The following is a 57,671-nucleotide window of genomic DNA, read 5'->3' on the forward strand; positions in this document are numbered from 1 at the left end:
TTTAGGATACTATGTTTAATGTATCACCGGAAGGGTGATTATGTAAAACGATAATCGCATTACTCGCACATTTAATCGCTTCACTAAATATTTCTCTTGGATGAACAATTGAAGAATTTAGCGTACCTACAAATATTGTTTTCTTTTTTATAATGATATTTTTAGAATTTAAGAACAGCACAATAAATTTTTCTTGCGTCAAATGTTCCATCTTACCCATCATAAAATCTGCCACATCTTTAGGGCTAGTAATTTGAATTTTATCATCAACACTTCCGGAATGTATACGTTCACCCAATTCAAAAGCTGCTTTCAATATAAGTGCTTTATACAGTCCCACACCTTTTACTTTGTTTAAATCATTAATAGATAACGTTTTTAATTCTTTTAAACTATCTACTGATTTTAATAATTCATTAGCTATATCTAAACTTGAACTGCCTTTTCTTCCTGTATTAATGAGAATAGCTAATAATTCAGCATGTGATAAATACCTGGCACCATGACACAACATACGTTCTCTTGGTTTTTGATGATCTGCAAGTTCATTTATTCTCAATAAACAACAACTCCTATGAATAATCTAGATGTATTTCTGTATTAAAATTAATAATTTTGTAATGTCATTGGAATAACAAATTTTAAAGAAGCATTCAAAAGCGAGGTGTATTTATTCTACTACGAATGATGTGTCATGTTGACTATTTTCTCATTAATTTAATAATTGCTTATTTTTAGCCAAAAAGTTTTAACTCAGAATAAAAATTTGCTTGTTTTATAAATTATATCAAGATGTTTCTTTACTTTTTTGTGCACTGTCCCACTGTGCAAATAAAAATAAAAGACCTATAATCCCTAAAATTACAGTTCCCCATATATTCAATGGTAATACATCTTTAACATATAAATAAATAAGTGTAACCACAAATAAAGTTGGTAAAATGGCGCCCAATAGCTTATTCCCTGTTTTAGATATAAAATATTGCACCGCTAACAATACAGCATAAATAATTGCTGGTGATAATGTCATAAAAAATTTCAAATAAAATCCCTTCCTTTTTTATTATATTTTATGAATATAACAAACCATAACAAATTATAAATTGTTTTATCATTAAAAATTATGGTTATCAATATTGTGATTATCATGCTTATATTTTTTAATAGCGTCTATAAAAATACAGATACCTAAGCCGAAAATAATTAAAGGAAGTATGATGATTAAATATATTGTGAGTTTTCCAAATATATTAGTAAAAAAAGCTACAGCAAATATGACTAAAAATATAAAAATTAAAAAATTCATTCCCGTTGTTTTATTCAAGCCCTATCACCCATCCTTTTAATAATGTGCTCAAGTTATATTAGAGTTCGTCAAAATTCAAAAATGAAATAAACTATATTTTATTACAAGGCTAAAAAAGCATAGTAAATTTCAAAATGTAAATTTTTACAAATTAAAATAGCTATGCTTTTAATTGAACTATTCTTCTTTTTTTACTTCTTCTACTGTTTTTTCAACTTCTTCTCGTGTCATTTTTTCACGCCCATTTTTCATTGCTTTTAACGTTTTATGTGCGAAAGCTAATGGTAAACGACAGAACAATAAAATCGTCCTTTTATTGATTGCTTTCATATATTCATCCGCTTTTGCTAAATTTTCTTCAGCATATGCAAATAAGTCCTCACGCGTCCAGTCGTCAGGAACGAAACTCACATCACGTTCCTCAAGATCTTCTTCTTCATTTCGCAGAATGTTTACAGCCTGAAGTCCTCTTCCATAACCTATTGCAAAATCTCTATCTGTTTTAACATTTGCACAGACATCCCATAGTTTAGATAGCATTACACCTACAAGTCCTGCTACATAATATGTATAATCATCTAAATCTTCACGAGATTTAATTCTCCAGTTAGCTTTTGCCCATTTTGCCATACCATATGCCATTTCACTAGAAGATTCTCTAACGATTGCCCGAGTATGTTCAGGGCAAGCTGCCAACCAATCTCCTAATCTCACTGAAACTTCAGGTAATTTATCTTTTACTGGATCTATTATTTTTAAATATTTTTCAGAATCAAAAGGCGTATTTAATAATTCGCTAATTTGCATTAACAAACTATGCTTTAAATCATTGTTAATTTCCTCATGATCTTCAATTTCATCAATTGCACGCATAACTAAATATGCACAAGCTACAGAATGTTTTAGTTCTTTTTCTAAAAAAGTAATTGGAATATAAAACGTACGGCTTGTCTCTTTTAAAACGCGCATTGCATCTTTTGGGAATTTCTTTTCTGCCATTTTATGAGTTCCCCTCCCTTTTCTTGATATTATCATATTTTTACATTTTAAAATAGCAAATGCTATACTGATAGCATTTTTACACTTTAATTACTAAAATAAATTAAAAAGCGAGAATAAAATCGACAGTTGTTAATCGATCCCATTGCCCGCTTTTAGAAATTAACAAAACACGAAATTTAAAAATATACTTTAAAGTGTTTTAAACTAAAATGTGAATTTATCCCTTGTTATATTATACAAATTCTTCATACTCATAAGGATTCTGTCCTTCAACACGACCATTTTCTCCTTTATCTAATGCATCTATTTTAGCTATATCTTCATCTGATAGTTTAAAATCAAGATAATTAAAGTTATCTCGTTGATGAGTATATTGTGTAGCTTTAACTACAGGGAAAACATGTTTCTGATTCACCCAATTAATAATGACTTGTGCTGTAGAACGATTATATTTTTCTGCTATTTCTTTAATTGTATTATTGGTTAACACATCATTAATCTCACGACCAAGCGGACTCCATGCCTCCGATAAAACACCACGTTTATCGTTTTCTTTGATTAATTCACTATTATTAAAGTATGGATGAATTTCTATTTGATTTGTTGCAGGCGTAACACCTGTTGCCTCTATGATGTCATCTAAATGATCAGGCATGAAATTGGATACACCAATCGATTTTATTAATCCATATTTTTGAGCGTCTACTAATGCTTGCCAAGCTTCTACATATTTACCTTGTTTAGGATTAGGCCAATGAACTAAATATTTATCAAAATAATCTAAGCCCGTTCTATATAGTGATTCTTGTATAAGGTTAATTGCTTTATCATATTCATGAGCTGCACCAGGTAGTTTAGCACTTACATAAATTTCTTCTCTTGGAATACTAGAACGACGAATGGCTTCGCCTACCATTCCTTCATTATTATAGTTTGTTGAAGTATCAATAACTCTATAACCAAGATTCAATGCATTTTCTAATGCTTTAACACCCTTGCCACCTTGAATATTAACTGTGCCTAATGCTATATGAGGTAATATTGTACCATCATTTAATAGAAATTTTTCATTTAAACTCAATTTATAACTTCCTTTCAATATTTAACAAATTATGTTACAAATCAACCTTAAATTGATTTTAAATCATTACATATGTATTTTACCCACATATGTACTTTTTTAATCTAAATGGATGAGTGAATGAAGCATTGATATCATAAACTTCCTCCGAAAATCCTAAAATGTGATAATACTGTCTCTATACAAAAAGCTATATATATAAATGGTATAAATGGTATTTTAATTTTTCGATTTTTTGTTTTCAACACTAATATCGTAGAAAATATACTGCCTATTAAGCATGTTAGAAAGAGTACATTGATAAAAATGGAATATGGTATTAAATATGATAAAAGCGAACAAATTAATATATCACCATATCCAATAGCATTTTTGAATAAAAAATAAAATATATGTAGTAGGAGTGTGGTAATAACAAAATAATAGAGGTTGCCATCAATAATAACTGCACTACTGAAAGCAAATACAAAAAGTATGTGTAACGGGATAGATAAAGTTTGTATATCATAGAGAGCAAAAACAAGGAGAAATAAATATATGCATATGAAAGTGGATAACGATTTTGCGTTTGGATTAAATATCAAATATAAGGCTGGTACCAATGACAATACCTCACCTAAAATATAAAGTCTACTAAGCGGTTGATTACAACATGAGGTTTTTCCTAAGAGTCTAATATAACTGAATATTGGTATGATATCTCTGTAGCTCAATTGCTTATTACAGAAATCACACTTGGATCTTGTTGCCAAATACTTTAAGTTAAATGTTTCAACAAAACATAATTGATAAAGAAAGCTAAATAACACAGGACAAACAACAAACAATATAAGCAATGAATCGCCTCCTCTTGCTTATTATAACAATACGAGTCTAGCACTTTAACAAAAACATCACTTTTCAAATAATAATAGAAAAATACAAAAAATAAAGCTAGTCTACCATTTAACAAAACCATTATATAACTTTGGTTAAGGTGTTAAATAATAACTAGCTTTATTATATTCAAATTAAATGTTTAGAAATTTACTTTAGCTTTAACTTCGCTGATGAAATACAAACTACCTGTAATAACTAAGCCCTGTCCTTCATAATTTTCAATAAATCGAACGAAATCATCCACAGTTTCTTTTTGATCAAATCGTATTTCATCGTAAATTTCTTCTTTTGTGCATGCTTTTGGAAAATCAAAATCCGTAATATACATTGTAGAAGCAATTGTTTTTAATTGATCAACCATTGCGTGAATAGGCTTTCCATTAATAGCCGCATACAATACGTCGACATTATCTAATTTATAATAGTCTTTTAACGTCTTTATAAGTGCTTCTACACTTTCCAAATTATGGGCACCATCTATAATCATTAATGGTTCATCTTTAACTTTCTCAATTCTTCCTGTCCAATTCACAGCTTCAATCCCATTAATCATTTTATTAAAATCTAATTCAACTAACCCAGATTCATTTAATTCGATTAATGCTGTAATTGCCAATGCTGCATTCTCTTTTTGATGTTCACCAAGCATATTCAAAATAAGCGTTTCTAGTTCATAATTCTTATAGCGATATGTAAATTCCTCACCTTGAGAAATCACACTAATATCTCTATCTAACTCAATACCTTCTGCATTTTGTTGTTCTACAAAATCGCGAATGATTTTAAGTGCATCTTCATTCTTCACAGCATATATGACAGGCGTTTCAGGTTTAATAATTACACCTTTATCTTTGGCGATATCTACATATGTGTCGCCTAAAATATCAACATGATCTAAACCAATACTCGTTAAAATGCTAAGTATTGGTTTAAATACATTTGTAGAATCATTCTTTATACCTAAGCCTGCTTCAACTATTACAAAGTCAACTGGATGAATTTCTCCAAAATATAGAAACATCATCGTTGTAATAATTTCAAATTCTGTGGCTGTTCCAAGTTCTGTTTCTATTTCTAATGCTTCACTTACTGGTTTTACCTTTTGAACTAATTCTACAATGGCATCGTCGCTTATTGGTACACCATTTAAACTTATACGTTCATTAAATGTTTCTATAAAAGGAGACGTAAAGGTCCCAACTTCATATCCATTGTCAACAAGCGCTGACCTTAAATAGGCAACTGTTGACCCTTTACCATTTGTACCACCGACATGAATACCATTGATATTAAATTGTGGATTGTTTAATTTATCTAGCATCCACTCCATGCGTTTAACACCTGGTTTAATGCCAAATTTAGTTCGTTCATGTATCCAATATAAGCTGTCTAGGTAATTCATGTTAAGGACTCCTATGCTTTTAATTGATTAATTCGTTCTTGTACACCATCATATTTTTCTTGATATGTTTGTTTTTTCTCACGCTCTTCATTAATAATTTTTTCAGGCGCTTTATTAACAAAGTTTTCATTAGCTAGTTTTTTATTGACACGATCTAACTCTTTTTCCCATTTTTCGAGTTCGTTTTCTAAACGTGCAATTTCTTTATCCATGTCGATTAAACCTTCTAATGGTAATATGACTTCACCAGCAGAAGTAATTGATGTCATTGCTTTTTCAGGGATCGCTATTGTAGTTTGGATAATTAGTTCGCTTGGATGACAGAATCTATCAATATAATTTGAATTATTTAATAAAGTTTCTCGTATATTTTCATCTTTTGCTTGAATGAAAATTGGAATAGCTTTTGATAATGGCGTATCTACTTCTAGTCGAGATTGTCTTACAGATTTTATTATTTCAACAAGTTGTTGCATCGTTTCTTTACTTTCATCAAATACTAACTCATTATTTGATTTAGGCCAAGCTGCATTGACAATCGTTTCACCTTCATGTGGTAAATTTTGCCAAATTTGTTCTGTTACAAACGGCATAAATGGGTGTAACATTCTCATTGTATTATCTAGCACATAAGTTAATACAGAACGTGTAACTTGTTTTTGAGCTTCATCTTCACCGTTCATAGGTATTTTACTCATTTCTATATACCAATCACAGAATTCATCCCAAATAAAGTTATATAGAGCTCTGCCAACCTCACCAAATTCATAACGTTCACTTAAATCAGTAACTGTATCTATTGTTTCATTTAAGCGTGTTAAAATCCATTTATCTGCTAAAGATAAATTAGTTGATAAATCTACATCTTCAACTTTGAAATCGTCACCAATATTCATCAGACTAAATCTAGCAGCATTCCATATTTTATTTATAAAATTCCAGATTGATTCAACTTTTTCTGTAGAATAACGTAAATCGTGACCAGGAGATGAACCAGTAGCTAAGAAATATCTTAAACTATCTGCACCATACTCATCAATAACGTCCATTGGATCAACACCATTGCCTAATGATTTGCTCATTTTACGTCCATCTTCAGCACGCACTAACCCATGTAATAACACATCGTTAAATGGGCGTTGTCCTGTAAACTCAAGTCCTTGGAATATCATTCTAGCTACCCAGAAGAATATAATATCATAACCTGTTACAAGTACATTAGTTGGGTAATAACGTTGGAAATCTTCATTTTCAGTATCCGGCCAACCTAATGTTGAAAATGGCCAAAGTGCACTTGAGAACCAAGTGTCTAATACATCTTCATCTTGTGTCCATTCTTCTTGATTTTGTGGTGGCTCTTCACCGACATAAATTTCTCCAGTTTCATTATGGTACCAAGCAGGTATTTGATGCCCCCACCATAACTGTCGTGAAATCGTCCAATCTCTAATTTCTTCCATCCAACGGTTGAATGTTTTTTCAAATCTATTTGGCACAAAATCGATTCTGTTATCCGTTTTTTGGTTGTTTAATGCTTGTTCAGCTAATGGTTTCATTTTAACAAACCATTGTGTAGATAGATAAGGTTCAACGACTGCACCAGAACGTTCTGAATGTCCAACAGAATGTTCATGTTCTTCAATTTTAATCACTAAATCCTGTTCGTATAAGTCTTTTACTAATGCTTCACGACATTCAAATCTATCCATACCTTGATATTTACCAGCATGTGCATTCATGTGACCAGACTCATCCATAACTGTAATACGTTCTAAATCATGGCGATTACCTATTTCAAAGTCATTTGGATCATGTGATGGTGTAACTTTCATCGCACCACTACCAAAATCGATATCCACATATTCATCTGCTAGTATTGGTAATTCTCTCCCAATTATAGGCAAAATTACAGTTTTACCTATAACATCTTTATAACGATCATCATTCGGATTCACTACGATTGCAGTATCACCTAACATCGTCTCAGGACGTGTAGTGGCTATCTCAATGAAGCCATTACCATCTGCATAAGGATATTTAAAATGATAAAACTTACCTTGTACATCCTCATGAATTACTTCTATATCAGATAAAGCAGTTCGTGCAACTGGATCCCAGTTGATGATGTATTCACCACGATAAATTAGACCTTTATTATACATATCTACAAATACTTTTTTAACTGCTTTACTAAGTCCTTCATCTAATGTAAAGCGCTCTCTACTATAATCTAAGCCTAAACCTAATTTTGCCCACTGTTGTCTAATAAAATCTGCATACTCTTCTTTCCAATCCCAAGCTTTTTCTAAGAACTTCTCTCTACCTAAATCATGGCGAGATAAACCTTCTTCTTTGAGTTTCGCTTCTACTTTAGCTTGTGTCGCTATACCAGCATGGTCCATACCTGGTAAATAAAGTGTGTCATACCCTTGCATACGCTTCATTCTTGTTATAATATCTTGTAACGTTGTATCCCAAGCATGACCTAAATGTAATTTTCCAGTTACATTTGGGGGTGGAATAACGATTGTATATGTTTCTTTTGAATGATCTTCTGCTGCTTTAAAATAGCCGTTATTGACCCACTGGTCATAACGTCCAGCTTCGACTTCGTTTGGATTATATTTGGGTTTCATTTCCATGTGTAAAATCCTCCTTAAATAAATAAAAACCCATCCTATAAAATAGGACGGGTTTTACCGTGGTACCACCTAAATTCAAGAAATTAGTATAATAATTTCAAGCACTTAAAATTATGATTAACGCTCAAACACGCTTTAACCTACTTTATTATCTCAGATTTGACAAGTTTCAGCTAAAGTTCAATGTGGGCTACCTTCAATAAGTTAAATTGTACATTTTCAGCTACCATGTACTCTCTGTTAAATTTCAGCTTATTTACTCTTCCCAGTAGACAATATTTCTTTACTTGATTATAGTATAATGGATATGAAAATAAGTCAATAAAATGGAGTGAAATTTATGAATGAATGTGCATTTGGCACTACAGATCCTGTTTACATTAATTATCACAATGAAAGTTGGGGACATCCTATATATGATAGTTTGAAACTATTTAAATTGATGGCATTAGAATCCCAACATGCTGGGCTATCTTGGTTAACTATTTTAAAGAAAAAAGAATCATATGAACAAGCATTTTATAATTTCGATCCAACGAAAATTGTAAATATGACGTCAGAAGATATTGATAGGTTAATGGAGTTTCCCAATATTGTTCATAATAGAAAAAAATTAGAGGCTATTGTCAATCAAGCAGAAGGATATTTCAAAATCGAAAAAGATTATGGCAGTTTTAGTACGTTTTTATGGTCTTATGTCGATGATAAACCACTCGATTTGGGCTATCGTCAGTCAACTGAACGAATGACAGTAGATGAGCGTGCCACGGAACTTTCTAAAAAATTAAAGCAATATGGATTTAAGTTTTTAGGTCCAGTCACTGTCTTCTCATTTTTGGAGGCAGCAGGACTATATAATGCTCACTTACAAGCATGCCCTTATAACCCTAACATTTACAATGGCGAAGGTTTTCATTAAAAATAAACCACTTTAATATAGTTAACGAGCAGTTGTCTCATTTATTAGATTTTATTGAATAATAGAATTGTTTTTTCCAAAAAGTGTGTGCTAAAAAATATTTTTAAACTTGCATCAATAATTAATATAGACAGAAAACATGCACAAAAAACTGCTATCAAAGTCGCCCAGTTTATCGACAGTCTGACATGAGCTTTTGCTCATGTTTTTTAGTTTAAGCATATTCAAGTCTTTTAAAATTAAACCGTGTCATAAGCGTATATTTAGTTTACTTTCAATCATGACGTTAAATGTATAAAAAAACCACTCCGCAGAGTGGTCAAAAGGATGAAGTACTGGAGGTACTTCGCTTATATAATATCAAAGAAAAATAAGTTGTTCAACATAATAAATATTAAATTATTGTAAAAAATCAATAGATTTTACAACGCTATATTTACTAATCATTTTTATTACTTTCGCTTTGTCTCTCCCTAAATTTAAGAAAATAATTTAACATCGGTGCAATTAAAAATAATATAAAGAAAATTCTAAAGATATGGTAACTAGATATCATCGCGACATCTGCGCCAGTTTCAATAGCAACTAAAACAATTTGACTCATGCCTCCAGGGGCGGCACCTAGGAACAATTCGTTCACTTGATGATGTGATACGGTTGCGATAAACAAAACCATGACAAATGCTAATAATATTAATAAAATATTTTGGAATGCAATTGCTATTGCAATTCTCCCTTTCATTTGGTCTAATAACTTTGCTATTTGTATACCTATGCGAATCATATATATAATTTGTGCTGCAGCAATGATGTAATTATCTAGTGTGAAAGTCACACCAGTAAATAAGTTCCATCCTATCAGTACGAGAATAGGAGCAAGTAATTGTTTGGTTGGAAAATTTATTTTTGTCATAACAAAATAAATAACAGCTATTGCAATAATAAGTAAAGCTATATTCGGAATTGTTAAAGCCTGTGTCAAAACTTGTGTAGTTCGTCCAATTGTTGAATGATTTCCAGAATCTTGAAAAAAATACGATATAAATGGAACTAATATAACAACAAATATGATTCTTGATGTTTGAGTTAAACTAACAACCATTATATTCGCTTTTTTATTTTCCTCTGCCATTATTAACATTTGACTCAAAGCACCGGGGATCACACTTAATATTGCCGTTTCGGTATTAACATTAGCAATTTTTTTGAAAAAATAAGCAATGATTAAAGCTAATATAAGTAACATAATTGTTATCAAAACAATCGTGAGCCAATCATCTTTGATATCAAATATGACATTTTTTGTAAAAGTAGAGCCTATTTGAACTCCTAATAGCACTAAACCAATTTGACTTAACCAAAACGGCCATCTTACATCTAAGTGTAAATAGCGTATACAAACGATACTAGCAATAATTGGTCCAAACATAAACGGCAGCAAAACATGGGCTGCATTTAGTACTAAACTAAAAATAAGCGCTAATATTAATACGATAAAATTACTTTTTAAATGCTTATTCATTTGCTCACAACTTTCTTTAGTATCGTTATATTTATATACATGACTAATTAAATTAAAAGGAGCGAGTTAGAAATCAAAATGCTTAATTTGATTTCGAATCCTCGCCCCATTTAGGTAAAAGAACTCTAAAAAGTAAATACAATTAAATGTTATTAATGAGCCCTTTAAAACACTATTTATTTTAACTAAATTGGAAATAACAATATAAATTTTAAGTGCTTAACATTAAACAATACGGCTCAATGCAGTATCAAATGCTGCTAATGTTTTTTCTATATCCGCTTCTGTATGCGCAGTAGAAAGGAATGTCCCTTCAAATTGGGAAGGTGGTAAAAATACGCCTTCTTTTGCCATTTCTCTATACATTTGACTAAACATTTCTAAATCACTTTGATTTGCTTCTTCAAAATTAGTTACCGGTCCTTCATTTAAGAAATACCCTATCATAGATCCTGCACGATTCACAGTAATGGGTACATTATGTTTTTTAAAAATATCTTTTAAGCCATTTTCTAATATATCTCCAAGTTTATTGAAGTATTCATATGACTCTGGTGTTAATTGTTTTAAAGTTTCATAACCACTTGTCATAGCTAGCGGATTTCCAGATAATGTTCCCGCTTGGTAAATATTGCCTGAAGGTGCAATATGATCCATGATTTCTTTTTTACCACCAAATGCTGCTGCAGGTAATCCTCCACCTATGACTTTACCAAGACAAGTTAAATCAGGCATCACATTAAAGTAACCTTGTGCACAATGATATCCCACTCTAAAACCAGTCATAACTTCATCAAATATTAATAACGAACCATATTCATTTGTGATATCCCTCAAGCCTTGTAAGAATCCTTCTACTGGTGGAACAACACCCATATTACCCGCTACAGGTTCAACGATAACACCAGCAATGTCATCACCAAATTCTTCAAAAGCTACTTTTATTGACGCTAAGTCATTATATGGTACTGAAATTGTATTTTTTGCAATACCTTCTGGAACACCTGGAGAATCAGGTAATCCTAAAGTAGCAACGCCAGACCCTGCTTTGATTAAAAGTGAATCACTATGACCATGATAACATCCTGTAAATTTCACTATTTTATTTCTACCAGTATAGCCTCTTGCTAAGCGTAATGTATCCAGTGTCGCTTCTGTACCTGAAGATACCATGCGTAGTTTTTCAATGGAAGGTACACGATCGATAACTAGTTCTGCTAACTTATTTTCAATTAAAGTTGAAGCGCCAAAACTTGTACCATTATCAACAGCTTCATGTAAGCTTTCATTTACTTGTTTGTTTTTATGACCTAAAATTAATGGTCCCCAACTTAAAACATAATCAATATATTCATTGCCATCGATATCGTATATTTTTGAACCTTCACCATGATCCATAAAAATCGCCGGCGTATCTACAGATTTAAATGCTCTAACTGGACTATTTACACCACCTGGCATTAGATTTTCAGCTGTCTTCATTGCTTCTATAGAATTATTATATCCCATTTAAAATTGCCTCCTTATTGTTCATCAATATATCTACAAATATCTTTAGAGAAATACGTGATAATCATGTCCGCTCCTGCACGTTTCATTGAAATCATCTGTTCCATCACAACTTGTTTTTCATCAATCCATCCATTAAGTGCAGCTGCTTTCGTCATGCTATATTCACCACTTACATTATATGCAATTACCGGAACATTTGTCGTATTACGAACATCTCTAATAATGTCTAAAAAACTCAAAGCAGGTTTAACAATCATCATGTCTGCACCTTCATGTAAATCACTTTCAAGCTCTCTTAGTGCTTCTCTTCTATTTGCTGGATCCATTTGGTACGTTTTTCTATCACCAAATTGTGGTGCAGATTCAGCAGCATCACGGAATGGACCGAAAAAGCTAGAAGCATATTTAATACCATAACTCATGATTGGTATATTGTAATAACCAGCATCATCTAAACCTGCTCTAATTTCTGCTACGAAACCGTCCATCATATTACTAGGCGCAATGATATCGGCACCAGCTTCCACTTGTGAGATAGCAGTTTTCACTAGCAATGGTAAAGATTTATCGTTGTCTACATCATTTGTTTTTTCATTAATAACACCACAATGACCATGATCTGTATATTCACATAAACAAGTGTCTGCGACAACGAGCAAGTCACTGTACATTGCTTTGGCTTTTCTAGTAGCTTCTTGAACAATGCCATTATGATCATAAGCACCTGTACCAACAGCATCTTTTTCATTGGGTACACCGAAGAACATTATTCCTCTAATTCCTAAATCATATGCTTCTTTAATTTCTTCATCAAGCAAGTTTAAACTGAGTTGATACACACCTGGCATTGATTTTATTTCTTCTTTAACATTATCTCGTTCTACAACGAAAATAGGATAAATTAAATCTTCTTTGTGTACATGTGTTTCACGAACCATGTCTCTCATAGATTTACTACTACGTAATCTTCTGTGTCTATCAAATTGCATCATTTTCCCAACTTTCTTCAACTTTATTTATTAACGAATCTAATGTTTGAATATTTGATATTGCCGCATCATAACCATATTGCTTTATAGTGTCTAAGGTTTGTTGTCCTATGACGTAATACTGATTAAATTGCGGTGTTTCACTTTGTTCAAAAAAATATCTTACTGCAGATGAACTAGCAAATGTAATAACATCTAACTCATTATTTCTTATCATATGCTTAACATCTTCAATATTTTTAGTATGTGGTACTGGGCGATATAAATCAATTTTACAAACTTGATAACCTCGTTGACTTAAACTTTTTTGCAATAAAGGCCGTGCATAAGCACTTGAGGGTATTAAAATTTTGCTGTTTTTTGAAGTTTGAAAGCATTTAAGAAACCCTTCTTGTGAGTAATCTGAAGGATAAAATAACACATCTAAACCCAATGATTTACAATAGTCTGCAGTTTTGGCACCTATCGCAGCGAAATTTTTAACTTTCACTTGTGATAAAAATGGTTGGAAATATTTCACTGCATTTTTAGACGAAAAAATAAGCCAGTCATAGTCGACATCTAATAAATTTAAATCAAATGATAAAGGCTCTACATCTATAAATGGTTTGTGTAGAATAAGCTTATCATTTTGTTTAAATTTAGAAGTTTGTGTCATAACTATAACTGGTCTCATTATTTTCACCTCGAACGATTATTGTTCTTCGTTTAGCGCTTTAATTATTTCATATGCACCCTGTGCATTTAAGACTTCTGTTACTTTTTCACCAAGTTCTACAGGATCAGTCCCACGTTCGGTTTGTTCGTAACGTTCTTTACCGTCAGGTGACATAATTAGTCCTGTGAATTCTATTGTACCATCACTATTTTTACTAGCATAGCCCCCTATAGGTACTTGGCAACTACCATTCATACGTTCTAAAAACGTGCGCTCTGCAGTTACACAATCTGCAACATCATGATTGTGGACTTTAGCAAGAAGTTCTAGCAACTCCTTGTCATCTGACCGACATTCTATACCTAAGGCCCCTTGACCTATCGCAGGTATCAAAGTACGCTCGTCTAAATATGAAGTGACGATATCATCAGACCAACCCATACGTTTTAGCCCAGCTGCAGCTAATAATATGGCATCGTAATCTTCATTATTTAATTTACTCAATCGTGTATCAATATTACCGCGAATCCATTTTATTTGTAAATGTGGATATTTTGCAAGTATTTGCGCACCACGTCTTAACGAACTAGTACCAACAATACTTTGCTTTGGTAGTTCTTCTAGTGGAATATGATTTTTAGCAATGTACGCATCATATGGATTTTCTCTGTCAGGTATGCAACCTAAAGTCAATCCATCTGGAATCACACTTGGGACATCTTTTAAGGAATGAATTGCCATATCAATTTCTTCATTAAATAAAGCATTTTGAATTTCTTTAACAAACAGACCTTTTCCGCCCACTTTAGATAATTGTTTATCTATAATTCGATCGCCTTTTGTTACGATTTCCTTTATTTCCACTTCTAAACTTGGATCTACTGATTTTAATTTATCAATAAATTGTTTACTTTGCGTTAAAGCTAACTTACTTCTTCGTGAACCTACTACTAATTTACGCATCATGCGCATCCTCCTAGAAACAAGTCTATTCATTCAACTAAATTACACTTCAATAAATACCTGTCCATTGATGAAAATCAGATATATGTGAAGCAAAAAATAAATTAATCATACTAAGACAAAACAATAAGATATTAAAGTAAATTAATTTATACTTAGTTAGTATTTTTTTAACTCTAAAAATCAAATAAATTCCATATAGCAATGTTATGACTGATGACATAATAACTTTAGGGTCTATAATGATGTTTACACCTAAAGTATTAAATCCCCATTGCGCGCCTAGTACAATGCTTAATATTATGAAAATAAAACCGATTAAACTACTGTAGAATACCACTTGTTCAAGTGTGGCCACACTACCAATTCTAAAATATTTCTGGTCAAATCGTTTTTGTTTCAAATTATTATATTGTATTAAATACAAGATACAATTTACAAAAGCAAAAGCAAATAATGCGTAACTAATTACTGCCAAACTAATATGCACTATAAGCAATTCATTGATAATATTGAGTTTTTCACCGGTACTTTGATAATGCATAGGTTGGAATGTGTTGATTGCAATGAATAAAAAACCAATCATATTAAATAAAAATATGGATAAGTTTATTTGTTTAATCACATTGATAACTATGGAAATAGAAATAATAAGCCATGCTAACGCAAAAAACACATCAAATATATTCCCTAACGGAATTTGCTTCGTTACATTTACATATAAAGATAAAGAGACTGTTTGTAACATCCAAACAATCCCTAATGAAACAAAACCAATCATTTTAATTCTATGATGTTTTTTCAAAAAATCATAAAAATAACAAGCAATGCTAAATAAATAAATTAATAATATAAGTTCATTTAATCTAATGAACGAAAATTCTTGCATATCATCACCATTTGCATTTGCTTATTCAAAACTAAAAATTTGACTTGTCGTAGCTACATTACTTTTTTTCTTTTTTGGTTTATAGGCTTGTTCAGCTTCAATGTCAAAAATGTTTTGAAATAGCTCTAATTTTTCGTTACTTTTTTTGTCACTACTCAACTCTTTCGCTTGCTTAATAGGATCTTTTAACATTTGGTTAATGATACTTTTTGTATGTTTTGATATTATTTTACGTTCTCTTTCTGTTAAACCAGGAAGTTTTCGATCAATACTACTCATTGTATCTTCTTGAATATCCATCGCTTTTTCTCTAAGTGCACGAATAACAGGAACAACACCTAACATATTAACCCATTCATTATGTGCTTCAATTTCTGCTGGAATTCTTTGTAAAATTTCGTCAGCCGCATTTTGACGTTGTTTTAAGTTAGCATCCACTAAGCCTTTCAAATGGTCAACATCATAATTAAAGACATCTTGATGTGTATCAATGCCTGGTTCAATATCTCTTGGGACCGCAATATCAATCAATACGAGTGAATCATTTTTCCGTTGTGATTGAATAGAAGCCATCATGCTATTTGTAATGATATATTCATCTGAACTCGTTGAACTGATCACAATATCCGCATGTGCCAAAAGTTGTGGTAGTGCCTCCATAGATTCATACTTAACATTATGTGAGATTGCTAATTTCTGTGCTTTACTGACAGTCCTATTAACGATTGTCACATCAGTTACATCTGAACCAATCAAATTTAAGAGTGACAGCTCACTCATATCCCCTGCACCAATTATCAATGCGCTTTTATTATTAATTTTGCCAAATACTTTCTTACTAAGTTCAACTGCTGCATATGAAACACTCACTGCATTATCTGCAATATCTGTTTCATTATGTGCTTTTTTCGCGAAAGTAATCGCTTGTTTAAATAGATGATTAAATATAGTACCAGTTGTATCTTCTTCTTGAGCGATAAAGAATGCATCTCTAATTTGTCCAAGAATTTGAGTTTCTCCTAATACTACAGAATCTAATCCAGAAGTAACTTGCAATAAATGTTTTACTGCTGCGTCCCCCACTGTTACTTCAGTTATTTGTTTAATCTCTTCTACATCAAATCCAAAATTTCTCGCTAAAAAACGTTGAATATAATAGCGACCCGTATGAATTTGATCAACAACCGCATATACTTCTGTACGATTACATGTTGATAATATTACATTTTCTAAAATAGATTTAGTTTCAAATAAATCAACATTAGCTGAACGTATGGCATCATCTTTAAAAGCAACTTGTTCTCTCAGTGCTACATCTGCTGTACGATGATTAATGCTTATCGCAATTAAATGCATTTATAACGCCCTCCATACATATTACAATAAGTAAATTATAACACAATTATCATTTGAGTTAAGCATCTTGCGCACGTAAATTAGAAATATTCTAATTTACATTCAAATAGTTGTCATAATTTATACAATTTAAAGACCTTTTAAGCTTTTTATAAATATTTTTCAATTATATTCCAGACTTGTTGTTGTTTATTCGCTTGGATAGAAGAATAACTTATAATTTCATCCTCAGGTTCCATTTCAAGCTTTCGTTGAACATTAGCCAAATGTTTCTGTACTTTGCCTTTAGCAATTTTATCCTCTTTTGTAGCGATCACTAATGTCGGAATATCAAAATACTTCAAATAATTATACATTAAAATATCGTCTTCAGTCGGATTATGTCTCAAATCGACAAGCTGAATGACAAGCTTTAAAGATGTTCTTTGAGAAATATATTTTTCAATCATTTTTCCAAATGCTTCACGCTGCTTTTTACTTACTTTTGCATAACCGTAGCCTGGCACATCTACAAATACCAGTTGGTTATCAATGTTATAAAAATTGAGTGTTTGCGTTTTACCTGGTTGTTGTGAAGTTCTTGCCATATTTTTCCGTCCAATCATACTATTGATAAAGGATGATTTACCAACGTTAGAGCGACCACTAAGACCAACTTCACTTAATCCAGTTTCTGGATATTGTTCGGGCTTTACCGCACTTATTAATAATTCAATTTCATTAGGATTTATTTTCATTCCCGACCCTCTTTTCTATTAAAGTCACTTCATTATTATATTACACAATTTCACATATTTATATGTATTTTTATATGATTTATACTGCTTTTAAAAAGAAAGAGGCTAAGACATATTAAAAATGTCTCAGCCTCGTAGTTTGAATTTTTAACGTTGACGCATTTGAAATTTTGATAATTATAGTTTATATCAACGTTAATCTAACCTTGCAGGACAACCAATACTCATAAAATGATGCGTTGGCTTTGGCCCTTATTTCAAAACTGTTTTGTTAAGCAGAAGTTTGTTCCTTATTTACAAGGTTGCCTTCTTTATCGTATAGTTCAGGATCTTTTTCTTCATTAATTGTTTCTTCTGTAATTACTACTTTCACAACACCATCAGAAGATGGAACATCGTACATAATATCAATCAATGCTTCTTCAATAATTGAACGTAATCCACGTGCACCTGTTTTACGCTCGATCGCTTTATTACTAATTGCAGACAACGCTTCGTCTGTAAATTCTAATTCTACATCATCAAGTTCTAACATTTTTGTATATTGTTTTACTAAAGCATTTTTTGGTTGCGTTAAAATATTTTTTAATGCATCTACATCTAATGTCTCTAAATTAGCAACAATAGGTACACGACCAATAAATTCTGGAATCAGACCATATGATTGTAAATCTTCAGGTCTAATTTGTTCTAAGATAGCATCTTCATCATATTTAGATGCTTCACTACTAGAAAAACCAATTACTTTTTCACCAAGTCTACGTTTGATTACTTCATCAATACCATCAAATGCACCACCCAGTACAAATAAGATGTTTGTAGTATCAATTTGAATTAATTCTTGGTTTGGATGTTTACGTCCGCCCTGTGGTGGCACACTAGCAGTCGTACCTTCAAGAATTTTCAATAGCGCTTGTTGTACACCTTCACCAGAAACATCTCTTGTGATAGATGTGTTTTCAGATTTTCTAGCGATTTTATCAATTTCATCGACATAAATAATACCTTTTTCTGCTTTATCTATATCAAAATCAGCTGCTTGAATTAAGCGAAGCAATATATTTTCAACGTCATCGCCAACATATCCGGCTTCAGTTAAACTCGTAGCGTCTGCGATTGCAAAAGGTACGTTTAATGTTTTAGCTAAAGTTTGGGCTAAAAGGGTTTTACCGCTACCTGTTGGACCAATTAAGGCAACATTACTTTTTTGTAATTCTACGTCATCTTCATTTGGACCTAAATTTTGAACACGTTTATAATGATTATATACTGCGACAGCTAAAGATTTTTTAGCTTTTTCTTGTCCAATAACATAATCATTTAATTGGTCCATAATTTCTTTAGGAGTTGGTAATTCTGTTAGTCCTTCTGATTCTGATTGAGCTAATTCTTCTTCAACAATTTCTGAGCATAGCTCAATACATTCATTACAAATGTATACGCCACTTCCTGCGACTAATTTTTTAACTTGGTCTTGATCTTTACCACAGAAAGAGCATTTTAAATTTTCTTCATCTTCATTGAATTTGAACATTCTATTTACACCCCTATTCCCTAAAGACTATACTAGATAGCATTTTAATATGCAACTTGAATAAATCTCAAGTTTTTTGCACAAAACATTGTAGCAGACACATTAATTGAATGCATCTGCTACTAGTTTACAATATTAAACAACTATTCTTTGTTTCTACAAACAATATGCTTGAGATATTTTTAATTATGCTTCTGAGTCATCTTTAGATGGATCTACTAATTTCGCTTCTTCTACTAACATATCGATAACTTTTTGGATACGCACATCATTTTTAACGATGTCAGTACTGCCAAGCGTTTGTTTAATATCTTCTACAGATATATTAAACTGTTCACTCATTTTTTCTAATTCTTTATCGATGTCAGCATCAGATACTTCAACTTCTTCAGCATCGGCAATCGCAGTTAATGTTAAGTTTGTTTTAACGCGTTCTTCAGCATCATCTTTCATTTGTTCTCTTAATTGTGACTCATCTTGTCCAGAAATTTGGAAATAAGTTTCTAAATTAAGACCTTGTTGTTGCATACGTTGTCCAAATTCTTGAACCATGCGGTCTAACTCAGTTTTAATCATCGCTTCTGGAACGTCAATTGTTGTATTATTCGTAGCTTTGTTGATAGCTTCTTCTTTTTGAGTATTTTCAGCGTCTGTTGCTTTTTGTTCAGCTAAACGTTTACGTACGTTTTCTTTATACTCATCAACTGAGTTAGCTTCTGCATCTAATTCGTTTGCAATTTCATCATTTAATTCTGGAACGTCTTTATATTTAATTTCATTAACTTTTGTTTTGAATGTTGCTTCTTTACCAGCTAATTCTTCAGCATGGTATTCTTCTGGGAATGTTACATTAACATCTTTTTCTTCACCAGCTTTAACACCAACCAATTGTTCTTCAAAACCTGGAATGAATGATCCTGAACCAATTTCAAGGTCATAGCCTTCAGCTTGTCCACCTTCAAATTGTTCGCCATCTACATAACCATCAAAATCAATGTTTACAGTATCACCGTTTTCAACTGCACCATCTTCTTTAACAACCATTTCTGCTAAATGTCCAAGTTGATGATCGATTGATTCTTGTACTTCTTCTTCAGTTAATTCAGTACCTTGTTTTTCAATTTCTAAACCTTTGTAATCACCAAGTTCAACTTCAGGTTCAACTACAACATTTGCTTCAAAAGTCATGTCTTCACCTTTTTCAATTGATGTTACATTGATTTCTGGTTGATCAACTGGTTTAATGCCAGTTTCGTCAATAGCTTCTCCATATGCTTCTGGTAATAAGATATCAACTGCATCTTGATACAATGCTTCTACACCAAAGCGTTGTTCAAAAATTTGGCGAGGTACTTTCCCTTTACGGAATCCTGGCACATTAATTTGTTTAACCACTTTTTTGAAAGCTTGATCAATTGCTTTGTCTACTTTTTCTGCTGGAACAGTAACAGATAAAACGCCTTCGTTACCTTCCTTTTTTTCCCAAGTTGCTGTCATGTATAAAAACCTCCATGATTATCCTATTTTATTTTTTCAACTTCATTATTATAGCACACGTCAAAGCTCGACACAAATTATGAATTTTATATGAATAATAAATAAAAAGTTGAAATTTATTTTAATTTTTTATTACCTCTTAACATCATTACCCACTTTTCATATGAGTTAATGATAAAACAACCTATTTTTCTTTATCTAGTGACACGATGAATGCAAGCACATGATTCGTTTCATCAAGACTTTCTAAACCGACCATAGATTTGAAATAATTTGTGTAACCTTCTATCCAAGTTTGCTTAGTTGCAATGTTTTCAACATTTAATGGATAGAGTAAAATGGCATGATTATTCAGCAAATGAAGTGCTTCCTCTACAAGTTGTGCTGCACCATCTTCAAGTTGTTTTAGTACGTTAGGTATGATTTCAGTTTTGAATAAAGTTTGTTCTAATCCTTCAAGATTACGTGGAATCACATTGATTTCATATCCGTATTTATGAATAGAAATCGTTTGATTATTTTTTGCAAAGCGCAAGTATTCCAACATAATACTTACGACATTTGGTGCTAGTGCTAACGCATTCAACAAATGAATGACTGTTTCTTGATAACGATATTGACTATGGTCTATGAGCGTCAACATAATATTAACTTGTTCTTTAAATGTTAATGTATCAAAATTTTGTAGCATTTGAGCTGCATGTTCATTATGTTTATCAATTTGGCTTAATGCAAATTCCTTGATTGGAAACAGTTCCATTCTAGTTTTATGATCATTAACCTCATCTATGATTTGGTTAATGATTTCGACGACTTCAAAATATTGCCCCAAGCCATTTAAACTTTTTACATAGTAAATCATTAAATCATCATAGTTGGACATACCTTGTTTTAATAAAATGATTGCTTCTTCACGTAATTCTAAATAATGTTCCATTTTAAAAAGCATCGCACATTTTAAAAGCGCCATTTGTTCATCAAGTTCGAATTGAGCTTCTAATGACTCAAACAAATCATAGGCTTGCGCTAAATTATTTTCATTAAAAGCTTGCTTAATTTCTCTAATCAACTTTTCTTTTGATCGTGGAAATGGAATGATATCAGACATTGATCAACACCTCTATTGTATTGCCTGTAAAATGAGTGCACTCCATGTTTCAAAGTCATCATAATTATCTATCTTATTATGATTGACCCATTTAATTTTTAAAGTATCTGTCTCTTTTGCTTCTACATCATTACTATTAACATTTATCTTAAATACAACACCTAAATGAACTTCACCGACTTCATTTGTATCATCGTTGATAAAGCCTATGTATGCTAAATTTTGTGATTTACTTTCAGAAAGTCCTACTTCTTCATTTAATTCTCTCTGAGCATTCACTCTGAGCACTTCATTAATAGATTCGGCCCCTTTAACGTCATTCATATGACCACCGACACCGATTGAAGATTGCCCGTGTAAACGTGTTTCTCCACCACCAGATAGACGTTCATAAACCAAAATTTCATCGTGTTCATTTTCTAATATGCAATATGAAATAAGTTGTTTATAACTTGGATTTTCCTCCATATCACCACGACGTTTAATTTCATAATTCGATAGTGTTTCAAAAATGTCTTGTCCTTTATTTGAATTTTTATCTAAAAATCCATTAAACTGATTATTTTCATTATCAAATAAAATTTTTCTTGGTACGACTGTAATCATTTCATCAAATTTAGACATTAGTTTCTCCTTCATGTGTGACTTCTTTGTTATTTTATCAAAACATTTAAGTATCTCAAAATAATACTAATGTCAAAGCTCTAACCAGCAGTGAAATTTTTAATCATCTCATATTCCAATCTCTGAGTTAAAAATAATTATTATATTGGTATTCGCTCAAGCCTCTCTATTTTAAAGTACTTACGCTTTGCTAATACCACATAAAAGCCTGAGACAATATGGTGTCCCAGGCTTTATTTTAAAATTATTTTAAAGCTTCTTTAGCTTTAGCTACTAATTCACCGAAAGCTTTGTCATCTGAAATTGCGATTTCAGAAAGCATTTTACGGTTAACGTCGATATCAGCTTTTTTCAAGCCGTTCATTAATCTTGAATAACTCATATCATGTTGACGTGCTGCAGCATTAATACGTGTAATCCATAATTTACGGAAGTCACGTTTTCTTTGACGACGGTCACGGAAAGCGTATTGTCCTGATTTCATTACTTGTTGTTTTGCAACTTTGTATAATGTGCGTTTCGCACCGAAGTAACCTTTAGCTAATTTAATCGTCTTTTTACGACGAGCTCTTGTTACTGTTCCACCTTTTACTCGTGGCATAATAAATTCCTCCTTAAAATGTGTACATGCTTAATATTTTCGTTATTTCTCACGCTAACTCGTTAATTATTTTTTATAAGATAATAATTGTTTTACACGTTTCATGTCTGATTTGTGTACTAATGAAGCTTTACGTAATTTACGTTTTTGTTTAGTCGTTTTATTTGCAAACATATGTGAAGTAAAAGCTCTTGAACGTTTTAATTGACCTGAAGCAGTTCTTTTAACACGTTTAGCAGCTCCACGGTGTGTTTTCATTTTAGGCATGATTCATTTCCTCCTGTATTATCTAGTATTATTTTTCATTTATCGGGTTAAGCATAATGAACATTTGACGGCCGTCCATTTTAGGTCTTTGCCCAATAGTTGCGATATCTTTACATTCTTCAGCGAATTTTTCTAAAACTCGTTGACCAATTTCTTTATGCGTAATCGCACGTCCTCTGAAGCGAATAGAAACTTTACATTTATCGCCTTTTTCTAAGAACTTACGTCCATTTTTCAATTTAGTTTGGAAATCATGTTCCTCAATTGTTGGACTTAAGCGAATTTCTTTAAGGTTAATTGTTTTTTGTTTCTTCTTCATTTCTTTTTCTTTTTTCTGTTGTTCGAATCTGTATTTACCGTAATCCATAATTCTTGCAACAGGTGGTTTAGCATTTGGAGCCATTAAGACTACATCTAAACCTACTCTTTCAGCCATTTCTAGGGCTTCGGATTTTGATTTAACACCAATTTGTTCTCCATCTTGCCCTATCAAACGTAATTCTTTTGCGCGAATCTTTTCGTTAACTTGAGTCTGATCTTTTGCTATGGTTGACACCTCCAAGATTTTTACGAAATTATCCCAAGCAAAAAGAGCGAGTATATAATATACCCGCTCTTCTCTACACATGATATTTCCATGTATATATAGACCTGCCAACTGCATTTGCGTCGCCACAGGTGAGAAGCGGGAGCTTCTACTTGGTTCGTTTCGTATTCAACATTACCTATCTTAGCAACAATATTAATATAAGTCAACAGTTTGTTTTAATTATTATTTAATTTCGTCCATATCTACATCTTGATGTAAGTTCACTTTCTCTAATGGAACCATTCTAGTTTTATAACGCAATTTATGATAAATAAAGAAAGCAAGAAATACCGGAATACCCATATACGTGATTACAAAACGATTCAAGTTAAATTCACCTGTTTTGATAAAATCAACATCTTGTCCGATAATGACTAGCACACAAAGTATACCAGCAAAGATTGGACCAAATGGGAATAATTTAGCTTTGTATTTTAATTTAGATTTATCATAATTTTGCTTATCAAATGCTTTTCTAAATCTATAATGACTAACCGCAATACCTACCCATGCGATAAAGCCAGTCATACCACTTGCAGCAACGATATATTCATAAGCGTCACCGCTCAAATGTTGTAATATAAAGATACCTACGACAATGATTGCTGTCGTGATTAGCGATACATATGGAACACCGTTTCTATTTGTTTTACCAAAAATTGGATAGGCTAATTTATCTTTACTCATAGAGTATAGCATTCTAGTCGATGCATACATTCCAGAATTACCTGCTGATAATACTGATGTTAAGATAACCGCATTCATAAATGAAGCAGCGAAAGCCAATCCTGCATTTTGGAATACTAATGTAAATGGCGAAGTTGAAATATCATCTCCACCGCCCATTAACGCCGAGCTATCATATGGTATTAACATACCGATTACAAAAATTGCTAATATATAAAAAATCAATATTCTCCAAAACACTTGTTTAATTGCTTTAGGCACTGCTCGTTCTGGATTTTCTGATTCACCAGCTGTAATACCGATTAATTCAGTACCTTGGAATGAGAATCCTGCAACTAAGAATACCCCAAGGATTGTTAGTAGGCTACCATCTAATCCGTCACCAAGAATTGGCCCTCCACCTTTAGTAAATGTGTCAAAACCTACGAATTCTCCACCCATAATACCTAGAATAGTAAGTAGACCAATTCCGATAAAGATAATAACTGTAACAACTTTAATTAATGCAAACCAGTATTCACTTTCGCCATATACCCTAACGGACAATGCGTTTAGTCCAAATATAATCATTAAGAACAAACAGCTCCAACTCCATGCTGGTATACCTGAAAGTGGTGTCCAATATTGAATCACTTGTGCAGCAATTGTAACGTCTGCAGCAACTGTAATAACCCAGTTGAACCAATAATTCCATCCCAATGCAAAACCAAGTGATGGGTCAACGAAACGCGTAGCATATGTACTAAATGACCCAGAAACAGGTAAATAAGTAGCCATTTCTCCTAAAGATGTCATAAGGAAAAATACCATTGCACCAATAATTGCATATGCAAGTAATGCACCCAAGGCGCCTGCATCATGAATTGCACCACCAGAAGTCATAAACAAACCAGTACCAATACAACCACCAATTGCTATCATGGATATATGACGATCTTTTAGTCCTCTTTTAACTCCATTATTTTGATTTCCTTCTTTTGCCATAGATGCTCCCTTTCCTTTAAACTTAGAGGCCAACTTACTATGCGATTATAATTATACTTTTATAGTTATTAATAACGTTAATATTGTAATATACATGTTATTTAAACAATTTGCTTTAAATTTCCCGTTTTAGTATGAATAATAATCTTTAACCTAAAATAAAATGGTTACATACCTATTAGATATGCAACCATTTTAGTAATAGCATTTATATAGGTAGCACATCACATATGTGACAGTCCAGTCCCTTTCGAAAACTGACCCAACCAATAGCGCAAATGGTCACTTTTGGTTTCGGCATTTTCACCTTTCACAAATCCTACATACGCTCCAAATAGCTTCCGGATTGTTACTGATTAAAAACGCAACCTCTAACTCAATTTTTTTATATTTTTATTTCACTAAGATTTAATATACATGATTTCAAGATTACTTTCAAGGTTATCTTTGTTTTTTAAGTCTGATTTCATCTACCAAGTCCCAAATAAATGACTCTTTTTCAACCGTTTCTTGATCTTGAGAACCATATTTTCTAACATTCACTTCATTATTTTCCATTTCTTTATCTCCAACTACAAGTTGATAAGGGATTTTTTGCATTTGAGCTTCTCTAATTTTGTATCCCATTTTCTCATTTCTATCGTCTATCTCGACTCTTACGCCTTGTGATTTAAGTTCATCTTGCAAATGTCTAGCGTAATCATAATGCAAGTCCACATTTACGGGGATAATTTCAACTTGTTTTGGCGCTAACCATGTAGGGAAAGCGCCTTTAGTTTCTTCTGTTAAAAATGCAACAAAGCGTTCCATTGTCGAAACAACGCCACGATGGATGACTACAGGTCTATGTTGCTCACCGTCTTTTCCTATATATGATAATTCAAATTTTTCAGGTAGTAAAAAGTCTAATTGTGCTGTTGATAATGTTTCTTCTTTACCCATAGCTGTTTGAACTTGGACATCTAACTTAGGACCATAAAATGCCGCTTCACCAATAGCTTCTTCGTATTCTAAACCAAGTTCATCAGCCGCTTCTTTCAACATACTTTCTGCTTTATTCCACATTTCTTCATCATCAAAGTACTTTTCTTTATCCTCTGGATCTCTGTAACTTAAGCGGAATTTATAATTTTCAAACCCAAAGTCCTCATAAACATCGACGATTAAATTAACAACCCGTTTGAACTCTTCTTTTATTTGGTCTGGTCTTACAAAAATATGTGCATCATTTAAAGTCATTCCTCTAACACGTTGTAACCCAGAAACAGCACCACTTGCTTCATAACGATGCATTGTACCTAATTCAGCAATTCGAATTGGTAATTCGCGATATGAATGTGGTTTATTAGCATAGATCATCATATGATGAGGACAGTTCATAGGTCTTAACACCATTTCTTCATTTTCATCTAATTTCATAGTTGGAAACATGTCTTCTTGATAATGATCCCAATGCCCTGATGTTTTATATAAATCTACATTAGCCATCACTGGTGTATAAACATGATCATAACCCATGCTCACTTCTTTATCTACAATATATCGTTCAATTTCATGGCGAATTGTTGCACCGTTTGGCAACCATAATGGTAACCCAGCACCTACTAATTGATTATTTGAGAATAATTCTAGCTCTTTACCAATTTTACGGTGATCGCGTTCTTTACGTTCTTCTAACATTTGTAGATGTGCTTTTAAATCTTTTTTATCGAAGAAAGCAGTACCGTATATACGTTGAAGCATTTTATTATCGCTGTCTCCGCGCCAATATGCACCTGCAGTTGATAAAAGCTTAAATTCTTTAATTTTGGAAGTAGACGGTACATGAACACCACGACATAAATCAGTAAATTCACCTTGCGAATATAAAGTAACATTTTCATCTTCTGGAATGGCATCTATTAATTCTAGCTTATATGGATCATCTGCAAAAAATGTTTTAGCTTCATCTCTCGAAACTACTTTTCGCTCTATAGGATAGTTTTCATTAACAATTTGTTTCATTGTTTTTTCAATTTTTTCAAAATCATCGGATGACACACTTTCAGTCATATCAAAGTCATAATAAAAACCACCATCAATTACTGGACCTACACCAAATTTCACATCTCCGTATAAACGTTTTAATGCTTGTGCCATTAAATGTGCAGTAGAATGGCGTAAAACTTCTAAAGCTTCATCACTACCAGGTGTTACAATTTCAATTTCACCATCTGTTTCAATGGGTCTTGTTAAATCAATGAGTTGTCCGTTTAATTTACCTGCAACTGCCTTTTTTCTTAAACCTGGACTGATTGAATGCGCAATTTCTTCAGTAGTAATTCCTTTTTCAAATGCTTTCGCATTACCATCTGGAAAAGTTATATTTATTTGAGCCATTTAAATTCCTCCTATTTATACTTGCCTTAAATCATAGCGAAAAGGACATAATTACAAATGTAAAACAAAAAGACCCCATCCCTAAAAGGGACGAGGTCTTCGTGGTACCACCCTAATTAAAGTTATTTCTTTAAGAATGAAACAACTTTACTCTACATAAGTTAACGGTCTTGAGCCGGATGTTGATTAAAACATCTATAATGAAGTAGTAACAGATAATGATACTTACCAAATTCTCATCACACATTGGTTCTCTGTGAAGTAACCATTTACCTATCATGTCTTCATTTTATTTCGCTTGATTTAGATTTAATTATATTATACAACATTTTTTTTATAATTCAATCGTTACGATAATTTTTGCCTTCCAAAAAATATGGTGTTGCTAAAGATTTAATTCTTTCCATAATTCTAGCTGCTTTTGTTTTTTCTGTACCATTACGCGTAACAGAAAGATGATATTCTAATTCTTCAAAACTTAGGTTAGAGCTAAAGAACGTTGGTAACTCTTGAACCATTCTATAATGTAATAATGGACCAATCACTTCATCTCTCGCCCAAGGTGTAATTTCTTCAGCACCAATATCATCCAACATTAATACATGTGATTCACGTACTTTCGCAAGCCTTGATTCGAAACTACCATCTTTAAACCCGCCTTTTAAAGAGCGAATAAATTCTGGTAAATATACAATCGTAGAAGGTACTTTTTCAACTTTTAATTCATTGGCAATTGCACCTAAGATAAATGACTTGCCTGTACCAAAAGGACCGTGTATATATAAACCTTTAACTTGGGGTGCTTTTTCTACTATTTTTTCACAAATATCCGTTGCTGCCATTGCGACATTTATACGGTCTCTCTTATCCATATAAATATCGCTTAATTTGGCATTTAATGTATCTCGTTGCATATGATGTGAGGCAATTAAATGTGCATCGAATTTTTCTTCATCATGTTTAATTTTACATGGGCAAGGCAAGTAACGAATCTTAATGTGTTGATTTTCTACATATAATTCAGGTACGTGACCTTTAACAAAATTAGGGCAATCTTTAAAAGCATGTCCATCATAATGTTTTTCTTGATCCTTATATTCTTGTAAAATATTCAAATCTTCATCAATCATCGCATTCGTCACTTCAGATTGATGCGATTCTAGAAACGTCTTAACGTCAGAATCATTGATAACATCTTTTTTTATCTTTTCAATTCGCTTACTTAAATCTTTAGAATCACCCATAATATGATTGAAAGACTTCATATATTACTCCTCCTCTCGCTTGCTATTTAATCGTTTTAACAATGCTTCACGGTCTCGTTTTAATGCTTCATCCTCATCTGGATTAGTATGATTTTCTAAACTTTGGCTTTTCGTGTCATTACTATCCCTTTCTTCTAACCACTTAGGCGTCATTTCTCTAGAAACGAGTTGCTTAGGTTTATAACTACCACTTTTAGTTTGATTTGATTGATTGGATGTAGGTTGATTTACCTTTTTAGCATAATGATATGCTTCCTCTGCAGTTTTGATGCCTTTTTTTTTCCAATTTGATGCAATCTCAAAGATATAGGTTTTAGGGAGTTTCATATCTTCTTTTAACATTACAAATTGTAAAAGTATGTTAATCACACCAAACGGTAATTGTTCTCTCTCTATTAATTCTTCGACCATATATTTTTGTTGAGTCGTCGGTTCAGATTCTGACCACGAAGCAAGCATATCAATAGGACTGGTTTCATCCAATTGCTTTAACCAATTTTTTGAATCATCTTTAATATGATTTTTATTTTCCGTGTTATCATCATTGATATAATTTGATTTTTTAGCATTTAATTTGGGAAGCTGTTGCTCATGCTCTATAAGATAATACGTTCTAGCATGTTTACGCATCTCTTCAAAAGAAAGTTCTTGTGCACTAGTGATTGATTTTAAAATAATGCGTTTCATTGCTTCTGGTGTCAAACCATATAAAGTCGCAATTTGTGTGATCAGCGCTTTAGCTTCACCATCAATCATTTTAGTGCTAATAAAATGATTTTGTAATAAATCATAAAGTACTTCAAAATCAAAATTCACATTAGACAAATCCATGCCACCATAAGTTTCTTCACCTTCAATCATCTGTTCATCCTCAGTGAGTGCTTGGTTAGGAACTTTAAACACATCAGTAAATGTGCGTGTAACATCTTGGTACTGATTTAAATCAATAGACATTTGATCCTCAAAATGTGATTTCAATTGTAAGTAACGTTGCTTGCTTACTTGGCTATATAAATATACGGATAGCATAGGATCATTAAAAAATTGTTGTGCTGATGGTGGTTGTATGAGTTTGTAAACGAAAGAAGAGTGTTGCTTAGAATGATGAGCAAAAGATTTTAATAAACCTATGCCTTCTAACAAATCCATTTCTTTCCTGAATTCAAGTAGATTTATTTTCAATTCATTCATAATAATATAATGAGTCAAGACAACATCTTGTTTAAATTCTACAAATTGATTCAAATAATGATACAAACCGATTGCATTTGATCCAATCATCGGCGTAAATAATCTATTTAGAATTTCTAAATGCTTATGGTTTAAATAAAAATGACGTAACACATGAAAGTCATCTTGTGGTCTTAAACCATAATCATAGGATTGTAATCCCATTTAAGAATCACTCCGTTTGTTTTCTGCTAAAATCCCTTGCATTGATTGTAATAATTGATCAACATCTTTAAATTCTTTGTAAACAGATGCAAAACGCACATAAGAAACTTGATCTACATGCATTAATAAATTCATGACGTGTTCCCCAATTTCTCTTGAAGATATTTCAGCACGTCCTTCATCTCTTAGTTTCCACTCCACATTATTAGTAATATCTTCTAATTGTTGATAACGCACAGGCCTTTTTTCACAAGAGCGCACCAAGCCATTGAGTATTTTTTCACGCAAAAATTGCTCACGTGTACCATCTTTTTTTACAACGATTAATGGTCTTTTTTCAATATGTTCAAACGTAGTAAACCTTGTGCCGCATTGTTCACATTCTCTTCTACGTCTAATCGCATTTACTTCATCAGCATGTCGTGAATCTACAACGCGAGAGTGCGTTGAACTACATTTCGGGCATTTCATCGAATTACCACCCTCTCAATTTGATTACCATTCATTATACTATAAATCCTTAAGCCACAAAAGAATGGTATTACACAATAATTTCATTTATTTATTTAGATTCACTTGTTCTTCATATTTAAAGTTAAAACCTCTCGTTAAAGTGAAAATATTATTTCACTTTAACGAGAGGTTTAGATATAAGTTAACAATAAATTATTTTTCTTGATTAAGCAATTACAAAGCAATAATCATGTAAAACTCTAACAGTAATTACACTATTAATTAACAACAGTTGATACATTACTTTTTAGTAATTGACCAATTTCTTCAGCGACATCAACAACTCTATTTGAATAACCCCATTCGTTATCATACCAAGCTATCACTTTCACTTTATTATCACCCATAATCATTGTACTTTGCGTATCGATAATGGCTGAATGTGGATTTGTGTTAAAATCCATAGATACAAGTGGCGCATCTTCAGTAGCAATCACATCTTCTAATGTGTTATTTCTGAAAGCATCATTAACTTGTTCTACTGTCACATTAGTATCTAAATCAACTACTAAATCAACTAATGATACATTTTTAGTTGGTACTCTTAAAGCCATACCGTGAAGTTTTCCTTCTAGTTCAGGTAAAACTTCTTTTAGTGCTTTAGCAGCGCCTGTCGAAGTAGGAATAATACTTTCATTGCATGAACGTGCACGTCGTAAATCTTTATGTGGGTTATCGATATTATTTTGATCATTGGTAATAGCATGTACTGTTGTCATTAAACCATTTTGAATACCAAATTGGTCATTAAGCACTTTAGCTACAGGTCCAATACAATTCGTTGTACAAGAAGCATTACTAAAGATATCATATTTTTCAATGTCCAATTGATCGTTATTCACACCTTTAACAATCATTTGAACATCTCCACCTTTTGATGGTCCTGTTAACAATACTTTTTTAGCTCCAGCAGTAATATGAGCCACTGCTTTATCTCCATGATTAAACTTACCAGTAGCTTCAATTACAATATCTACATCAAGTTCAGCCCACGGTAAATTTTCTGGATTTCTGTCAGCTACAAGTTTAATTTCTTGTTCATCGACTTTTATACCATTCTCAATAGGTTCTACTTTTAAATCGTAGTTACCATGTGTCGTATCATAATTGATTAGGTGAGCAATTGTTTCCGGTGGATAGCTGGCATTAATCGCGACTACATTCATATTTTCGTTTTTAAGCGCTATTCTTAATACCATTCTACCTATCCTACCCATTCCATTAATTGCAATATTTGTCGTCATTCGAAGCACCCCTCGTTTTAGTGTTATACTTTATGGAATTAGTATAACATAAATCGATAAATGCGAAAGCGTTTTCTTGAATAAAAATTTAAAAATCTTAAAACAGTTAAAATTATAGTTTTCTAAACGATTAATTTTTTATAAAATCATCATTTATTTCTTTGATATTTCAAACATGTGATTTTTCATGCATGCTTGCCTGATGGTATGGTTCAATCCTGTAGCCTCTGATTGTTATTATTCCTCCATAATCTGCACGTTACAAAATCTCTATAAATGTATAAAAAAATCCCTCCAAAGTTTTCATTTATTAAATGTCCACTTTGAAGGAATTAAGTGCGTATGTTTTTAATACACACATTTGATATTTATATTTCTTGCGAATGACCTGTTTCACTTTCAATATAGCCTTCATCGGTCAATAATTGTTCTAAATTTTGTTTTAAATCTAATTTAGAATCTCGATTATCGATGACATGGTCTGCCATTCTGCGTTTTTTGTCTATGGATATTTGACTATAAACCCGTGCCTTTGCATCCTCCATAGAAATATCATTGCGTTGCATTAATCTATCTATTTGTATACTTTCTGAAGTATAAACAAGCCATACTTCATCTACTGTATCTTGTAATTCATTTTCATAAAGTAACGGAATGTCCATAATTACATTATAGCCATCTTTTAAAAACGCTTCTTTTTCTTGTTCCATAATGTTTCTAACAATCGGATGGACGATTTCATTTAATTCTAATCTTTTTTCGGGGTAGTTGAAGACGATATCTCCTACATATCCACGGTCCATATTACCATCTTCATCAATTGATTCTTCTCCGAATGTTGCACGAACTTGCTCAAGTCCTTCAGAACCTTTTTCAACAGCTTTACGTGATGCAATATCTGCATCTACAATTTTAAAACCATGTGCTGTTAACAATTCTGAAACAGTTGATTTTCCTGATGCGATACCACCAGTTAATCCAATAACTTTAGGCATAATTTCACTCTTCCTTCATTTTTGACATACAGGACAGAAATGACTATTGCGTGTTGCAATAATTTGTGTCTCAATATCATTTCCGCACACTTTACATGTCTTTTGTTTATATACATTTAAATATTGTTGCATTGTACCAGTACTTCCATCCGCATGACGATAATCTGAAATACTGGTACCACCATATTTTATACCCGCTTCTAGTACTTCTCGAACATAATAAAATAATATTTCTTTTTCTTGATGATTTAAATCTTTAGATATACGTGCTGGGTGAATGCCAGCTCGAAACAATGCTTCACAAGCATAGATGTTACCACAACCTGAAATCACTCTATGATCTAATATCATTTGTTTGATTGGTTTGTTTAGATATAATTTTTTATCAAACCAAGACATATAATGTGGTAGTGCTTCTTGCTCAAAAGGTTCTGGTGCGATTTCTAAAAATGATGGATATCCTTCAAATGAAGCAACATTTCTAATCTCTCCAAATCTGCGAATATCTGAATAAACTAATAGTTTGTCATTATCTAATTTAAAAATAACATGCCAATGTTTACGATAATTAGGAGTACTGATGTCTTCTATATGATCTACAACAAAAAAACCACCAGCCATACCTAAATGACTAATAAGAATTCTTTGTGTTGAATTATTTTGAATATAAAAGACAATATACTTACTACGTCTTTCAATATTATTAATCGTGTAGCCCTCAGTAAACTTTTTGAATGTATCTAATGATAGACCTTTAATAATCGTTTCTTTTTGACTATTTTTTCCTTCTATCACTTTATCAGAGAAAATAACATCCTCAATTTTTTGCCCTTGTACAAAAGGTCTTATTCCTCTTGTAACATGTTCAACTTCAGGTAGTTCAGGCACTATATTCCCCTCTTTCTATTTCGCGTCATACCATGTTTGTCCATAACTAGATTCAACTTTCAATGGAACATCTAACTTCAATGCATTATCCATTATTTTTTCAATGAATTTTTCAAAGTCATCTACTTCTTCTTCTGGTAATTCAAAAATCAATTCATCGTGAACTTGTAATAATAGCTGAGCATGAAAATCTGTATGTTTAACCTCATTAGCAAAATGTACCATCGCAAGTTTGATAATATCTGCTGCGCTACCCTGTATAGGTGTGTTCATCGCTGTTCTTTCAGCAAAACCTCTTAAATTAAAGTTTCTACTAGTGATATCTGGAATATAGCGTCTTCTATGAAGTAGTGTTTCTACATAGCCTTGTGCTTTACAGTCTTTAACTATGTCTTCCATATATTGTTTGACGCCAGGGAAACTATCTAGATAATCATCTATGAATTTTTTAGCTTGTTTTCTAGTTATACCTAAACTTTGGCTTAAACCATAGTCACTTATACCATATACGATACCAAAATTCACGGCTTTTGCTTGTCTACGCATTAAACTATCTACATTTTCAGGATCTACATCAAATACTTTTACCGCTGTGGCTGTGTGGATATCTTCATCATTGATGAACGCTTGTTTCAAACTTTCATCTTGCGTTATATGTGCCAATACTCTTAATTCAATTTGTGAGTAATCGGCTGAAAATATAACATTATTTTTATCACTTGATTTAAATGCTTTTCTAATTTTTCGACCTTCTTCTAAACGTACTGGTATGTTTTGAAGATTTGGATCAATTGATGATAAACGTCCTGTTTGAGCCAATGTTTGATTGAAACGAGTATGAATACGATTATCTTCAGCAATCACTTTTTGTAACCCTTCAACATACGTAGATTGTAATTTCGCTAATTGCCTATATTCTAAAATATATTCTATGATTGGATGTTCCCCTTGCAACTGTTCTAACACATCAACTGCAGTAGAGTATCCTGTCTTAGTCTTTTTAATCACAGGTAATTTTAATGTTTCAAATAATACGACACCTAATTGTTTTGGTGAGTTAATATTAAACTTTTCACCAGCAGCATCATAGATATTATCAATTAATACATCTAATTTGCTTTGAATTTCTGTTTCCATTTGTTGCAATTCACTGATTTCTGTATAAATTCCAGTTTCTTCCATTTCACTTAATATTTGTGCTAATGGTAATTCTAAATCATACAGTAAATCGGTTTGATTATATTCTTCCAATTGTTGTTGAATCTTTGGTTTAACTTGACTGATAGCATTGATAATAGAACCCACATAAGGATTTAATACATCATCTGTAGGTATCTGTTTTTTCTTGCCTTTTCCATATATCGTTACACTTGATTGGACATAATGTTGACCGTAGTTTGACACCACAGAATTCACGTCATCTATTGTGCGTGAAGGATCAATAATGTAACTTGCTAACATCACATCAAACACAATATGCTTAATACTAATACCGAGTCGATGTGCTACAATATAAGATTTTTTGGCATCATAAACGATCTTTTCAGTCTTATCGTCTTCAAGCCAAGCAATTAATGATTGATTCTGTGCTAATTGTTCTGCATTAACTACGATATAATGTTGGCCATCAAACAAGCCAAATTTCAAAATATTATCCTTTAAGTAGTTGGCACCATCCAATTCAAAATGGATGGTAGCTGCTTCTAATGAGTTGAAATCAATGTTTGTAAAATCGTCTTCTATTTCAATATCCATGTCTTGAACTTCAGATACATTATTTGAAGCATCCATCTGATCTAAGAGTTGATTGAATTCTAACTTTTTAAATAGTTCAATTTTATCCTCAGTTTCTGAATGATCCGGTAATTTTGTATCCTCTAACGATACATCAATCGGGCTATCACAATTGATTGTTGCTAATGTTTTACTCATTAAAGCATCATCTTTACTATTTTCAAGTTTTTCTTTCAATTTTTTTCCTGATACTTCATCTAGATGATCGTATACATTTTCAACAGTTGAAAATTGCTTCAATAGCTTAATTGCTGTTTTTTCTCCGACACCAGCTACTCCAGGAATATTATCTGAAGTGTCACCCATTAAACCTTTCATGTCGATAATTTGTTTCGGTGTTAGACCACTATACTTTTCAGCTATAAACGCTGGTGTATAATGATCGACGTCTGTAACACCTTTTTTAGTATAATAAATCGTTACATCATCTGTTGCTAATTGAGTTAAATCACGATCTCCTGTAATGATTATTGTTTGGAAGTTTTCCTGATTAGCTTGTTTACTTAATGTACCTATAATATCATCTGCTTCATAGTTTTCTAATTCGTAACGTTTGATACGATAAGCATCCAATAGTTGTCTCACGTATGGAAATTGCTCACTAAGTTCTGGAGGAGTGGATTGTCGTCCACCTTTATATTCACTATATTGCGCGTGCCTAAATGTTGTTTTCCCAGCATCAAAAGCGACTAAAAAATGTGTGGGCTGTTCTTCTTTAATTATCTTTTCCAACAACATTGCAAAACCATAAACGGCGTTCGTATGAATACCAGCTTTATTTTGTAATAATGGTAACGCATAAAAAGCTCTAAAGCTCAAACTGTTTCCATCTATTAAAATTAATTTGTTCAATATTTTAACCTCCAACACATATTTACTTTTCATTTTATCATAAATTATAGGACAATCCGTATTCAATCGATGAGGTTGCGTCAAATTGAGCATCTCAGTTAATCACCATTATATTGTTAGTTACTGATAAAGGCCTACTTTTTAATTTTATGTACTTGTACGACTGATGCAAGCGTATGCATTTCAGCTCAATTAATGCTCTATCCTATTATTCATCCCTGTGCATCTTTACACATGCACAAGACAACACAAGCATCATCAAATTGATTAAATATCTATTTCTATCGTATTTTACATTAACAAAATAAAACAATCGATTTAACCTTGACCATTTATGGTTAAATCGATTGTAGTTATTATTTTATTCAAAAAATGTGACTCTAAAGGTAGATCCTTTTTCCGGCTCACTAAACACATTAATTCTACCTTGATGCGCTTCCATAATATGTTTCGTAATAGATAAACCTAAACCAGTACCTCCAGAATCTCTACTACGTGCTTTATCTACACGATAAAAGCGTTCAAATATATGTTTTTGATCTTGCTGGCTAATGCCAATACCAAAATCTTGAACTTCAAGCATGCGCTTATTACCTTCTTTGAAAACGCGCACGATGACTTCTCCAGATACTTTAGAATAACTTATCGCGTTCGAAAGTAAATTAAGTGCAACTTGCGAAACTTTATCTTTATTCGCTTCAATAATAATATCTGGTTCAATTTCATTAACGATTGTTATATTTTTACTTTCTGCGATATTTTGCATATGCCTCATTGTTGATTCAGCAATTTCAGACAAACTTGTTGGCTCTGTTTCCAATTGCGTTTGTTGTTCAACATGAGATAAATCTAACAAGTCATATACTAATGTTTCAATACGATTTGATTCTTTAGAAATAATTTTTAAAAAGTCATTTAATGTTTGCTCATCATCTTTTGCACCATCTAACAGTGTTTCAGCAAAACCTTTTATAGATGTGATTGGTGTTTTCAATTCATGAGATACATTAGCCACAAATTCACGTCTTAAATTTTCCAACTTTTTCAAATTCGTAATATCATGTAGTACAACAACCATACCGTAAAGATTCTTTTTATTTTTAGATAAAATTGGAATACATGCTGTGTCAAAATATTTTTGATGGACTTGGTCAATCGTCAACTCGATTTGATCATATGTTGGTTTTTCAACTTTAAATGCTGCAGCGATTAACTTTTGTATCTCTGGATCTATAAAATCAATATAACTTTTATGTTCTACAACATTGTCTGGACTAAACACATCGTAATATGATTTATTTGCAATTACAATTTCTCCATATTTATCAATCATTAAAATTGAACTAGGTATATTTTCTATCGTTGTTTTCAAGCGATTAGATTGCAACTTTTGCTTATGATTTAAGCGTTGTAATCTTCTGGCTAGCTCATTAGTAGTGACGAATAGTTCCCTTGTTTCTTTTACATTACTTTCTGGAACTCTTACATGATAATAACCTTCAGCTAAAAGATTGGTAGCATATGTCACTTCATTAATGGGTCTAATGTATGTTCTATTAATGCTTCTGACGACAAAGAAAATAATAACCAAAACAAATAATCCAATTAAGCCAACATATTTCCATATACCTATTTGTAATTCGAGGATTTGATTATTAATACCACTGATAATCACATCTTTATCTCTTATCGATGTTTTAAAAGTGTATCTCCGATCATCCCCAAATTTATCGTAAATTATTTTAGAAGGATTCGCTTCATTATTAATGTCGTCGTTAAATTGGGTTCTTTCTTTTGTGGAAAACACTTCATCGTTATCTTTCGTGAGTATAAATGTAAAATTTTCGTTTTTTGCAATATCTTTGATTTCATCTGTTTTATCATGATTATATAAACTGACTAAATGTTGTGCTTGATGCTCTAAATCACCTTGTTGGCTTGAAATGACAGTATTATAAATGACATGTGTAATTATTGCACCTAATGCAACAAAACTGATGATAACGATGGTACATAATAAAAATAAGAGTCTTTGATGAAACTTTAGCATTAGACTTTAGGTCTTTCCAATTTATAACCTAAACCTCTAACTGTTTTTATCAATTTAGGTTGTTTTGGATTCTCTTCTAATTTATCTCTTAAATGACTTATATGTACATCCACAATTCTTGAATCACCTGCAAATTCATAATTCCAAACAGAATTTAACATATGTTCTCGCGTGATTACTCTGCCTTGTCTTTCAATAAGGTAAAGTAACAGTTCAAACTCTTTAGGTGTGAGTTCTAATAATTCATCTTCGCGATAAACTTCAAAATATTCTGGTCTAATTCTTATAGAACCAATTAAAATATCATCCTCATCATTTTCAACTGGTACTGCTTCATTGATCATTGCAGAGCGTCTTAAAATAGCTTTAACTCTTGCAACAACCTCTCTCGGTGAAAACGGTTTAGTCATATAATCGTCTGCACCAAGCTCTAAACCTAACACACGATCAAATTCATCATCTTTAGCAGTTAACATCAAAATTGGTACTAAATTTTTATCAGATCGAATTGTTTTACAAACTTCGATACCATCTTTTTTAGGAAGCATAACATCTAATACAACCAATTCCGGATTTACAGTATTCACTTTTTCTAATGCTTCTTCACCATCATAGGCAACATCCACTATGTATCCAGCTTGCTCTAAATTATATTTTAACAAGGTTACAATTGATTGCTCATCATCTACTACAAGTACTTTTTGTGACATAGTATACCTCCAATTTTATGATTACAAATTAATTATAACGTAAATTTTAATAAAAATAACATACTTAAAAGTTTTTTTACATAAACTTAATAAATAGAAAATAATTAGTTATTTGTAAAGAATGAACAAAGAATTTGTATCGTCTTCTTAAACAATTCTTCAATGAATCTATCTCCAGCATTTCAAATAAATAATATTGTTTATGTTAATACTAACTTAACATTAACTTTATATTAAAACTAATAATTGTTTCAATTTAACCATATTAAGGCCAAGCGTTACTAGTTAGTAACGTGAATTCAAGCAAAATAAAAAAGAGCGAGATAGAAATCATTATAAAAGTGATTTCTTATTCTCGCTCTTAAGTAAAATGATGCATCTTCATTTGAAAAATGCTTCGTTATACTATTTGTTGTTAATTTATTTAATATTTTTGATTAATTCATCAGCGAATTCAGAAGTAGATACTTCTTTTGCACCGTCCATTAAACGTGCAAAGTCATAAGTAACAACTTTTGAAGCAATTGTTTTTTCAATAGACTCAGTAATCTTATCAGCAGCTTCTTGCCAACCTAAGTGTTCAAGCATTAATGAAGCACTTAAAATTTCAGAAGATGGGTTAACTTTATTTAAACCAGCATATTTTGGAGCAGTACCGTGCGTTGCTTCAAATATCGCATGGCCTGTTTCATAGTTAATATTTGCTCCTGGTGCAATTCCAATGCCGCCAACTTGTGCTGCTAAGGCGTCTGACACATAGTCACCATTAAGATTCATCGTAGCAACAACATCGTGATCTGCAGGGCGTGTCAATATTTGTTGTAAGAAAATGTCTGCAATAGAATCTTTAATAATAATTTTACCGTCTTTTTCAGCTTGGTCTTGAATTTCATTTGCTTTTTCTTTACCGTCTTTTTCAACAATTTCGTCATATTGTTGCCAAGTAAATACTTTATCACCAAATTCATTATGTGCTAAATCATAACCCCATTGTTTGAAAGCACCCTCTGTAAATTTCATGATATTACCTTTATGAACTAAAGTTACAGATTTACGATTATTATCTAGAGCATATTGAATTGCTGCGCGTACTAAACGCTCTGTGCCTTCTTTAGATACTGGTTTTACACCAATTCCTGATGTTTCAGGGAATCTGATATTTTTAGCGCCCATTTCATCTTGTAAGAATTCAATTAATTTTTTAACTTCTGGAGTACCTTCTTTAAACTCAATACCAGCATAGATATCTTCTGTGTTTTCACGGAAAATAACCATATCAGTATCTTCCGGACGTTTAACTGGTGATGGAACGCCTTGGAACCAACGAACTGGTCTTAAACAAGTAAACAAATCAAGTTCTTGACGTAGTGCAACGTTTAATGAACGAATACCCCCACCGATTGGTGTAGTTAGTGGTCCTTTAATTGCGATTAAATATTCATTAATTGTATCTAAAGTTTCTTGCGGTAACCATTCGCCTGTTTCATCATAAGCTTTTTGACCAGCAAGTACTTCTTTCCATTCAATTTTCTTTTCACCATTATAAGCTTGTTCTACAGCTGCGTCGATGACTCTGCTAGCAGCTGACCAAATATCTGGACCGATACCGTCACCAATAATATAAGGAATGATAGGGTTATTTGGTACAGTTAACCCTTCTGCTGATTTTACTACTTTTTCTCCTGCCATGTAAAAATACCTCCGTCATTTGTAATATTTTTCAAAATGCTAATTCGTAATTATCTTTCTTCAATTGGTTCATATGTTCTATTAGTTTCACCAATATATTGTGCTCTTGGACGCATAATTCTATTGTCTCTGTATTGTTCAAGAATATGTGCAATCCAACCTGAAGTTCTGCTAACTGCAAAAATAGGTGTGAATAAATCATGTTCAATATTCATACTGTGATATACAGTTGCACTATAGAAGTCCACATTGGCGATAAGGCCTTTTTCTTCTTTCATTTTATCAGCTATTTTTACAGATATATCAAATAACTGACTTTGACCTGTTTCTGATGTGATTTTTCTACTCATCTCTTTCAGGAATTTCGCTCTTGGATCACCATTTTTATATACACGGTGACCGAATCCCATTATTTTTTCTTTATTTTTAATTTTATTATCGATGTATTCGTCTACATCATCAATAGATTTAACTTCTGATAGCATGCTCATCACACGTTCATTTGCCCCACCGTGTAATGGACCTTTTAAAGATCCGACAGCTGCTACAATACCTGAATACATATCTGATAATGAGGACACTGCACATCTAGCAGTAAAGGTAGACGCATTCAACTCGTGATCTGCATGTAGTACCAATGCTTTATTAAATGCTTCAACTTCTATATCTGTTGGCAATTCACCACGTAACATATATAAGAAGTTCCCGGCATAATTTAAATCACTATTAGGTTTGACAGGTTCTTTACCTTCTCTAACTCTAGCATACGCTGTAACAAGTGAGGCGATTTTAGCTTGGATACGCACTGCACGTTCCATTGTTTGATCTTCACTTTCATCCTCAGCATGTTCATCAAAGTGTGCAACGTAAGACACTGATGTTCTTAGCGCTGTCATTGGATGTACATTACTAGTAGCATATTCTTTAAAATGATTATACACTCTAGGATTTAATGTCATATACTTAAAGAGTTTTTCTTTAAATGTTTGTAGTTCTTCTTTATTAGGTAATCTGTAATGCCATAATAAAAAGACAACTTCTTCAAATTCAGCATTTTCGGCTAAATCATCAATTTCATAGCCAGCATATGTAAGTTGACTATCAATGATTGAGCTCACTTTTGTTTCTGCTGCAATTACCCCTTCTAAACCTTTTTGTAACTCTGCCATATATATTCCCCTTTTCTATTTCATAATGAAACGGCTTTCATAAACTATTATAGCCAATATTTACGTTTTTGTGAATATTTCCGTTTAAAGTCCTGATTAATCATTAAGAAACGATAATTTGTTTATATGCCCATAAACACGTCATAATTAATGAACGTTGTTATATCATCATTCTAATATGTAATTACCCTTTCTTCAATTTATCAAAGTTTTTAATTGGTTATCATGATTAATAACAAATTATTAATATAATATTACACTGACTTTTTTGAGATACAACTATAAAAAAGTATTGTTTTATTTTAGATTGCGTATCATAATAATAAATAACTTAATAAAGGAGTTAAAACTTATGGCAAAACAACAGCTACAAAGAGAACTCAGCAATAGACATATACAGTTAATTGCAATTGGAGGCGCAATCGGTACAGGACTTTTCTTAGGTGCCGGTCAAACCATAGCATTAACAGGTCCTTCTATTTTACTTACATATATCATTATAGGATTTATGTTGTTTATGTTTATGCGTGGCTTAGGAGAAATTCTTGTAACAAATACAGATTTTAAATCCTTTGCTGATGTGACAAATCAATATATAGGTTCATTTGCTGGGTTTGTTACCGGATGGACGTATTGGTTGTGCTGGATTATCACAGGTATGGCCGAGGTAACAGCAGTTGCAAAATATGTTAGTTTCTGGTTTCCACATATACCTAATTGGATAAGTGCTCTATTTTGTGTATTAATTTTAATGTCATTAAATTTACTGAGTGCTAAACTTTTCGGTGAACTAGAGTTCTGGTTCTCAATCATTAAAGTAGTTACAATCTTGGCACTTATCGTCGTTGGTGTGGTAATGATTATCATGGCATACGACACACAATTTGGACATACTTCATTAACCAATTTATATCAACATGGTATTTTTCCTAAAGGAATTAATGGATTTTTAATGTCATTCCAAATGGCACTCTTTTCTTTTGTAGGAATTGAATTAATCGGAGTAACGGCTGGTGAAACAAAAGATCCAACTAAAACCATTCCAAAAGCAATCAATAGTGTTCCGATTAGAATCTTAATCTTTTATGTCGGTGCATTGACTGTAATTATGTCCATCATCCCTTGGAACAATATTAATCCTGAAGAAAGTCCTTTTGTCAGATTATTTGCTTTAATCGGTATTCCATTTGCAGCAGGAATCATTAACTTTGTAGTATTAACAGCTGCTGCTTCTTCTTGTAATAGCGGTATATTTTCAAACAGTCGTATGTTATTTGGACTTTCAAATCAAAAGCAAGCACCGCCTATTTTTGAAAAAATAAACAAAAATGGAGTACCTCATATAGCTATCTTAGTATCATGTGCATTATTATTAATTTCAGCATTATTAAATTACATTATTCCAAATGCAACTTTAGTATTCACGTATATTACAACCGTTTCTACAGTGTTGTTTTTAGTCGTTTGGGCTCTAATCATAGTTGCTTATATTAATTATCATCACCAAAATCCAGAAATGCACAAAAATGCTACATATAAATTATTTGGTGGTAAATATATAGGATATATCATTTTGGCTTTCTTCTTTTTAGTGTTTTGCTTACTTTTTGTAAATGTAGAAACAAGAAGAGCAGTCTATTTAACACCTATTTGGTTTATCATCTTGAGTCTTATGTATCTAAGATACAAAAAAATCGCAAGTTCAGAAGTAAAATAACTGCATCATTAATCTTGCATAACGACTTTACTATTTCAACTAGTTGATACAAACGCCCAAGACATAAAAATAGTCTTGGGCTTTGCTTTATACAAAGTGAATGAAAGACAATCAATATGTTTTGTCTAGAACTATAATGTTTGTGTATTTTAATTTTCGTTGTATATATCATAACAAGATTGTTAAAATGTACATTCAATTTCGAGTTATTTATACGTTTTATACTCTCTCCATAAGCGCAATCTTTTTATGTAAGAAAGAACGGAAGTTTCCATTGGTAGTGTATGTTGAGTCATGTAATAATTTTTATACATAAGGCACTTCGTTAATTTAATTTAGTGGGATTTATTAAATTATACGAAAGGCCTTATTTTTTTGAATAACAAAATATAAATTGTACCGATTTTGTAATGTGCTGACGCCTGGAGAAATAATATGAGCGAGAGACTACAGGCTCGAGGCACATCCCCAGACAAGCATACACAATCAAAAGCGTAATATTTTAAATATAAGAATCATATGTATTCATATTAAGTTATATCTTTTGGTTAATTAAAAATATGACTTTCTATTAGTTGTATTAGTTAAATAATACGAAGCTTTTTTCTATTGTATTAAAACACATCACTTATAGAAATTTTGCATCGTGTGGACGCCCAGGGAATGATATGAATGAGAGACTACAGGCTCGAGCCATATCCCCAGGCAAGCATGCACGATCAAAATCGTAAGCTTTTAAATATAAAGAGGACCAATCCTTAGTATGGATTGGTCCTCTTATTTTGAGAATGAGGATTTATGTCCTAACCTCTCATTTTATTTATATCGTCATTTATGCTGCTTAATGCATGGATAAAGACTAATGGAAACGCCAATATGATTAAAGAACGTTCGCATATCCTTCGAATACTTTACCTTGATTTGCATCTACAGTAATCAAGATGTCATTTTGTATCTCTTTAGTCGCATTTTCAACACCTACAATTGTTGGAATACCTTTTTCTAGGCCTATAATTGCACTTGGTGACGTAATACCACTTTCTTCAGCAATTAAGCCACTTGCTTTTTCAATATAAGGGACGAGTGTTTCATCCACAGAAGTTGTTACAATGACCGTTTCACTTAAATCTTTGCCTTCAAGTTCACTCGCATCATTAACTACTAAAGTATTTCCAACTACTGAGTTTCTACCGATACCTTGACCTTTAGCTAACTCATCACCTACTAAATGTAATTTCATCATATTCGTAGTTCCTTTTTCACCAGTAGGTACGCCTGCTGTAATAATGATTAAATCACCATTTTGAACTTTTTCAGTTTCAACCGCTGTAGCGACTGCTGTGTTCAGCATAGCATCTGTTGTTTTACGTCCTTCTTTAACAACAGGATGTATACCCCAAACTAATGCACATTGACGCGCAGTTTCAGCATGAGGTGTAACTGCAATAATATCTGATTTAGGACGATATTTAGAAATTGTTCTAGCAGTTGACCCACTCTCAGTTGCTGCGACTATCGCTTTTACATTTAAATTTAAAGCAGTATGCGCTACTGAAACACCAATTGCATTAACTAATGAAGTTTGCACTAATTTAGTACGATCTGATAATAATCGTTTATAATCTTGTGCAGCTTCAGCTGAAATTGCAATATTACGCATTGTTTTAACTGCTTCTTCTGGATATAATCCAGCAGCAGTTTCGCCTGAAAGCATAACTGCGTCTGTACCGTCATAGATGGCATTCGCAACGTCACTTGCTTCAGCACGTGTCGCACGAGGGTTACGTTGCATTGAATCTAACATTTGCGTCGCTGTGATAACTGGTTTACCTAATTTATTACATTGTCTGATTAAATCTTTTTGCACCATTGGTACTGATTCAGGTGGTATTTCAACACCCATATCACCACGTGCAACCATTAAACCGTCTGAAACTTCAAGTATCTCTTTAATTTTATCTATACCTTCTTGATTTTCAATTTTAGGAATAATGTTAATGTTTGTATTTTTACCATCTTCAAGTAATCTACGAATATCTAATACATCACTTGGGCGACGAACAAAACTTGCAGCGATAAAGTCAATATTTTCACTTATACCGAATTTAATATCTTCAGCATCTTTATCTGTAATGCCAGGTAAACTTACTTTAACACCCGGTAAGTTTACACCTTTTTTATTTTTTAACTCTCCAGTATTTAAAACATCACAAACAACTTCACCGTTAGCTTTGTCTATTTGTTTTACTTGTAATTCAATAAGACCATCATCTAATAAAATATATGAACCTTCTTGAACATCATTTATTAGATTATCGTAAGTTACTGAGAATTTTTCTGGTGTACCTTCAACTTCAGTCATACTTACGATGACTTCCGTACCTTTTTCAAGTTCAATAGCACCATCTTTCATGTTGTGAGTACGGATTTCAGGACCTTTAGTATCTAATAATATAGCGACTGTTTTGCCCAATCTATGAGATACTTCACGAATTCTATCAATTCTAGCTTTATGTTCTGCATGATCACCATGTGAGAAATTCAATCTCGCAACATTCATTCCAGCCTTAATTAATTTCTCTAGCATTTCTTCAGACTCTGATGCAGGTCCTATTGTACAAACAATTTTAGTTTTTCTCATTATTAATGCCTCCCAGTATTTTATATCGATAATTCATTTGCTAAAGCAAAAGTTTCAAAATCAAATTTGTGTTCATTTGATCTGAATATTTCTTCAAATGATGTGTCTGTTAATTCATTGTTGCGGATACCAACACCAATTGCTGTTTTTCCTTCTAGCAATAAGTCTACAGCATGTCCACCTAATCGTGAAGCAAGTACTCTATCTGCGCCACTTGGACTGCCACCACGTTGGATATGGCCAAGTACAGATACACGCGCATCAACATTAATGTACTTTGTCAATTCTTTTGCGCAATCTTCTCCAGACATACAACCTTCTGCAACCATAACAATGGAATGTTTTTTTCCACGTCTTATCCCATTATCAATTTTCTCTGCTACATCTTTAATATCCGTTTCTACTTCTGGGACAATAATTGTTTCTGCCCCAACTGAAAGTCCAGCCCATAGAGCTAAGTCTCCACAATCACGACCCATAACTTCAATGATAAATGTTCTTGCGTGACTTGAGGCCGTATCACGAATTTTATCAACACAATCTATAATGGTATTTAAAGCAGTATCAAATCCTATTGTAAAATCTGAACCATTGATATCATTATCAATTGTACCTGGTACTCCTATCGTTTGAATTTCTTTACATTCTTCACTTATACGTTGAGCACCTCTATAGCTACCGTCTCCGCCGATAACTACTAGTCCTTCAATTCCTCTTTTACGTAAGTTATCTATAGCTTTTTTCCGAACTTCTGCTTCTTTAAATTCAGGACATCTCGCTGAATACAGAAAAGTTCCGCCACGTTGGATTGTATCACCAACAGAACCGAGCTCTAACTTCTCGATATCATCGTTTAATAATCCTTGATAGCCTTGGTAAACACCATAAACTTCAATATTATTATAAATCGCTTTTCTAACAACAGCTCTAATAGCCGCGTTCATGCCTGGTGAATCTCCACCGCTAGTCAACACTGCAATTTTTTTCATGACGACATACCTTTCTAACATATATTTCTTATTCTAAAAATACCATAAAATCATAGAAGGTGCCATTAAAATAAGGCTTAGTAACTCATGTAAACGTTTTTAATTATAGTAAAAAAACATTTTACAATACGAAAGCGTTTCCTTTTACTTTATCTCATATTGTCAAAACAACTATACTTTATCATACCTTTAACTTCACTTTATTAAACAGACATCTCAATTTTCCATTTTACATTGCTTTATTCAATAAAAATAAGAGCACTAATATGAAATCAAGTATTGAAAACCTGACTCCAATTTCATGCTCTTTGAAAACCTTAGACTATTAATGCTTCATAACTACTATGTGTACTAAAAAATGTTTTGTTGATGTAAACATTAAGTGCTTTTTAGTTATTCATTAAAAGATCCAATATTTCTAAATTTATCATAACGATCATCTATGATTTGCTGTTCATTAAATGCATTTAATTCACTCAAATGATTTAAAAATGCTTTTTTAATACTTTGTGCTTGCGTTTCAATATCATGATGAGCACCACCAAGTGGTTCTTTTAAAACCTCATCGGCAATTTTCAACTCATATAAATCTTCTGCCGTAATCTTCATTGTTTCGGCAGCTATTTGTGCTAAATTACTATCTTTCCATAGTAATGCAGATGCACCTTCTGGTGAAATAACAGAATAAGTACTATTTTCAAGCATTAATAAACGATTTGAAATACCGAGACCTAAAGCCCCACCGCTTCCGCCTTCACCTATTACAACTGCAATGACTGGCACTTTAAGTGCTGCCATTTCAATGAGATTTTTAGCTATAGACTCACTTTGACCACGTTCTTCTGCTGCTTTTCCTGGGTAAGCACCTTTTGTATCAATAAAAGTGAAAATAGGTCGGTTGAATTTTTCAGCTTGTTTCATTAAACGTAATGCTTTTCTATACCCCTCAGGGTGTGCCATACCAAAGTTACGATAAATATTATCTTTGGTATCTTTTCCCCGCTGTTGGCCAACTACTGTTACTGCTTGGCCATTTAAATATCCAATACCACCAATCATAGCTGGATCATCTCGAAAATTACGATCACCGTGTAACTCAATAAAGGAGTCAAAAATATGTGGTATATAATCTAATGATGTAGGTCTTTCTTGTAAGCGCGCTAATTGTACACGATCCCAAGGCTTTAAATGAGTATATACTTTTTTTGTTTCACGTTCTAAAGACGCCTCAAGCATATCAATTTCTTCCTGTAAGTCCACATCATTTTTTTCTTGTGATTCTTTCAACGATTCAATTTTATTTTTTATTTCAAAAAGTGGCTTTTCAAAGTCAAGCATTCGTTTTCACCTCTTGGTGCATTTTTAGAATATTAGAAAGTGTTACTTTCATTTCTTTTCTATGTACAACCTTATCTAGTTGTCCATGTTCTAATAAAAATTCAGCAGTTTGGAAGTCGTCAGGTAACTTTTCATTAATCGTTTGTTCGATTACACGTCTGCCAGCAAAACCAATGAGTGCTTTGGGTTCACTTAAATTAATATCACCAACTGAAGCAAAACTTGCCGATACGCCACCTGTTGTTGGGTTTGTAATATATGAAATATATAGCAATCCATGATCCATATGTCTTTTTAATGTAACACTTGTTTTACCCATCTGCATTAATGATATGATACCTTCTTGCATTCTAGCACCACCACTAGCAGAAAATAGGATGAATGGTAAACGGTGCTCAGTGCAGTGTTCTATAATTCTGCAAATCTTTTCACCAACAACTGATCCCATGCTCCCCATTCTAAATCGAGCATCCATCACAGCTACACCAAATTCAATGCCGTCTAAATACGCTGTACCAGTAACAACAGCTTCATTTAACTCTGTTTTTTGTTGGTCTTTTTGAATTTTTTCTTCATAACTTGGAAAATCCAATGGATTCGCAGAGGTCATTCCTTTGTCAAATTCTGTGAATGTACCTTCATCAGAAATGGCTTCAATTCTTTTATACGCTGTTAAAGCGATGTGATGATCACAATTGAAACATACGTTTAAATTTTCAGCTAATTCTTTGGTATACATAATCTTTTTACATTTCGGGCATTTCGTCATAATTCCCGCTGGAACATCACTTTGTTTTGAATCGGAAACAGTCACATACTTTTTCTTTTTACTACTTCTATTGAAAAAATCTTTAAACATTTTAAACCTCCACTTAACCATTACTGTCTTTCCAATATTATAAACTCAATATTTTGAGATCAGTATTCATGAATATTATTTATCTAAGTCTGTTAATTTCATTGTTTTATTATAAATTTCTTCTGGATCCATATCTGTTCTTGCTACCCCTGTTTCCATTGCTGCCTTTGCAACCTCTCTAGCAACAGAAGGTGCAACACGTTTATCAAATGGACCTGGAATACAGTAATCTGGATTTAATTCTTCCGGTTTAATTAAGTCTGCAATTGCTTCTACTGCAGCTTGTTTCATCTCTTCATTAATGTGTGTAGCTTCTACATCTAATGCACCTCTGAATATACCAGGAAATGCAAGTACGTTATTGATTTGATTTGGGTAATCAGAACGACCAGTTCCAATTACTTTAGCGCCTGCTTCTTTTGCTACATCAGGGTTGATTTCAGGGTTAGGATTCGCCATTGCAAATATAATTGGATCTTTAGCCATTGACTCAACCATTTCTTTTGTTAATAAATCAGCTACAGAAACACCAATAAATACGTCAGCATCTTTAATTACATCATTTAACGAACCTTCGACTCTATCTCTGTTTGTCCATTTAGCTACAAATGATTTTGTATCATTCATTCCATGGGAACGACCTTCATAAATTGCACCTTTGGAATCACACATAATCATATCTCTAACACCATATGAATACAGTAATTGAACAATTGCCATACCTGCTGCACCAGCTCCGTTAAGCACCACTTTTATATCCGATAATTCTTTATCTATAATGCGCAGCGCATTTATCATACCTGCAACTGTAACAATTGCTGTCCCATGTTGGTCATCATGAAAAACAGGTATTTTTGTTTCTTTTTTCAAACGCTCTTCTATTTCAAAACAACGTGGAGCAGAAATATCTTCAAGATTAATGCCGCCGTAGTTAGGTTCTAATAACTTCACTGTATTAACAATTTCATCTGTATCCGTAGTATTTAGTGCAATTGGTACACCATCTATACCTGAAAAACTTTTAAACAAAACTGCTTTACCTTCCATTACTGGAATACTAGCTTCTGGACCTATGTCACCTAATCCAAGTACAGCTGTACCATCTGTAACAACTGCGACTGTATTTGCTTTCATTGTATATTCAAATACTTTTCTAGGGTCTTCGTGTATTTCTTTACATGGCTCAGCTACACCAGGTGAATACGCTAAACTCAACTCTTCTTTATTGGTCACTTGAACTTTTGGTGTAACTTCTAATTTACCTTGATTTATTCTATGCATTTCTAGTGCGTCGTCTCTTAATGTCATGTAAACCTACCCCTTACATTCAATAATTTTAATCAGTCATATATATTTTTATTACAATCTAACATAAATTACAAATGTTATCGTTAGTATTAAATCCCAAGCATAAGTTGTATGTTAACTTTTGTAATAAAAACATATATTTTACATGAAGGATTGATGCCATCATTTAATATAAACTGATGGTAAGTTTCAACTTAACCATCAGTTTACTATATCATAGTTTATGGACTTGATAAAGTTAAATTATCCTTATATCCCACGGTGAAAACTTAGATATAAGCACTTCAATTTTTTCTTTTTCACGCGAGATAAAACCTATAATTTTAAATTGATTTTGTTTTTCTTGAAAATATTTCACTGGGATATCGTCTGCAGTTTCTTGTGAATTTAACCATTGTTTTATTTCCGATAAACTTTCAATATTTCTTATGATTACTTGTTTCGCATTTGCTAATTTATTGCTCTCAAATGACGCAACATTTTCTATTTGGTTAATAATAAGTTGCTTTTTATTATTTCTATTTTCAAATTTTCCTTTCACGATAAGCGTATCTGTACTGTTTAAATATACTTCAAATTTTTTATATGCGTCTGGGAACACCACACCATCTAAATTGTTAAGACCATCATTTAATGTAATAAATGCCATGTTTTGTCCATTTTTAGTACGAATACGTTTTAACTGGTCGATTTGAACAAAGATTGGTTGATTATCTCTGGCATTATTAAGTTTATAAATACCAAGATATTGTTTTTCTTCAAATGCTTTTTCTACAGGATGTGTAGATACATAAAACCCTAAATATTCTTTTTCATAATCACTTAACACTTGATCTGGTAGCTCTTCTTTTTCTTCATATGTTGTTTTAGGTGTCAACACATCGAAAATAAAACCATCTTGTTCAACATCGGAGACGTCATCTAACACTTGGTCAATAGACTGTAATAAAGTCGCTCTATTTTTACCAAATGTATCAAAAGCGCCGACTAATATTAATGCCTCAAGTAATTTCCTACTCTTTATTCTTTTAGGTATACGACGTGTAAAGTCAAAGAAATCTTTATATGCACCATTACTTTTTCTTTCATCTACAATGAGTTTAACACTTTGATAACCTATGCCTTTAATCGCACCTAAAGATAAATATATACCTTTATTACTTGCTTTATAAAACCAATGACTTTCATTAATATTAGGTGCTAATATATTTAATTGCTGATGTTTCGCTTCATCGATCATTTGTGCCGTCTTTTTTTCGCTACCAATTGAATTACTTAAAATATTGGCATAAAAATAATTAGCATAGTGCACTTTTAAATAACTCATAATATAAGCTATTTTGGAATAGCTCACTGCATGTGCACGTGCAAAGCCATAGTCTGCAAATTTTAAAATCAAATCAAAAATCTGCTTGCTTAATCGTTCATCATATCCGTTACTTAAAGCACCTTCCACAAAATGTTGTCGCTCACTCTCTAATACTGCACGATTTTTTTTACTCATAGCACGTCTTAATATATCTGCTTCACCATAACTAAAATGAGCAAACTTACTCGCGATTTGCATAATTTGTTCTTGATAAATAATTACACCGTAAGTAGTTTTTAATATGGGTTCTAAATCTTTATGCAAATATTGTACTTTTTCAGGGAAGTGTCTTCTTGTAATATAGGTTGGAATTTCTTCCATAGGTCCTGGTCTATACAAAGAAGTTACTGCCACAATATCTTCAAATTGTTCTGGCTGTAATTTTTTCAATACATTTCGTATGCCATCAGATTCTAATTGGAATACACCTGTTGTGTCACCCTGCGAGAGTAACTGAAATACTTTTGGATCATTAAAAGGAATGGATTCAATATCTATATCAATATTCATATCTCTTTTTACTTGTTTAACTATTTGATGAATAATGGATAAGTTTCGTAAACCTAGAAAATCAATTTTTAAAAGGCCAATACGTTCAGCTTCAGTCATGGTCCACTGCGTCAATAACCCCGTATCTCCTAAGGTTAATGGTGTATATTCATATAAAGGATGATCGTTTATAATGATCCCTGCTGCATGTGTTGACGTATGTCGTGGCAATCCTTCTAACTTTTTACAAATTTCAAACCAGCGTTCATGCCGATGATTTCTATGCACAAATTGTTTAAATTCAGTTTTCTCATATGCCTCATCTAATGTAATACCTAATTTATGAGGGATTAAAGATGAGATCTCATTTAATGTTATTTCATCAAAACCCATAATTCGACCTACATCTCTTGAAACTGCCCTCGCTAATAAATGACCAAACGTCACAATGCCAGCAACGTGGTTATCACCATATTTTTCTTGTACGTATCTAATCACTTTTTCTCTATGCGTATCTTCAAAATCGATATCAATATCTGGCATAGTAACACGTTCAGGATTTAAAAAGCGCTCAAATAACAAGTTATATTTAATGGGATCAATCGTCGTAATATCTAATAGATAACTAACTAAGGAGCCAGCAGATGAACCACGACCCGGACCGACTAATACATCATGAGTTTTGGCATAATGGATTAAATCACTAACAATTAAAAAATAATCTTCAAAACCCATGCGTGTAATAATCTCATATTCATGATTAAGCCTGTCATCGTATTTTTGTAATGATGCTTTAGGTAAATTTAGTTGTTTCAAATTTTGTTGGAGAATTTGATAAAGGTAATCTTTAGACGGTTGGTTATTCGGTGTCTTGAATTTAGGTAATAACGATTGATGATATTGTAGTTCAGCATTACAGATGGACGCGATGTAATTTGTATTTTGCCAAATTTGCTCATTTAAATTAAACGCATCCAAATCGGTCCGACTATACATATGTGCATTATAATTATGAACTTCTTTAACCAAATCTAATTTCTCATTATTTTTTATAGCAGCTAAAGCCGTTAAAGTATCCGCATCATCTTCATTTAAATAATTTGTACTTTGCGCCCATACAACAGGAAAATCTAATCGTTGTTGGCTATTGTGATTTACAAATATATCTTCTTTATCAGTGAAATTTTGTAATATACTTTGGTGTGCTTCCGTAACATTTTTAAATATGATAACCAAATGATCAATATATTTATTCAGCCACTCTATTGGCGTTTCAGTCTTCTCTTTCATTTTTATGGCAGAAGATAATTTAAATAAATCTTTTAGACCTTGATTATTTTTAGCAAGTACTATAGTTTCAATTGATGATAAACCATCTGTAAGATAAATCGTCATTCCAAATAAAGGATGGATATTTGCTGCAATACACGCGTCATAAAATTGAGGATAACCATATAAAACGTTTGTATCTGTAATTGCTAACGATGTATAACCTTCTTTCGTTGCTTTCGCAATGACATCTTTAATTTTAATACTTGAATTCAATAAGTCATACGATGTATGAACGTTTAAATGCGCAACCACCAGCAAATACCTCCTTAATCTTACAATTTATTATTTAATGCTTGTGCTAATTCTTCAAATTGCTGCCAATCTGCAACTGAAACACCAGATGCATTCGGATGACCTCCACCACCAAATGCATTAGCAATATCATTAATGACGATACCTTTAGAACGAATGCGACATCTAATTTCGGAACCTTCATCTACCGCAAACACCCATATTTTCAATCCTTGAATATCAGCAATCGCATTGACAAAAAGCGAAGCCTCATTCGCTACAATATCAAATTGTTCAAGTACATCTTTGGTGATTTTCACTTTACAAAAACCTTTTTCATTTAAATCAAAATTCTGTAAAACATGGCCTTGAAAAGGTAATAGTTTTGGATCTTTTTCCCCTAATTTATTCAATTCTTGTTGATGGTTAAATGAATATTTTAATAATTGGCTTGCGACTTCCATAGTATGTGGTGTTGTATTATTAAATAAAAACCGTCCAGTATCTCCTACAATACCTAAATATAATACTCTTGCTACAGAATCATCAATTAGTGATTGATCGTTAAAATGACTTATAAAATCAAAAATAATCTCACTCGTTGATGATGCTTGGTCATTCACATAGTTAATATCTCCGTATTGGTCAACTGCTGGATGATGATCTATTTTAACAAGACGCTTGCCAGCATTGAATCTATGGTCACTGATTCTAGGAGAATTAGCAGTATCACATACGATAACCAATGCTTCGTTATATTGGTCATCACTAATATCATCAAAAGTACCGATAAAATCAAGTGACGGTTCTCCTTCTCCTACTGCATAAATATTCTTTTCTGGAAATTTAAGTTTTAAATAATTTTTCATTCCAAGTTGTGACCCATAAGCATCTGGATCTGGTCTTACATGTCTATGTATGATTACTGTTTGAACCGCTTTTATTTCATCCATAATTTGATTAAATTCTATCGTCATTTTTATCTTCCTTTTTTAAAGTTATATATGTGCCTTTTAATCTATCATTTGACAAATAATCATTGCTTTTGCAACTTGTTTACCATCACTTGTCATCGTTACTTCTAATTTAGCAAAATTTCTTCCTACATCTAACATATCATAATGTACATTAATTTCAGATTCAATTTGCACAGTCTTAATGTAAATGATATTTAAACTTTCAATCATTACTTCAAGTTTCTTTAATTTTCGCATTTCATAACGCACAGTTTCTTCAATAATAGCTACAAACACCGCTTTACTCAGTGTACCAAACTGATTTGTAAGTAAAGGTGAAGTTTGTACTTGAATATCATCATTTGCAATTGTAATATGTTTAGCTACTTGATCATTAATGGTTTCGCCTACCTGGGGCTGACGACTCAGTAATTGCATTGCTGTCAATACATCTTTTCTTGTAATTACACCAATTAATTTTTTGCTTGGTGAAATCACTGGTAATAATTCGATGCCTTCCCAAATCATCATGTGCGCACAATTTGCTACTGTAGTTGATAGTTGTACATTAAGCGGAGACTTAGTCATAAAATGTGCTAAAGTATCCTTGTCTTCCATTTTAATTATTTCTTTACTCGTAATGATACCAACTAAGCGCCAATGTTCATCAATAACTGGGAATCTGGAGTGACCTGTGCGTTTTGCTTTTTCTTTATAATCGTACAAAGTCATATTATCAAAAACCACAGTATCTTCATTCACAGATTTCACTATATCTTCGACGACTAATATTTCTTTCCGAATCATTTGATTATACATCGCTCTGTTAATAATATTCGCAACTAAATATGTATCATAATTAGATGATAGTATTGGTAAATCATGTTCATCAGCATATTTGATTATTTCATTGGACGTTCTAAAACCACCAGTAATCAATACTGCACTTCCTCTTTTCAAAGCGGCTAGTTGGACATCTTTTCGATTTCCTACAATCAACAATGTATGTGGACTTAAATACTTTACCACATCTTCAATTTCCATTGCGCCAATAGCAAATTTTGTTAATGTCTTGATGAGGCCATTTCTTCCTCCTAATACTTGTCCATCAATTATTTTTACAATTTCTCCAAATGTAAGTTGTTCAATTTGTTCACGTGTTTTCTTTTCTATTCGGACAGTACCAACTCTATCGATTGTTGCTACTAAACCAATTCTACCGGCATCTTTGATCGCACGATAAGCTGTCCCTTCAGAGACATTTAAATCTTTCGCTATTTTTCTAACAGAAATTTTTTGCCCTACTGCTAAAGATTCGATATAAGATAAAATTTGCTCATGCTTTGTCATTGTAATAACCTCATTTTTGGACATTTTCTATGATATTATAACTTTTTATAACTAAAATTGCGATTTAATCACTTAAAAAATATATTTTAACTTTAATTATGACATATATTCACTAAGATATTAATATCTATAAAACTTTTTACTCTGTTAATATGAAAACATATAATTTTTAATTTGATTTGTGATAAACTCTAATTAGAATAGAATTAAGGAGGGATGGAATAATGTTTAAAAATATTTTACTTGGTGTTGATACAACACTTAAAAATGAAAAAGCACTTAAAGAAGTTTCTAAGTTAGCTGGTGAAGACACTGTTGTAACAATTCTTAATGCAATCAGTGAGCAAGATGCACAAGCATCGATTAAATCTGGTGTTCATTTAGATAAACTCGTTGAAAAA

Annotated in this window: 45 protein-coding genes, 2 pseudogenes, 1 riboswitch and 2 other annotated features (1 of these 50 running past the window's edge); of the genes and pseudogenes, 3 read left to right on the plus strand and 44 right to left on the minus strand. The window is 32.3% G+C overall.

From position 1 onward, the window contains the following. Window positions 1-22: 22 nt before the first annotated feature. The 8 genes and pseudogenes from radC to KA824_RS10390 form a co-directional block, all read right to left on the minus strand. Window positions 23-559 (minus strand): annotated as a pseudogene (radC, locus tag KA824_RS10360) (RadC family protein); the annotation flags it as partial. A 228-nt stretch (window positions 560-787) separates the two neighbouring features. After that, window positions 788-1,042, minus strand: coding sequence for a hypothetical protein (locus KA824_RS10365; protein ID WP_181187761.1), 255 nt, complete (start codon window positions 1,040-1,042; stop codon window positions 788-790). A gap of 441 nt (window positions 1,043-1,483) precedes the next feature. Beyond that, window positions 1,484-2,305 carry a squalene/phytoene synthase family protein gene (locus KA824_RS10370; protein ID WP_181187760.1) on the minus strand — a complete coding sequence of 274 codons (822 nt, stop codon included), beginning with the start codon at window positions 2,303-2,305 and terminating at the stop codon, window positions 1,484-1,486. A 235-nt stretch (window positions 2,306-2,540) separates the two neighbouring features. Continuing rightward, complete coding sequence (locus tag KA824_RS10375) at window positions 2,541-3,389, minus strand: aldo/keto reductase (protein WP_181187759.1); 849 nt, start codon at window positions 3,387-3,389, stop codon at window positions 2,541-2,543. 134 nt (window positions 3,390-3,523) lie between these two features. Further along, entirely contained in the window at window positions 3,524-3,934 is a 411-nt protein-coding gene (locus KA824_RS13030) for a prepilin peptidase (protein ID WP_369076557.1), read from the minus strand. A 93-nt stretch (window positions 3,935-4,027) separates the two neighbouring features. After that, window positions 4,028-4,198 (minus strand): annotated as a pseudogene (locus KA824_RS13035) (prepilin peptidase); the annotation flags it as partial. A 209-nt stretch (window positions 4,199-4,407) separates the two neighbouring features. Continuing rightward, a complete protein-coding gene (locus KA824_RS10385) occupies window positions 4,408-5,670 on the minus strand; it encodes a bifunctional folylpolyglutamate synthase/dihydrofolate synthase (RefSeq protein ID WP_181187757.1) in 1,263 nt (420 codons plus the stop codon). Between the two features lie 11 nt (window positions 5,671-5,681). Next, the gene (locus KA824_RS10390; protein ID WP_107384323.1) at window positions 5,682-8,312 is read right to left on the minus strand and encodes a valine--tRNA ligase; all 2,631 of its coding nucleotides are present in this window, start codon (window positions 8,310-8,312) and stop codon (window positions 5,682-5,684) included. A gap of 40 nt (window positions 8,313-8,352) precedes the next feature. Continuing rightward, window positions 8,353-8,594: a binding site (T-box leader), on the minus strand. A gap of 58 nt (window positions 8,595-8,652) precedes the next feature. On the opposite strand from KA824_RS10390, the gene KA824_RS10395 reads away from it, so the two are divergent. Further along, complete coding sequence (locus KA824_RS10395; protein ID WP_181187756.1) at window positions 8,653-9,231, plus strand: DNA-3-methyladenine glycosylase I; 579 nt, start codon at window positions 8,653-8,655, stop codon at window positions 9,229-9,231. A 439-nt stretch (window positions 9,232-9,670) separates the two neighbouring features. Here the strand turns inward: KA824_RS10395 and KA824_RS10400 are convergent, their stop codons facing one another. The 28 genes from KA824_RS10400 to KA824_RS10535 form a co-directional block, all read right to left on the minus strand. After that, a complete protein-coding gene (locus KA824_RS10400; protein WP_181187755.1) occupies window positions 9,671-10,753 on the minus strand; it encodes an AbrB family transcriptional regulator in 1,083 nt (360 codons plus the stop codon). A 225-nt stretch (window positions 10,754-10,978) separates the two neighbouring features. Next, the gene (gene hemL / locus KA824_RS10405) at window positions 10,979-12,262 is read right to left on the minus strand and encodes a glutamate-1-semialdehyde 2,1-aminomutase (RefSeq protein ID WP_107384320.1); all 1,284 of its coding nucleotides are present in this window, start codon (window positions 12,260-12,262) and stop codon (window positions 10,979-10,981) included. 14 nt (window positions 12,263-12,276) lie between these two features. After that, window positions 12,277-13,254 carry a porphobilinogen synthase gene (gene hemB, locus KA824_RS10410; protein WP_107384319.1) on the minus strand — a complete coding sequence of 326 codons (978 nt, stop codon included), beginning with the start codon at window positions 13,252-13,254 and terminating at the stop codon, window positions 12,277-12,279. Beyond that, on the minus strand, window positions 13,244-13,930 hold the full coding sequence (locus KA824_RS10415) for a uroporphyrinogen-III synthase (protein ID WP_107384318.1): 687 nt from the start codon (window positions 13,928-13,930) through the stop codon (window positions 13,244-13,246). Before KA824_RS10415 ends, hemB begins: the two co-directional genes overlap by 11 nt. 18 nt (window positions 13,931-13,948) lie before the next feature. Next, window positions 13,949-14,875, minus strand: coding sequence for a hydroxymethylbilane synthase (hemC, locus tag KA824_RS10420; protein ID WP_107384317.1), 927 nt, complete (start codon window positions 14,873-14,875; stop codon window positions 13,949-13,951). Window positions 14,876-14,924: 49 nt separating this feature from the next. Then, window positions 14,925-15,764, minus strand: a complete 840-nt coding sequence (gene ccsA, locus KA824_RS10425; protein WP_181187754.1) for a cytochrome c biogenesis protein — start codon at window positions 15,762-15,764, stop codon at window positions 14,925-14,927. Between the two features lie 21 nt (window positions 15,765-15,785). Continuing rightward, window positions 15,786-17,120 (minus strand): glutamyl-tRNA reductase, encoded by a 1,335-nt coding sequence (gene hemA / locus KA824_RS10430; RefSeq protein WP_181187753.1) that lies wholly within the window; start codon window positions 17,118-17,120, stop codon window positions 15,786-15,788. Window positions 17,121-17,269: 149 nt separating this feature from the next. Next, window positions 17,270-17,857 (minus strand): ribosome biogenesis GTP-binding protein YihA/YsxC, encoded by a 588-nt coding sequence (gene yihA / locus KA824_RS10435; protein ID WP_107384314.1) that lies wholly within the window; start codon window positions 17,855-17,857, stop codon window positions 17,270-17,272. A 271-nt stretch (window positions 17,858-18,128) separates the two neighbouring features. Then, window positions 18,129-19,391 (minus strand): ATP-dependent Clp protease ATP-binding subunit ClpX, encoded by a 1,263-nt coding sequence (gene clpX / locus KA824_RS10440; RefSeq protein ID WP_019468482.1) that lies wholly within the window; start codon window positions 19,389-19,391, stop codon window positions 18,129-18,131. A gap of 186 nt (window positions 19,392-19,577) precedes the next feature. Continuing rightward, window positions 19,578-20,888 carry a trigger factor gene (tig, locus tag KA824_RS10445; RefSeq protein WP_181187752.1) on the minus strand — a complete coding sequence of 437 codons (1,311 nt, stop codon included), beginning with the start codon at window positions 20,886-20,888 and terminating at the stop codon, window positions 19,578-19,580. Between the two features lie 184 nt (window positions 20,889-21,072). Then, window positions 21,073-21,996 carry a hypothetical protein gene (locus KA824_RS10450; RefSeq protein ID WP_181187751.1) on the minus strand — a complete coding sequence of 308 codons (924 nt, stop codon included), beginning with the start codon at window positions 21,994-21,996 and terminating at the stop codon, window positions 21,073-21,075. A 12-nt stretch (window positions 21,997-22,008) separates the two neighbouring features. Beyond that, window positions 22,009-22,620 carry an NUDIX domain-containing protein gene (locus tag KA824_RS10455; RefSeq protein WP_107384311.1) on the minus strand — a complete coding sequence of 204 codons (612 nt, stop codon included), beginning with the start codon at window positions 22,618-22,620 and terminating at the stop codon, window positions 22,009-22,011. 244 nt (window positions 22,621-22,864) lie between these two features. Further along, window positions 22,865-23,221 carry a 50S ribosomal protein L20 gene (gene rplT / locus KA824_RS10460; protein WP_019468478.1) on the minus strand — a complete coding sequence of 119 codons (357 nt, stop codon included), beginning with the start codon at window positions 23,219-23,221 and terminating at the stop codon, window positions 22,865-22,867. Between the two features lie 66 nt (window positions 23,222-23,287). Further along, window positions 23,288-23,488, minus strand: coding sequence for a 50S ribosomal protein L35 (gene rpmI / locus KA824_RS10465; protein ID WP_019468477.1), 201 nt, complete (start codon window positions 23,486-23,488; stop codon window positions 23,288-23,290). Between the two features lie 28 nt (window positions 23,489-23,516). Beyond that, a complete protein-coding gene (gene infC / locus KA824_RS10470) occupies window positions 23,517-24,044 on the minus strand; it encodes a translation initiation factor IF-3 (protein ID WP_107384326.1) in 528 nt (175 codons plus the stop codon). A gap of 23 nt (window positions 24,045-24,067) precedes the next feature. Next, window positions 24,068-24,195, minus strand: a sequence feature (ribosomal protein L20 leader region). A 65-nt stretch (window positions 24,196-24,260) separates the two neighbouring features. After that, window positions 24,261-25,748, minus strand: a complete 1,488-nt coding sequence (locus KA824_RS10475; RefSeq protein ID WP_019468475.1) for an amino acid permease — start codon at window positions 25,746-25,748, stop codon at window positions 24,261-24,263. Window positions 25,749-25,957: 209 nt separating this feature from the next. Next, a riboswitch (Lysine riboswitch) is annotated at window positions 25,958-26,130 on the minus strand. 59 nt (window positions 26,131-26,189) lie between these two features. Next, a complete protein-coding gene (thrS, locus tag KA824_RS10480; RefSeq protein WP_210133267.1) occupies window positions 26,190-28,127 on the minus strand; it encodes a threonine--tRNA ligase in 1,938 nt (645 codons plus the stop codon). A 341-nt stretch (window positions 28,128-28,468) separates the two neighbouring features. After that, the gene (gene dnaI / locus KA824_RS10485) at window positions 28,469-29,392 is read right to left on the minus strand and encodes a primosomal protein DnaI (RefSeq protein ID WP_181187749.1); all 924 of its coding nucleotides are present in this window, start codon (window positions 29,390-29,392) and stop codon (window positions 28,469-28,471) included. Between the two features lie 3 nt (window positions 29,393-29,395). Further along, entirely contained in the window at window positions 29,396-30,787 is a 1,392-nt protein-coding gene (locus KA824_RS10490) for a replicative helicase loading/DNA remodeling protein DnaB (protein WP_181187748.1), read from the minus strand. Then, window positions 30,788-31,258, minus strand: a complete 471-nt coding sequence (nrdR, locus tag KA824_RS10495) for a transcriptional regulator NrdR (RefSeq protein ID WP_040030011.1) — start codon at window positions 31,256-31,258, stop codon at window positions 30,788-30,790. Window positions 31,259-31,518: 260 nt separating this feature from the next. Beyond that, complete coding sequence (gene gap, locus KA824_RS10500) at window positions 31,519-32,544, minus strand: type I glyceraldehyde-3-phosphate dehydrogenase (protein WP_107383770.1); 1,026 nt, start codon at window positions 32,542-32,544, stop codon at window positions 31,519-31,521. 368 nt (window positions 32,545-32,912) lie between these two features. Next, a complete protein-coding gene (coaE, locus tag KA824_RS10505) occupies window positions 32,913-33,539 on the minus strand; it encodes a dephospho-CoA kinase (RefSeq protein ID WP_181187747.1) in 627 nt (208 codons plus the stop codon). 15 nt (window positions 33,540-33,554) lie between these two features. Beyond that, window positions 33,555-34,427 (minus strand): bifunctional DNA-formamidopyrimidine glycosylase/DNA-(apurinic or apyrimidinic site) lyase, encoded by an 873-nt coding sequence (mutM, locus tag KA824_RS10510; protein ID WP_119535439.1) that lies wholly within the window; start codon window positions 34,425-34,427, stop codon window positions 33,555-33,557. A gap of 15 nt (window positions 34,428-34,442) precedes the next feature. Beyond that, the gene (gene polA / locus KA824_RS10515; RefSeq protein ID WP_181187746.1) at window positions 34,443-37,073 is read right to left on the minus strand and encodes a DNA polymerase I; all 2,631 of its coding nucleotides are present in this window, start codon (window positions 37,071-37,073) and stop codon (window positions 34,443-34,445) included. A gap of 361 nt (window positions 37,074-37,434) precedes the next feature. Further along, window positions 37,435-39,123 carry a two-component system histidine kinase PnpS gene (gene pnpS / locus KA824_RS10520; protein ID WP_107383773.1) on the minus strand — a complete coding sequence of 563 codons (1,689 nt, stop codon included), beginning with the start codon at window positions 39,121-39,123 and terminating at the stop codon, window positions 37,435-37,437. Beyond that, entirely contained in the window at window positions 39,123-39,833 is a 711-nt protein-coding gene (locus KA824_RS10525; RefSeq protein WP_019468628.1) for a response regulator transcription factor, read from the minus strand. Before KA824_RS10525 ends, pnpS begins: the two co-directional genes overlap by 1 nt. Before the next feature lie 420 nt (window positions 39,834-40,253). Further along, the gene (icd, locus tag KA824_RS10530) at window positions 40,254-41,522 is read right to left on the minus strand and encodes an NADP-dependent isocitrate dehydrogenase (RefSeq protein WP_181187745.1); all 1,269 of its coding nucleotides are present in this window, start codon (window positions 41,520-41,522) and stop codon (window positions 40,254-40,256) included. A gap of 50 nt (window positions 41,523-41,572) precedes the next feature. Further along, on the minus strand, window positions 41,573-42,691 hold the full coding sequence (locus KA824_RS10535) for a citrate synthase (RefSeq protein WP_019468626.1): 1,119 nt from the start codon (window positions 42,689-42,691) through the stop codon (window positions 41,573-41,575). A 352-nt stretch (window positions 42,692-43,043) separates the two neighbouring features. On the opposite strand from KA824_RS10535, the gene KA824_RS10540 reads away from it, so the two are divergent. Further along, a complete protein-coding gene (locus tag KA824_RS10540; protein ID WP_181187744.1) occupies window positions 43,044-44,408 on the plus strand; it encodes an amino acid permease in 1,365 nt (454 codons plus the stop codon). Window positions 44,409-45,288: 880 nt separating this feature from the next. Here the strand turns inward: KA824_RS10540 and pyk are convergent. From pyk to KA824_RS10580, 8 genes are all read right to left on the minus strand, one after another. Beyond that, window positions 45,289-47,049 carry a pyruvate kinase gene (gene pyk / locus KA824_RS10545; protein WP_181187743.1) on the minus strand — a complete coding sequence of 587 codons (1,761 nt, stop codon included), beginning with the start codon at window positions 47,047-47,049 and terminating at the stop codon, window positions 45,289-45,291. 20 nt (window positions 47,050-47,069) lie between these two features. Beyond that, window positions 47,070-48,038, minus strand: coding sequence for a 6-phosphofructokinase (pfkA, locus tag KA824_RS10550; protein ID WP_019468622.1), 969 nt, complete (start codon window positions 48,036-48,038; stop codon window positions 47,070-47,072). A gap of 393 nt (window positions 48,039-48,431) precedes the next feature. After that, a complete protein-coding gene (locus KA824_RS10555; RefSeq protein ID WP_107383778.1) occupies window positions 48,432-49,376 on the minus strand; it encodes an acetyl-CoA carboxylase carboxyltransferase subunit alpha in 945 nt (314 codons plus the stop codon). Continuing rightward, entirely contained in the window at window positions 49,369-50,235 is an 867-nt protein-coding gene (accD, locus tag KA824_RS10560; RefSeq protein ID WP_107383779.1) for an acetyl-CoA carboxylase, carboxyltransferase subunit beta, read from the minus strand. The genes KA824_RS10555 and accD overlap by 8 nt, the downstream gene beginning before the upstream one ends. 75 nt (window positions 50,236-50,310) lie before the next feature. After that, complete coding sequence (gene ystJ, locus KA824_RS10565; RefSeq protein ID WP_107504887.1) at window positions 50,311-51,543, minus strand: NADP-dependent malic enzyme; 1,233 nt, start codon at window positions 51,541-51,543, stop codon at window positions 50,311-50,313. A 238-nt stretch (window positions 51,544-51,781) separates the two neighbouring features. Next, window positions 51,782-54,985: a DNA polymerase III subunit alpha gene (locus tag KA824_RS10570; protein WP_181187742.1), complete on the minus strand. Its 3,204-nt coding sequence runs from the start codon at window positions 54,983-54,985 to the stop codon at window positions 51,782-51,784. Between the two features lie 20 nt (window positions 54,986-55,005). Continuing rightward, window positions 55,006-55,941 (minus strand): DHH family phosphoesterase, encoded by a 936-nt coding sequence (locus tag KA824_RS10575; RefSeq protein ID WP_181187741.1) that lies wholly within the window; start codon window positions 55,939-55,941, stop codon window positions 55,006-55,008. 36 nt (window positions 55,942-55,977) lie between these two features. Further along, the gene (locus KA824_RS10580) at window positions 55,978-57,270 is read right to left on the minus strand and encodes a DRTGG domain-containing protein (protein ID WP_181187740.1); all 1,293 of its coding nucleotides are present in this window, start codon (window positions 57,268-57,270) and stop codon (window positions 55,978-55,980) included. A gap of 224 nt (window positions 57,271-57,494) precedes the next feature. Between KA824_RS10580 and KA824_RS10585 the strand changes: the two genes are divergently transcribed. Then, window positions 57,495-57,671, plus strand: the 5' end (the start) of a protein-coding gene (locus KA824_RS10585) for a universal stress protein (RefSeq protein WP_019468615.1). 237 nt of this gene lie beyond the right edge of the window; the window shows 177 of its 414 coding nt (coding positions 1-177); its start codon is at window positions 57,495-57,497; the stop codon falls past the right edge of the window.

The organism is Staphylococcus sp. GDY8P198P (genome assembly GCF_017891615.1).
In the GTDB taxonomy this organism is placed as follows: Bacteria; Bacillota; Bacilli; order Staphylococcales; family Staphylococcaceae; genus Staphylococcus; species Staphylococcus cohnii.

Coding starts and splice junctions, on each gene's coding strand:
- KA824_RS10525 (WP_019468628.1), bottom strand. CDS start 39,833: ATGTCACAAAAAGTACTTGTAGTAGATGATGAGCAATCAATTGTAACC.
- thrS (WP_210133267.1), bottom strand. CDS start 28,127: ATGGCTCAAATAAATATAACTTTTCCAGATGGTAATGCGAAAGCATTT.
- clpX (WP_019468482.1), bottom strand. CDS start 19,391: ATGTTCAAATTCAATGAAGATGAAGAAAATTTAAAATGCTCTTTCTGT.
- hemC (WP_107384317.1), bottom strand. CDS start 14,875: ATGCGTAAATTAGTAGTAGGTTCACGAAGAAGTAAGTTAGCTTTAACG.
- KA824_RS10455 (WP_107384311.1), bottom strand. CDS start 22,620: ATGTCTAAATTTGATGAAATGATTACAGTCGTACCAAGAAAAATTTTA.
- coaE (WP_181187747.1), bottom strand. CDS start 33,539: ATGCCTAAAGTTATTGGATTAACTGGTGGTATCGCATCAGGAAAATCA.
- KA824_RS10385 (WP_181187757.1), bottom strand. CDS start 5,670: ATGAATTACCTAGACAGCTTATATTGGATACATGAACGAACTAAATTT.
- KA824_RS10450 (WP_181187751.1), bottom strand. CDS start 21,996: ATGTCTGATATCATTCCATTTCCACGATCAAAAGAAAAGTTGATTAGA.
- tig (WP_181187752.1), bottom strand. CDS start 20,888: ATGACAGCAACTTGGGAAAAAAAGGAAGGTAACGAAGGCGTTTTATCT.
- rpmI (WP_019468477.1), bottom strand. CDS start 23,488: ATGCCTAAAATGAAAACACACCGTGGAGCTGCTAAACGTGTTAAAAGA.
- pnpS (WP_107383773.1), bottom strand. CDS start 39,123: ATGCTAAAGTTTCATCAAAGACTCTTATTTTTATTATGTACCATCGTT.
- KA824_RS10475 (WP_019468475.1), bottom strand. CDS start 25,748: ATGGCAAAAGAAGGAAATCAAAATAATGGAGTTAAAAGAGGACTAAAA.
- hemA (WP_181187753.1), bottom strand. CDS start 17,120: ATGCATTTAATTGCGATAAGCATTAATCATCGTACAGCAGATGTAGCA.
- hemL (WP_107384320.1), bottom strand. CDS start 12,262: ATGGGATATAATAATTCTATAGAAGCAATGAAGACAGCTGAAAATCTA.
- dnaI (WP_181187749.1), bottom strand. CDS start 29,392: ATGAAGTCTTTCAATCATATTATGGGTGATTCTAAAGATTTAAGTAAG.
- icd (WP_181187745.1), bottom strand. CDS start 41,522: ATGGCAGGAGAAAAAGTAGTAAAATCAGCAGAAGGGTTAACTGTACCA.
- ccsA (WP_181187754.1), bottom strand. CDS start 15,764: ATGCAAGAATTTTCGTTCATTAGATTAAATGAACTTATATTATTAATT.
- pfkA (WP_019468622.1), bottom strand. CDS start 48,038: ATGAAAAAAATTGCAGTGTTGACTAGCGGTGGAGATTCACCAGGCATG.
- KA824_RS10415 (WP_107384318.1), bottom strand. CDS start 13,930: ATGAGACCAGTTATAGTTATGACACAAACTTCTAAATTTAAACAAAAT.
- KA824_RS10400 (WP_181187755.1), bottom strand. CDS start 10,753: ATGAATAAGCATTTAAAAAGTAATTTTATCGTATTAATATTAGCGCTT.
- yihA (WP_107384314.1), bottom strand. CDS start 17,857: ATGAAAATAAATCCTAATGAAATTGAATTATTAATAAGTGCGGTAAAG.
- KA824_RS10555 (WP_107383778.1), bottom strand. CDS start 49,376: ATGCTTGACTTTGAAAAGCCACTTTTTGAAATAAAAAATAAAATTGAA.
- KA824_RS10490 (WP_181187748.1), bottom strand. CDS start 30,787: ATGGGATTACAATCCTATGATTATGGTTTAAGACCACAAGATGACTTT.
- gap (WP_107383770.1), bottom strand. CDS start 32,544: ATGACGACAAATATTGCAATTAATGGAATGGGTAGGATAGGTAGAATG.
- hemB (WP_107384319.1), bottom strand. CDS start 13,254: ATGCAATTTGATAGACACAGAAGATTACGTAGTAGTAAATCTATGAGA.
- KA824_RS10370 (WP_181187760.1), bottom strand. CDS start 2,305: ATGGCAGAAAAGAAATTCCCAAAAGATGCAATGCGCGTTTTAAAAGAG.
- pyk (WP_181187743.1), bottom strand. CDS start 47,049: ATGAGAAAAACTAAAATTGTTTGTACAATAGGACCTGCATCAGAGTCT.
- nrdR (WP_040030011.1), bottom strand. CDS start 31,258: ATGAAATGCCCGAAATGTAGTTCAACGCACTCTCGCGTTGTAGATTCA.
- KA824_RS10575 (WP_181187741.1), bottom strand. CDS start 55,941: ATGACGATAGAATTTAATCAAATTATGGATGAAATAAAAGCGGTTCAA.
- KA824_RS10395 (WP_181187756.1), top strand. CDS start 8,653: ATGAATGAATGTGCATTTGGCACTACAGATCCTGTTTACATTAATTAT.
- KA824_RS10535 (WP_019468626.1), bottom strand. CDS start 42,691: ATGGCAGAGTTACAAAAAGGTTTAGAAGGGGTAATTGCAGCAGAAACA.
- ystJ (WP_107504887.1), bottom strand. CDS start 51,543: ATGACATTAAGAGACGACGCACTAGAAATGCATAGAATAAATCAAGGT.
- KA824_RS10390 (WP_107384323.1), bottom strand. CDS start 8,312: ATGGAAATGAAACCCAAATATAATCCAAACGAAGTCGAAGCTGGACGT.
- KA824_RS10580 (WP_181187740.1), bottom strand. CDS start 57,270: ATGACAAAGCATGAGCAAATTTTATCTTATATCGAATCTTTAGCAGTA.
- KA824_RS10540 (WP_181187744.1), top strand. CDS start 43,044: ATGGCAAAACAACAGCTACAAAGAGAACTCAGCAATAGACATATACAG.
- rplT (WP_019468478.1), bottom strand. CDS start 23,221: ATGCCACGAGTAAAAGGTGGAACAGTAACAAGAGCTCGTCGTAAAAAG.
- accD (WP_107383779.1), bottom strand. CDS start 50,235: ATGTTTAAAGATTTTTTCAATAGAAGTAGTAAAAAGAAAAAGTATGTG.